Here is a 56,566-nt window from a genome sequence, read left to right as displayed (position 1 = left end):
GGGGCGCCAGATCAACGAGCCATAGGCAAACAGCCACACCGGCCCACCCGGGTGCCGAGACATGGTGGTCTTCATGGAGTTGAACAACTGTTCGTGCGTATGTTGCTGACCAAAGTCGAGTGTCGGTGGATATGAAACTTTCCACGACATGCTTTCAAGTGCCGACATAAGCTGCCGCCAGGATTCCTGTGAACTACGGATGTAGCGAAATTCGATGAGGTTAAGCGCCAAGGCCTCTATACCAAGGCGCTTGCACTAACCATAGGCCAGAACCGCAGGAATACTCAAGCCTTCGTAGCCAGGTTTCATACGCGTAGCCGACGACTGGGAATGATTGTTTCAACAACAGGGAAAGTTATTAATCAAGGCGGTAACAGTTACCGCCTTATAACCTGACTTGCCAACTTGGGTTATTAGCCACGTGGGGCATAGGCAAATACATCGGCACGCATGCGGTGCGCATCCATGCCGGCTTCGACCAAGGCGTCGAGTGTGGCGTAGATCATGTTTGGCGAGCCACTGGCATACACATGCACAGTATTGAGGTCGGCGATGTCCTCGCAAACGGCTTCATGCAACATGCCGCAACGCCCTTCCCAGCCGCACAGATCGCTGACCACCTGGTGCAGGTACAGGTTGGGCAGGCGCTGCCATTCGTCCCAATGCTCGATCTGGTAAAAATCTTCAGGCCGACGCACCCCCCAGTACAGGTGCACCGGGTACTGGAAACCCTTGGCGCGGCAATGCTCGACCAGGCTGTGCATCTGGCCCATGCCGGTGCCGGCGGCAATCAATACCAACGGGCACTCGGGCAACTCGGCCAGGTGGGTGTCGCCAAACGGCATTTCGATACGCGCCAGGCCGTCGCGCCTGAGCTGCTCGATCAGTTGCTGGGCACTGGGCTCGCGCGCCAGTACGTGCAGCTCCAGTTCACGCCCGCCGTGCGGCGCAGACGCCAGCGAGAAGGCCGCCTGCTTGCCGCCCTCACGCTCGATCATCAGGTACTGCCCGGCGTGGTAACGCGGGGGTTTGCCCGCCGGTGCACGCAAGCGCACCCGCCACACGTCGCCACCGACGTCAACGCATTCACTCACGCTGCACGCCAGCTTGCGCACAGGCAACTCGCCCAGGGCGAGCACACCGTCCCAGAGCAACACGCAGTCCTCCAGCGGTTCGGCAATGCAGGTGAACAACTCGCCATGGTCGCGGATTTCGCCGTCCTGACGGACCCGGCCCTCGACCAACAACGCGGCGCAGACATGGCAATTGCCATTGCGGCAGCTGTTCGGGCAGTCATAGCCCAGCCGCCGCGCTCCATCCAGGATCCGTTCCCCGGGTTCGAGCGCCAGCACCGCCCCGGACGGCTGCAACGTTACCTGCATCAATCTATTCCCAACTGATCCCACAGCTCATCGATACGCCGGGTGACGGCTTCGTCCTTGACGATGACCCGCCCCCATTCGCGTGTAGTCTCGCCTGGCCACTTGTGCGTGGCATCCAGGCCCATCTTCGACCCCAACCCCGAAACCGGCGACGCGAAGTCGAGGTAGTCGATCGGGGTGTTGTCGATCATCACCGTATCACGCTTGGGGTCCATGCGTGTGGTGATTGCCCAGATCACATCGTTCCAGTCCCGGGCGTTGATATCGTCATCGGTGACAATAACGAACTTGGTGTACATGAACTGTCGCAGGAACGACCATACACCCAACATCACGCGCTTGGCATGGCCGGGGTACTGCTTCTTCATGGTCACCACCGCCATGCGGTACGAGCAACCTTCCGGCGGCAGGTAGAAGTCGGTGATCTCCGGGAACTGCTTTTGCAGGATCGGCACGAACACTTCGTTCAGCGCGACACCGAGAATGGCCGGCTCATCAGGCGGGCGACCGGTGTAGGTGCTGTGGTAGATCGGCTTGAGCCGGTGGGTGATGCGCTCGACGGTGAACACCGGGAAGCTGTCCACTTCGTTGTAGTAGCCGGTATGGTCACCATACGGGCCCTCGGGGGCCATTTCGCCAGGGTGAATCACGCCTTCCAGGATGATTTCGGCGGTGGCCGGCACCTGCAGGTTGCTGCCACGGCACTTCACCAGTTCGGTGCGGTTGCCGCGCAGCAGGCCGGCGAAGGCATATTCGGAGAGGGTGTCCGGTACCGGCGTCACGGCGCCCAGGATGGTTGCCGGGTCTGCGCCCAGGGCGACCGCAACCGGGAACGGCTGGCCCGGGTTCTTCTCGCACCATTCGCGGTAGTCGAGCGCACCGCCCCGGTGGCTAAGCCAACGCATGATGACCTTGTTGCGGCCGATCACCTGCTGCCGGTAGATACCCAGGTTCTGGCGGTCCTTGTTCGGCCCGCGGGTCACGGTAAGGCCCCAGGTGATCAGCGGCGCCACGTCGCCAGGCCAGCAGTGCTGGATAGGCAGCGCGCCAAGGTCGACGTCGTCACCCTCGACCAGCACTTCCTGGCAGACCGCGTCCTTGACCACTTTCGGCGCCATCGACACGACTTTCTTGAAGATCGGCAGCTTCGACCAAGCGTCCTTCAGGCCCTTCGGCGGCTCGGGCTCCTTGAGAAACGCCAGCAATTTACCGATTTCCCGCAGTTCACCGACCGACTCGGCGCCCATGCCCATGGCCACGCGCTCTGGGGTGCCAAACAGGTTGCCGAGCACCGGGATGTCGAAGCCTGTGGGGTTTTCGAACAATAACGCCGGGCCTTTGGCACGCAGGGTGCGGTCGCAGACCTCGGTCATTTCCAGGACGGGGGAGATCGGAACCTGGATGCGCTTGAGCTCGCCGCGCTGTTCCAGGCCACGGATGAAGTCGCGCAAGTCGCGATACTGCATGCGGGAGCCTCGTATTGGCCGTATCGGTCGGGGGTGCAGAGTGTAGCGCCGTTCGGGATTTGTTTGGGGGCAAAAATGCAGTGGGGCCGCTTCGCCCCCCCTCGCGGGCACGCCCGCTGCCACAGGCTCAGTGTGATCCTTGTGGGAGCGAGCGTGCCCGCGAAGGGGCGCGAAGCGGCCCCATTCAGTTCCGGTCTGGAAACGCTTACTTGCGCTTCATCGACAGGAAGAACTCGTCGTTGGTCTTGGTCTGCTTGAGCTTGTCGACCAGGAACTCGATGGCGGCGATTTCATCCATCGGGTGCAGCAGCTTGCGCAGGATCCACATGCGCTGCAATTCGTCGTCGGCGGTCAGCAGCTCTTCGCGGCGGGTACCGGAGCGGTTGATGTTGATGGCCGGGAACACGCGCTTCTCGGCGATGCGGCGGTCCAGCGGCAGCTCCATGTTGCCGGTGCCCTTGAACTCTTCGTAGATCACTTCGTCCATCTTCGAGCCGGTTTCGACCAGCGCGGTGGCGATGATGGTCAGCGAACCGCCTTCCTCGATGTTACGTGCCGCACCGAAGAAGCGCTTCGGCTTTTCCAGGGCGTGGGCGTCGACACCACCGGTCAGTACCTTGCCAGAGCTCGGGATCACGGTGTTGTAGGCACGCGCCAGGCGGGTGATGGAGTCCAGCAGGATCACCACGTCTTTCTTGTGCTCGACCAGGCGCTTGGCCTTCTCGATCACCATTTCGGCAACCTGCACGTGGCGCGCTGGCGGCTCGTCGAAGGTCGAGGCAACCACTTCGCCGCGCACGGTACGCTGCATTTCGGTCACTTCTTCCGGGCGCTCGTCGATCAGCAGGACGATCAGGTGGCACTCAGGGTTATTACGGGTGATGTTCGCCGCGATGTTCTGCAGCATGATGGTCTTGCCCGCTTTCGGCGGAGCAACGATCAGGCCGCGCTGGCCCTTGCCGATCGGGGCGCACAGGTCGATGACGCGGCCGGTCAAGTCCTCGGTGGAACCGTTGCCGGCTTCCATCTTCAGGCGCTTGTTCGGGAACAGCGGCGTCAGGTTTTCGAACAGGATCTTGTTCTTGGCGTTTTCCGGGCGGTCGAAGTTGATGGTGTCGACCTTCAGCAGCGCGAAGTAACGCTCCCCTTCTTTCGGTGGGCGGATCTTGCCGACGATGGTGTCGCCGGTGCGCAGGTTGAAACGGCGGATCTGGCTGGGCGAGACGTAGATATCGTCAGGGCCGGCCAGGTAGGACGCATCAGCCGAACGCAGAAAACCGAAACCATCCTGGAGAATCTCCAGCACGCCATCACCGGAGATCTCTTCGCCGCTTTTCGCGTGCTTTTTCAGCAGGGCGAAAATCACGTCCTGTTTGCGCGAACGGGCCATGTTTTCGATGCCCATCTGTTCGGCCATTTCCAAAAGATCGGTAATCGGCTTTTGCTTGAGTTCAGTCAGGTTCATAAGGGGAATGACGTAATCATGTAAGAAGGGAGAATTAAGCTTTGGCTTAATGAAGCCGCGCCGCTAGATGGCGACAGGATCGCGTACTGATTCGAATTGGGGATGCTTCGGCGACGGCATGTAGAGGGCACTGGAGAAGCAGTGCGAGGCCGAATGTAACACTTGCTTTTTTCTGCGTCTAGTGCTCTGAAAAAGAAAAGCCCCGCATTCGCGGGGCCTTTTCACATCACAGGTGGGCGTCGAGGAACGCGGCCAGCTGGGATTTGGACAGCGCGCCCACCTTGGTGGCCTCGACGTTGCCGTTCTTGAACAACATCAGCGTCGGGATGCCACGCACGCCATGCTTGGCCGGGGTTTCCTGGTTATCGTCGATGTTCAGCTTGGCGACGGTCAGCTTGCCCTCGTAGGTGGAAGCGATGTCGTCCAGTACCGGCGCGATCATCTTGCACGGGCCGCACCATTCAGCCCAGTAGTCGACCAGCACCGGGCCTTGAGCCTTCAAGACTTCGTCTTCGAAGGTGGCATCGGTGACATGTTTGATCAGATCGCTGCTCATGGATATCTCCAGGGTCGTAAGCAAAAAAACGTGGCTCATGATAGCCGCACCCACGCTCGACAGGAAGCTGCGGTCGATTGAGTGTAACTATAGTTGGGCAAGACGCCACGAATCGAAACTGTCATCTGCGTGTAATAGCATCGGATGGCACATTGCCTTGCATCAAGGCCTGGCGTGGCACGCGTTGGCGACAGCCTGCTATCGTGGCACGATTGCCGGGTTAACGACCGAGAACACACAGCATGCCGCACAACATCGCGAAGAACCTGTCTCTGATCGCCGCCATCGACCTTGGCTCCAACAGTTTCCACATGGTCGTGGCCAAGGCCCACCATACCGAAATCCGCATCCTCGAGCGGCTCGGCGAGAAGGTTCAGCTTGCCGCCGGCATCGACGAAGAGCGCAAGCTCAGTGAAGAGGCGATGGAGCGGGGCCTGGACTGCCTCAAGCGCTTTTCCCAACTGATCCACGGCATGCCGGCTGGCTCGGTGCGCATCGTCGGTACCAATGCCCTGCGCGAAGCGCGCAACCGCAACGAATTCATCCAGCGTGCCGAAGCCATCCTCGGGCACCCGGTCGAGGTCATCTCCGGCCGCGAAGAGGCGCGCCTGATCTACCTGGGTGTGTCCCACACCTTGGCCGACACCCCCGGCAAGCGCCTGGTCGCCGACATCGGCGGCGGCAGCACCGAGTTCATCATTGGCCAGCGCTTCGAGCCGCTGCTGCGCGAAAGCCTGCAAATGGGTTGCGTCAGCTTCACCCAGCGCTACTTCCGCGACGGCAAGATCACGCCGGCCCGCTACGCCCAGGCCTACACCGCCGCGCGCCTGGAGCTGATGAGCATCGAAAACGCCCTGCACCGCCTGACCTGGGACGAGGCCATCGGCTCGTCCGGGACCATCCGTGCCATCGCTGCCGCCATCAAGGACGGCGGCCTGGGCAACGGCGAGGTCAACGCCGAGGGCCTGGCCTGGGTCAAGCGCAAGCTGTTCAAGCTGGGCGACGTCGACAAGATCGACTTCGAAGGCATCAAGCCGGACCGCCGTACCATCTTCCCTGCCGGCCTGGCGATTCTGGAAGCCATCTTCGATGCCCTGGAACTGCAGCGCATGGACCATTGCGACGGCGCGCTGCGCGAAGGCGTGCTGTTCGACCTGCTAGGCCGCCACCACCATGAAGATGTGCGCGAACGCACCCTGAACTCACTGATGGAGCGTTACCACGTCGACCAGGGCCAGGCAGCGCGCGTCGAGCGCAAGGCCTTGCACGCCTTCGACCAGGTCGCGGATGCATGGGGGTTGAAGGATGGAAATTGGCGCGATCTGCTTGGCTGGGCAGCCAAAGTGCATGAAATCGGCCTGGATATCGCCCACTACCACTATCACAAGCATGGCGCCTACCTGATCGAACACTCCGACCTGGCGGGCTTCTCGCGCGAAGACCAGCAGATGATGGCCCTGCTGGTACGCGGCCACCGCCGCAACATTCCCAAGGACAAGTTTGCCGAACTGGGCGAGGAAGGCGTGAAACTGCTGCGCCTGTGCGTGCTGCTGCGCTTCGCCATCCTGTTCCACCACATCCGTGGCAACCAGCAGATGCCGAAGGTCCAGCTCAAGGCTGCCGGGGAAAGCCTCGACATCGCCTTCCCTGAAGGCTGGCTGGAACAGAACCAGCTGACCCAGGCCGACTTCGCCAACGAGGCGGAGTGGCTGACCCGGGTCGGCTTCGTCCTCAGCGTACGTTGAGGACCGGGTTGCTCAGGCGCTCCAGCAGGGTCGCCTGAACGCTGCGCGGGTTCTGGTTGCCGGTTGGGGTGCTGCGCACGTAGCGCCCGTCGGGCTGCAAGGTCCAGGCATGGGTGTTGTCGGTCAGGTAGCCTTCCAGCTCTTTCTTCACCCGCAGCAACAGCTTCTTGCCTTCGACCGGGAAGCAGGTCTCGACACGCTTGTCGAGGTTGCGCTCCATCCAGTCGGCGCTGGACAGGTAGATCTGCTCTTCGCCGCCATTGAGGAAGTAGAACACCCGCGTGTGCTCCAGGAATCGACCGATGATCGAGCGCACCTGGATATTGTGCGAAACCCCCGGAATACCTGGGCGCAGGCAGCACATGCCACGCACCACCAGGTCGATCTTCACGCCAGACTGGCTGGCCTTGTACAACGCCTTGATCACCTTGGCGTCGGTCAGCGAGTTGAACTTGGCGATGATGTGCGCCGGCTTGCCGTCGAGGGCGAACTGGGTTTCCCGCGCGATCATGTCGAGCATGCCCTTCTTCAGGGTAAACGGCGCGTGCAGCAGCTTTTTCATGCGCAGGGTCTTGCCCATGCCGATCAGCTGGCTGAACAGCTTGCCAACGTCCTCGGTGAGGGCGTCGTCTGAGGTCAGCAGGCTGTAGTCGGTGTACAGGCGGGCGTTACCGGCGTGGTAGTTGCCGGTACCCAGGTGGGCGTAGCGCACGATCTCGCCGTGCTCGCGGCGCAGGATCAGCATCATCTTGGCGTGGGTCTTGAAACCGACCACGCCGTAGATCACCACCGCACCCGCGGCTTGCAGGCGGCTGGCCATCTGCAGGTTGGACTCTTCGTCGAAACGCGCACGCAGTTCGATCACCGCGGTGACCTCCTTGCCGTTTCGCGCTGCATCCACCAGGGCATCGACGATTTCCGAGTTGGCCCCGGAGCGGTAAAGGGTCTGGCGCACGGCGAGCACGTGCGGATCCTTGGCGGCCTGGCGCAGCAGGTCGATCACCGGGGTGAAGGACTCGAAGGGGTGCATCAGCAGGATGTCCTGCTTGCCGATCACGCTGAAGATGTTGTCGGCGTTCTGCAGCAGCTTGGGGATCGCCGGCGTGAACGGCGTGTATTGCAGCTCCGGGTGGCTGTCCAGGCCGGTGATGCTGAACAGGCGCGTGAGGTTGACCGGGCCATTGACCTGGTACAGCTCGCTTTCGCTGAGGCTGAACTGCTTGAGCAGGTAGTCCGACAGGTGTTTCGGGCACGTGTCGGCGACCTCCAGGCGCACGGCATCGCCATAGCGGCGCGAGAACAGCTCGCCGCGCAAGGCGCGGGCCAGGTCGTCAACCTCTTCGGAGTCCAGTGCCAGGTCGGCGTTACGGGTAAGGCGGAACTGGTAGCAACCCTTGACCTTCATGCCCTGGAACAGGTCGTCGGCATGCGCATGGATCATCGACGACAGGAACACATAGTTGGCACCCGGGCCACCGACTTCCTCCGGCACGCGAATCACCCGCGGCAGCAGGCGGGGGGCAGGGATGATCGCCAGGCCCGAATCACGGCCGAACGCGTCCACCCCTTCCAGCTCGACGATGAAGTTCAGGCTCTTGTTCACCAGCAGCGGGAACGGGTGGGTCGGGTCGAGGCCGATGGGGGTGATGATCGGGGCGATTTCGTCGCGGAAGTAGCGGCGCACCCAGGTCTTGAGCTTGGGTGTCCAGTAACGGCGGCGAATGAAGCGGATCTGGTGTTTTTCCAGCTCCGGCAGCAGCACGTCGTTGAGAATGGCGTATTGCCGGTCGACTTCCAGGTGCACCAGCTCGCTGATGCGCGCCAGTGCCTGGTGCGGCTGCAGGCCGTCGGCGCCGGCCAGTTCGCGGGCAAAATTGATCTGCTTCTTGAGGCCGGCCACCCGGATTTCAAAGAACTCGTCAAGGTTGCTGGAGAAGATCAGCAGGAACTTGAGCCGCTCCAGCAGTGGGTAGCTCTCGTCCAGCGCCTGCTCCAGCACACGGATATTGAACTGCAACTGCGAGAGTTCGCGATGAATGTACAGGCTGCTGTCGTCCAGGCCAGGCACCGCGATTGCCGGGGCCGGCGGCGGCGCAGGCACCGGGGCGGCAGGCTCGGCCGCCTGCCCGGCTTCCGGCGCGGTGGCCGGCGGCAGGTCTGGCGGGGTCTGCAGCATCTCTTCGGGGAGCTCCTGGGCATCCTTGATCGCGACAGGGCTAAGCACTTCATTATTCATCTGACGTTCCTGAGGACGTTAACGCCCTATCATCAATTGAGCGGCAAGATAAGCGCCCATTATGACGCCTGTGTGACATGGCAGGGCAAGCCATGACGCGTGGCTATGGCAATGTGGTGTAGGAATTGTTCATGTGGAGACACATTTGGACACTTTCCCGAATGCCCGCGAAGGGGTAGGCTGCGCGTTCATTTCGCCAGCACCTCAGAAAATGCTTCAACAATTCCTGCAGGATTTCGGCTACTTTGCCCTTTTTCTAGGCACCTTCTTCGAAGGCGAGACCATCCTGGTGCTTGCAGGATTCCTTGCATTCCGCGGTTACATGGACATCAACCTGGTGTGCCTGGTGGCGTTCTTCGGCAGCTATGCCGGCGACCAGTTGTGGTATTTCATGGGCCGGCGCCACGGCCGCAAGATTCTGGCCCGCAAGCCGCGCTGGCAGGCGATGGGCGACCGGGCGCTGGCCCACATTCGCCGCCACCCCGACATCTGGGTACTGAGTTTCCGCTTCGTCTACGGCCTGCGCACGGTCATGCCCGTGGCCATTGGCCTGTCGGGCTATCCGCCACGCCGCTACCTGCTGCTGAACGGCATTGGCGCAGCGATCTGGGCCATTGCCCTGGGTGCGGCGGCCTATCACTTCGGCGCCATCCTCGAAGGCCTGCTGGGCAACGTCAAGCGGTACGAACTATGGGTGTTGGCCGCCCTGCTGGGGCTGGGCGTGCTGTTGTGGCTGCGCCGTCGCTTCCGTGCCCTGCGCGCAGAGCGCAAGGCCGCCGCCCAGGCGGCGGACGAACAGCGCGACCAGCAGTGACCCCGAGGCGCCAGTGCGGCGCATCGGGTTGCACACAGCGTGTCGGGTTGCCGGACGAACAAGGCAGCCGCGCGCCTGTCACAAGCATGACTGGCCCTGAAAACCAACCCGGCGAGCGCCCGCTCGCAATGCGCCGCGCAGGCAGCGCTCGATCTCCCAGGCGCGACACAACACTGGAGCTTCAAACATGACTAAAAAAGTAGCGGTGGTTCTTTCCGGCTGTGGCGTGTACGACGGCGCCGAAATTCACGAAAGCGTGATCACCCTGCTGCGCCTGGACCAGCGCGGCGCGCAAGTGCAGTGCTTCGCGCCGAACATTGCGCAGATGCATGTGATCAACCACCTGACCGGCGAAGAGATGCCCGAGTCGCGCAACGTGCTGGTGGAATCGGCGCGCATTGCCCGGGGCGAGGTCAAGGACATCCGCGAGGCCAAGGCCGAAGACTTCGATGCGCTGATCGTGCCGGGTGGCTTTGGGGCGGCGAAGAACCTGTCCAACTTCGCCGTGGAAGGCGCCAACTGCAGCGTCAACCCAGACGTGCTGGCCCTGGCCGAAGCCTTTGCCGCTGCCTGCAAGCCTGTTGGCCTGATCTGCATTTCGCCGGCACTGGCGGCGAAGATCTACGGGCCGGGGGTGGTCTGCACCATTGGCAGCGACGCGGGTACTGCGGCGGCAGTGGTGAAGATGGGCGGCACCCATGAAGAATGCGACGTGCACGACATTGTCGAAGATACCCAACGCAAGCTGGTGACGACCCCGGCTTACATGGAGGCCAAGTCGATCAGCGAGGCGGCTGGCGGCATCAACAAGCTGGTGGACCGGGTGCTGGAGCTGACCCACGAGTAAGGCCCGCCTACGCGCAGCCCAGAATCCGGCGCGGTCAATGGCCTGCGTACGCCGATCAATGTGGGAGCGGCCTTGTGTCGCGAAAGGGCCGCGTTACACTTCAGGCCCTCGATAGTCGCGAAATGATCCGGTCCAGCGCATTGGCGAACGCCTGCTTGTCGCGCTCCCCATAAGCCGCCTGCCCTCCCCCGACCTGGCCCTGCTCGCGCAAATCGGTGAACAGGTTGCGCGCGGCCAGCCGATCACCCATGTTGCGCTCGTCGAACTCGCGCCCGCGTGGGTCCAGCACCGCCACGCCCTTCTTGACCAGGCGGTCGGCCAACGGCACGTCACTACAGATCACCAGCTCGCCCGGCACGGCATGCTCGACCAGATAATCGTCGGCCGCATCCATGCCACTGGGCACCACGATCAACCGCACGATCGCAAACGCAGGCCTGGCCACTGCCTGGCCCGCCACCATCACCACCTCGAACTTGCGCTTGAGGGCGAACTTGACGATCAGATCCTTGGCTGCCTTGGGGCAGGCATCGGCATCGATCCATACACGCATCGGATAATCTCTTCATCAGCTCAATGTGCTCATGATGGCTCATGCACGGCAACAGCCGGAACCGGCCGGCGCGCTGGAAAAATGGCGCCAATATTCCAATTAGCGCTTATCCGCCCCTGTTACTCAGGCTAAACTCGCCACAGCTTCACTGGCCTGCCCGAGCGCGCAATGAACCACCCCCACGAAATCCGCCCCGACCTGGACCAAGGCATCGACCGCAAAGTCCTGGCGACACTGCGCGCGCGTTTCCTGCACTTGAACCAGGCTCGGCTGCAGCGGGCAATGGAGGGCCTGTCGACACGTCAGCAACAAGTGCTGCTGCTGTTGCCCTTGCTGTTTCACGTGAACCACCCGCTATTGCCGGGTTACGTCTCGGGCAGCACCCCCGCAGGCGTCTCGGGCTACGAGCCCGGTAGCGAGCTGGTCGCAGAAGCCCAGCGCCTGGCCCGCTCATTCACCTACAAGGCCCAGCACGGCAACCCGCCACGGCCGATACACGGCCTGTTCCTGATGGGCAGCCTGGGCTCGCTGGCGCAGGCCGAGCACAGCGACATGGACGTATGGGTATGCCACGCCCCCGGCTTGCCCGAGCCGTTGCTCGAAGAGCTGCGCCGCAAGTGCCAACTGCTGGAAACCTGGGCGGCCAGCCTGGGCGCGGAGGCACACTTTTTCCTGATCGACACCCAAGGGTTTGCCCAAGGCCAGCGTGATGGTCAGCTTGGCTCAGACAATTGCGGGACTACCCAGCATTACCTGCTGCTGGACGAGTTCTACCGCACCACCGTGTGGCTGGCCGGGCGTACGCCGCTGTGGTGGCTGGTGCCGGTCTACGAAGAAGGCAATTACCAGGCCTATACCCAGACCCTGCTGGCCAAGCGTTTTATCCGCAGCCAGGATGTGCTCGACCTGGGCAACCTGGCGCACATTCCGCCCGGCGAGTTCATTGGTGCCGGCCTGTGGCAACTGTTCAAAGGCATCGACTCACCCTACAAGTCGCTGCTCAAACTGCTGCTGACCGAGGCCTACGCCAGTGAATACCCTGGCGTGCGCTGCCTGAGCCTGGACTACAAGCAGGCAGTGTTCGCCAACCAGCTGGACCTGGACGAGCTGGACCCGTATGTCATGGTCTACCGGCGCATCGAACGCTACCTGCTGCAAAAGGGCGAGCCTGTGCGCCTGGAACGGGTACGGCGCAGCCTGTACCTGAAGGTGAACAAGAAGCTCAGCGACCAGAACCGTAGCAATGGCTGGCAGCGCCGTTTGCTTCAGCGCCTGGCTGACCAGTGGGGGTGGGATGAGCGGCAGCTGGCGATACTGGACAGCCGCAGCCAATGGAAAGTCCAGCAGGTTGCCGTGGAGCGCCGCGAACTGGTGGCCGAGCTGAACCACAGCTATCGCTTCCTTGGCCAGTTCGCACGCACCCGAAACGCCAGCAGCCGCGCCGACCAACGCGAGCTCAACGTGCTGGGCAGGCGCCTGTATGCAGCCTTCGAGCGCCGTGCCGGCAAGGTCGAGGTGATCAACCCGGGTATCGCCCCGGACCTCGCCGAAGACACCCTCACCCTGGCTCAGTTACCTAACCGCAAGGAATCGGGGAGCTACCACTGGGAACTGTACAGCGGCAACCTGAGCCCGCACGACATCGAGTGCTTCAACCCGATAAAACGCTGCCGCGAGCTGCTGGAACTGCTGGCCTGGGCCCATCGCAACGGGGTCATCGACAGCGGCACGCGCTTGGCGCTGCACCCGGGTGTCAGTGACCTGAGCGAGTTCGAGCTGGTCAACCTGCTCGGTTGCCTGCAGCAATGCATCCCCCTGCCCTTGCCGACCGTGAGTGAGGTGCGCCTGCTGCAACCCAGCGTTGCCGATGAAGTGCTGCTACTGGTCAACGTGGCCATCGACCCACTGCGCCACCACCGCGACCTGAACATCCTGATGACCACCGAGCGCACCGACTCACTGAGCTATGCCGGGGTGCGGGAGAACCTGGTGCTGACCTTGGACCAGGTCACCCTGAACAGCTGGAACGAAGTGCTGGTTCAGCGCTTTGACGGCGAACACGCGCTGGTGCGCTGCCTGCGTGACTTTCTCAACAGCCCGGTGGCGCATGGCCACCGGCCGCGGGTACGGGTGCATTGCTTCTGCCCGAGCCGCGCACAGGCCATCAGCCAACGGGTGGAAGAGATCTTCGACACCGTGCAGCTGTTGCAAGCCCAGGGCCTGCAGCACCGCTACCTGCTACAGGTCGCCCGGCACACCCATGTGCTGGAGCTGCAAACGGGGCATGTCAGCCTGAGCACCCTGGCCGAGCACGATGCCCTGCTGGCCTACCTGGGCGAAGAACGCAGCGTCTACAGCCCGTTGTACCTGGACGCCAACGCCCTGCAAGATCAGGACCTGCGCCTGGTGCTGGAGCAGGGCCGGCCGGCGTGCATTCAGGTGTTCTACCGCCTGCAGGACGAATGGGCCGAGCTGTACGTGCTGGATGAATGCAACGCGTTATGGCAACAGCGCCTGCCGCTGCATGACGAGGCGCACCTGCTGTTGCCGCTGCAGCGCTTTTTGCGCTCGGTGGTGATGCGCCGCGAGGCTCGCCTGCCGCTGGATGACCTTGGGCAGGCGGCCCTGGATATCCAGTACGCGCAGCTACTGCCTGGCGGCCCGGGCAAGGCCCGCAGCATCGAAGCGCGCGTGGCCCCGCAGGAGGGCAGTGACCAGCCTTACTATGAAGTGCAGGCCATCATCCAGGCCGGTGTAGGGGGTGCTGCGCATGTGACACTGTACTGCGACCAGCAGGAGTTTTCCGAGCTGGAGCATGGGCCGCAGCTGTATGCGGTAGTGGCGCGGCAGATCATTGGCCAGCGGCGCGGGGCCGGGAAGTACCGGTGCTATATCACCGACCTGGATTTGTCCGAGCTGCTGGATGACCGGCTGGGGGCAACGCAGGTTTACCTGAGCTACAAGCGGGTGCTGGAGCAGGCATTGAACGAGGGGTTGGAGCAGGTGCTGTGCCAATGACCGGGCTGGTCCAACATGGGCCGCATGGCGGCCCAGGCCTCAGAGGTCGAAATCACCCGCCGCTTCAGGCTGGTACTCGACTTCCAGCAGTTTCAGCTTGAGGGTTTTGCCCCCCGGCGCCGGCCAGTCGATCTGTTCACCCACCGACAACCCCAGCAAAGCGCAGCCAATTGGCGCCAGCACCGAAACCTTGCCTTCCGCCCCGGCATCCTTCGGGTACACCAGGGTCAGGTGGTAGTCCTTGCCGCTGGCTTCCTCACGGCAGTGCACGCGCGAGTTCATGGTCACCACGCCTGCGGGTACTTCCTCATGACCGACGACCTGAGCGGCACGGTCCAGCTCCTCCTGCAGGGCGAACACACCCGGCGTACTCTCGTCGAGGCTGTCGATCAGACGCTCCAGACGCTGTACGTCCAATCGGGTGAGGATAAGGGAAGGCTTGGTGCTCATGATCCAGTCAGACTCCTTTGAACAGGCAATTTTCAATGCACAGATAAAGCAAAACCCCGCCCAAGGGCGGGGTTTGAAAAGGCTTTGGCGTCATCGACGCAGAACCCGACACTACCACAGACGGGCAAATACTCAAGCCCCTGCGGTCAGTGTGCCTTTGCCTGCGTACGCAGGACCTGTGCCTCGCGGCAGATCTGCCGGCGCCGCTCGTCATCGGCCGAGCGCCACTCGCGAATATGCTCGACATGCCGGTGGCAACCGGTGCAGACACGCTGCTCGTCGAGCCGGCAGACACTGATGCAGGGTGATGGCACCGCGGGGCTGACATTGCTGTACAACGGCTTGGGTGGCCGCGGCTGGGCGCTGCTCATGTCAGATCTCGTCGAAGTCCAGCTTTTCGCCAGCCCGCTCCCAAACGATGCGTTCGAGCATTTCGCCCAGCAGCTCTTCGCTCTTTTCGCAGACCCACTTTTTAGTCTCTTCGTCGTAGTCGAAGTGGAAACCACCGGAACGGTCAGCCAGCCACAGTTGGCGCAGCGGCTCCTGACGGCTGAAGATCAGCTGGGCGCCGCCTTCGAACTTGACGGTGAGCACGCCAGCGGAATTCTCCATGTCCAGGTCCAGGCCGCTCTCGTCGAACAGGTCTTCCAGGGCCTGTTGGGTCGCGTCGACCAGATCGTGGAAACGCGCTTCACTCAAACTCATTGCAGGAACCTCGAAATTGGCGGCATTACAGGCAAGCCGGGGAAGATACGGGCGCAACGCGCCAGCCGCAAGCTGCTAGCTACAAGCCGCAAGAAAAAGCCCAGCCTACACCCGATCGCTTTTTCTTGCCGCTTGAAGCTTGAAGCTTGCCGCGTCTGCTGCCCGCCCGGCGGACCGGCCCTTGCATAGGCAAGCCGCCGGTCGCTCGGTATACTCGGGCGCAATACTGCATTTTCTAAGGATTTCACCCATGAAGCGCCTGATTTCCTCCTTCGCGGCGCTGGTCGCTGTTGCCTGCCTCGTTTCGGCCTGCGGCCAGAAAGGCCCGCTGTATCTGCCGGACGACGGCGATAACGGTAAAGCGCACAAGTCGCACCAGCACTCGTCGAAAGCCAAGCCGACCGCGGTCCAGGAGCAGCCGCCAGCGCTCGAGTCCGAGCCCGAGCAGTCGCCTGCGCAGTAAAGGAAACCAGATGAACGCTTTCAACTACCGCGACGGCGAGCTGTTCGCGGAGGGTGTAGCCCTGTCAGCCATCGCCGAACGCCATGGCACGCCTACCTACGTGTACTCGCGCGCTCACATCGAGGCCCAGTACCGCAGCTACACCGACGCCCTGCAAGGCGCCGAGCACCTGGTGTGCTTTGCGGTCAAGGCCAACTCCAACCTCGGCGTGCTGAACGTGCTGGCACGCCTGGGTGCAGGTTTCGACATTGTCTCCGGCGGCGAGCTGGAGCGTGTGCTGGCGGCCGGTGGCCGCGCTGACCGCGTGGTGTTCTCCGGCGTGGGGAAAACCCGCGAAGACATGCGCCGCGCCCTGGAAGTGGGTGTGCACTGCTTCAACGTGGAGTCCACTGACGAGCTGGAGCGCCTGCAGGTGGTGGCCGCCGAAATGGGCAAGGTTGCCCCGGTATCGCTGCGGGTCAACCCGGACGTGGACGCCGGTACCCACCCTTACATCTCCACTGGCCTTAAAGAAAACAAGTTCGGCATCGCCATTGCCGACGCCGAAGCCATCTACGTGCGTGCGGCGCAGTTGCCGAACCTTGAAGTGGTCGGTGTCGACTGCCACATCGGCTCCCAGCTGACCACCATCGACCCGTTCCTCGACGCGCTCGACCGCCTGCTGGTGCTGGTCGACCGCCTGGCCGAGTGCGGCATTCACCTGCGCCACCTGGACCTGGGCGGCGGTGTCGGGGTGCGCTACCGTGACGAACAGCCGCCGTTGGTGGCCGACTACATCAAGGCCATCCGCGAGCGCGTTGGCGACCGCGACCTGGCCCTGGTGTTCGAGCCTGGCCGCTACATCGTGGCCAATGCCGGCGTGTTGCTGACCCGCGTGGAATACCTCAAGCACACCGAACACAAGGACTTCGCCATCATCGATGCGGCGATGAACGACCTGATCCGCCCGGCCTTGTACCAGGCCTGGATGGGCGTCAGCGCGGTCAAGCCGCGTGGCGGTGAAGGCCGTGCCTATGACCTGGTCGGGCCGATCTGCGAGACCGGCGACTTCCTCGGCAAGGACCGTGTCCTCGACCTGGCCGAAGGTGATTTGCTGGCTGTCGAGTCGGCGGGCGCCTATGGTTTTGTCATGAGCTCCAACTACAACACCCGTGGTAGATGCGCCGAAATCCTGGTTGACGGTGACCAGGTGTTCGAAGTACGCCGCCGCGAGACCATCGCCGAACTGTACGCTGGCGAAAGCCTGCTGCCGGAGTAAGCCCATGCTACTGCGTTTTACCAAGATGCATGGGCTGGGCAACGACTTCATGGTCCTGGACCTGGTCAGCCAGCACGCCCACATCCAGCCCAAGCACGCCAAGCAATGGGGTGACCGCCACACCGGCATCGGCTTCGACCAGTTGCTGATCGTCGAGGCGCCGAACAACCCGGAAGTAGACTTCCGCTACCGTATCTTCAATGCCGACGGCTCCGAAGTGGAGCAGTGCGGCAACGGTGCGCGCTGCTTCGCCCGTTTCGTGCTGGACAAGCGCCTGACCGCGAAAAAACGCATCCGCGTGGAAACCAAGAGCGGCATCATCGTGCTGGACGTGCAAAACGACGGCCAGGTGAGTGTCGACATGGGCCCACCGCGCTTCACCCCTGCCGAAATCCCCTTCGTCGCCGACGCGCAGGCGCTGAGCTACCCACTGGAAGTCGACGGCCAGTTGCATTCGATTGCCGCCGTGTCCATGGGTAACCCGCATGCCGTGCTGCGTGTCGACGACGTGCGTACTGCCCCCGTGCATGAACTGGGCCCGAAGATCGAAAACCACCCACGCTTCCCGCAGCGGGTGAATGCCGGCTTCCTCCAGGTCATCGACCGCCACCGGGCCAACCTGCGCGTGTGGGAACGCGGCGCGGGCGAAACCCAGGCCTGCGGCACCGGCGCCTGCGCCGCCGCCGTGGCGGCGATCAGCCAGGGCTGGATGGACTCCCCGGTATCCCTCGACCTGCCAGGTGGCCGCCTGCACATCGAATGGGCCGGCCCCGGCAAGCCCGTGGTGATGACCGGCCCGGCCGTACGCGTCTACGAAGGACAGGTTCGTCTCTAAGCGAGTAACCGCCATGACCGATCAGCCCAAGGTTGTACCCCAGCAGTCCGCCGAGCTCGATGCCGAGGCGGTGGTCGCCTACCTGCGCGCCCACCCTACCTTCTTCAGCGAGCACGACGAGTTGCTGATCGAACAGCGTATTCCGCACCAGCGTGGCGACAGCGTGTCGCTGGTCGAGCGCCAGCTCAAGCTGCTGCGCGACCGCAACATCGAGATGCGCCACCGCCTGTCACAACTGATGGACGTGGCCCGCGACAACGACCGGCTGTTCGACAAGACGCGCCGGCTGATCCTCGACCTGCTTGATGCCGGTAGCCTGGAAGAAGTGGTCATGGCCGTCGAAGACAGCCTGCGCCAGGAGTTTCAGGTGCCCTTTGTCAGCCTGATCCTGTTCGGTGACAACGTTGCCCCCGTGGGGCGCTGGGTCAGCAATGCCGAGGCCCAACAGGCCATCGGTGCCCTGTTGGGCGGTGGCAAGACGGTCAGCGGCAACCTGCGCGAACATGAACTGGCCTTCCTGTTCGGCGAGGAACAGCGCCGCGAGGTCGGCTCCAGCGCCGTGGCCGCGCTGGAGTACCAGGGGTTGCATGGGGTGCTGGCAATCGGTAGCCGAGACCCGCAACACTACAAGAGCAGCGTCGGCACGCTGTTCCTCGGCTACATCGCCGAAGTGCTCGGCCGTGTCGTGCCAAGGGTGACCCAGACCCTGCGTTCGGTACGCTGATGGAACGCCAGCTGGAGGCTTATTGCGCACACCTGCGCAGTGAGCGCCAGGTGTCGGAGCATACCTTGCTGGGCTACCGTCGCGACCTGGACAAGGTCATTGCCTATTGCAAGGAGCACGGTATTGCCGACTGGCAAGCGCTGCAGATTCAGCAGTTGCGTCAGCTGGTCGCCCGCCTGCATCACCATGGTCAGGCCTCGCGCAGCCTGGCGCGGCTGCTGTCCGCTGTACGCGGCCTGTACCGTTACCTGAACCGCGAAGGCCTGTGCCAGCACGACCCTGCCGCCGGCTTGAGCGCCCCCAAGGGCGAGCGCAAGCTACCCAAGGTGCTGGACACCGACCGTGCGCTGCAGCTACTCGATGGCGGCGTGGACGACGACTTTATTGCCCGCCGTGACCAGGCCATGCTGGAGCTGTTCTATTCCTCGGGCCTGCGCCTGTCTGAGCTGACCAACCTCGACCTGGATCACCTGGACCTTGCCGCCGGCCTGGTGCAGGTACTGGGCAAAGGCGGCAAGGCGCGGGTGCTACCGGTCGGCCGCAAGGCCCGCGAAGCGCTGAAGGAATGGTACCGCCTGCGCGGCATCGGCAACCCGCGCGACCGCGCCGTGTTCATCACCCGCCAGGGCAACCGCATCAGCCCCCGTACCGTACAGCAGCGGGTCAAGGCCGTGGGTGAACGTGAACTGGGCCAACACCTGCACCCGCACATGCTCCGCCATTCCTTCGCCAGCCATGTGCTGGAATCGTCCCAGGACCTGCGCGCAGTGCAAGAGATGCTCGGCCATGCCGACATCAGCACCACGCAAATCTATACCCATCTGGACTTCCAGCACCTGGCGGCGGTGTACGACAGCGCCCACCCCCGGGCCAAACGCAGCAAAGGCACAGACTCATGAGCATCAAGCTGATCACCTTCGACCTCGACGACACCCTGTGGGACACCGCGCCAGTGATTGCCAGTGCGGAAGTCGTGCTGCGCGACTGGCTCGAAGCCAACGCCCCCCTCCTGGGCGGGGTGCCGGTGGAACACCTGTTCGCCATCCGCGAACGCCTGGTGCAGGCCGAGCCCGGCCTGAAACACCGCATCAGTGCCCTGCGCCGGCGGGTACTGTTCCATGCCCTGGAAGAAGTCGGCTACAGCGAGAAACACGCACAGGACCTGGCCAATGAAGGCTTCGAGGTATTCCTGCATGCTCGCCACCAGGTGCAGATCTTCCCCGAGGTGCAGCCAATGCTGGAGATCCTGCGGCATCAGTACACCCTGGGCGTTGTCACCAATGGCAATGCCGACGTCAGCCGGCTAGGGCTGGCGGATTACTTCCGCTTCGCCCTGTGTGCCGAGGACCTGGGCATTGGCAAGCCGGACCCGGCGCCGTTTTTGGAGGCCTTGCGGCGTGGCGAGGTCGACGCCGGTGCGGCGGTGCACATTGGTGATCACCCGGCTGACGACATTGCCGGTGCCCAGCGCGCCGGGTTGCGTGCGGTTTGGTTCAACCCGCAGGGCAAGGCCTGGGCGGGCGAGCAGGCGCCGGATGCCGAGATCCGGCACCTGTCGCAGCTGCCCGACGTGCTCGCACGCTGGCGCTGACAGGGGCCGCTTTGCGGCCCATTCGCGGGCACGCCCGCTCCCACAGGGACCGTGCAGGTCCCAAGACCTGTGGGGGCGGGCTTGCCCGCGAAGCGGCCGGCACAGGCACAAAAAAGCCCGCAGCGACGGCGGGCTTCTTGACGATCAGCCAATCAGATAGGGCGGCTGCCGTACTTGTTGTCCGGCTTCTTGGGCGGGTCGGCGACCACGTTGGCCTCGACTTCCTGCACCTTGCCACCGCGCGACAGAAATTCTTCCATCGCCTTGGCCAGTGCATCACGCTCTTTCTGCTTGGCTTCCATGCTCGGCATCTCGTCTACCGAGACTGCCGCCTTGGATTTGCCCTTGGCAGCGGGTGCCGGGCTGCTGTCGTCATCGCCAGCGTCTTCGACGCCGTCATCAGCCGCCGCTTCGAGGCCTTCATCGCCCTCGTCTTCGTCACCTACTTCGAGGTCATCATTTTCCAGATCGTCGTCGCTCATGTTCTACCTCATGACTTGCGAAAAGCAGGTTAGTTATAGACCAGTGCAGCCGTAGACCGGCAGCTACCAGTGAAAATTCAACTGGCCGTGGGTTAGGCCACTGCCCTTGGGGCCGGCGCTCCTGATGGGAGGCGGTACCCAGCAGGCCCTGCTCCTGGCAGAACCTGACAAATCCATTAGCCCCTGCTGGCCACTCGCTATTGGCAAGCCTAGCAAAGGCTGGTTGAAGTGCGCGGACTGCTTGCCAAACACCCTTCGGCGCGCATTCTAGCGCGCCGGTAGAAAAAGCAAAGCACCATAAATGCCCTACGACTTGTAAGTTTTTTGCCTACGTCGCGAACGTGCCGGATAAACCGTTTGCCGAGCGGGAAATGTTAAAAATCTGGCAAAAAAATGCCCGGCAAGCCGGGCAAGTTTTTACCGCGTCGCAGTTACAGGTTGTAGCCGCGCTCGTTGTGCTGAGCCAGGTCGAGACCGACCGACTCTTCTTCTTCGTTGACCCGCAGGCCCATCACCAGGTCCAGCACCTTGAGAATCACGTAGGTGACGATGGCGGTGTAGACCACGGTAAAGATCACGCCTTTGGCCTGTACCCAGACCTGCATGCCGATGTCGGTGACAGTACCGAAGCCGCCCAGTGCCGGGGCTGCGAACACGCCGGTGAGGATGGCGCCGATGATGCCGCCCACACCGTGAACACCGAAGGCGTCCAGCGAGTCGTCATAGCCCAGCTTGCGCTTGAGGGTGGTGGCGCAGAAGTAGCAGATCACACCCGAAGCCAGGCCGATTACCAGGGCACCCATGGGGCCCACGGTACCCGCGGCCGGGGTGATGGCGACCAGGCCGGCAACCACACCCGAAGCGATGCCCAGGGCGCTCGGCTTGCCGTGGCCGATCCACTCGGCGAACATCCAGCCCAGTGCCGCAGCGGCGGTGGCGATCTGGGTCACCAGCATGGCCATGCCGGCGGTGCCGTTGGCCGCTGCAGCAGAACCTGCGTTGAAGCCGAACCAGCCGATCCACAGCATGGCCGCGCCCATCAGGGTGTAGCCCAGATTGTGGGGCGCCATCGGGGTGGTCGGGTAGCCTTTGCGCTTGCCCAGTACCAGGCAGCAGACCAGGCCGGCGATACCTGCGTTGATGTGCACCACGGTGCCGCCAGCGAAGTCCAGTACGCCCCAGTCCCACATCAGTGCACCGTCACCGCTCCACACCATGTGCGCGATTGGCGCGTATACCAGGGTGAACCAGATACCCATGAACACCAGCATCGCGGAGAACTTCATGCGCTCGGCGAAGGCACCGACGATCAGCGCAGGGGTGATGATGGCGAAGGTCATCTGGAAGGTGATGAACACCGCTTCAGGGAACAGCGCAGTGGCCGAAGTCAGGCTCTCGGGCGTGACACCGCTGAGGAAGGCCTTGGAGAAGCCGCCAACGAACGAATTGAAATTGAGTACGCCTTTTTCCATACCGGCGGTATCGAAGGCCATGCTATAGCCGTAGACGACCCAGAGAATGCTCATCAGGCCGGTGATTGCAAAGCACTGCATCATCACCGACAGCACGTTCTTGGAACGCACCATGCCGCCATAGAACAGGGCCAGGCCCGGAATGGTCATGAACAGCACCAGCGCCGTCGCGGTCAGCATCCAGGCGGTGTCGCCGGAGTTCAGCGCTGGGGCAGCTTCCTCTGCCAGGGCGAGCCCGGGGGTTACGAGGGACAATAGGGCTCCTAGCCCTGCGATCTTACGCAGAGTCATGTTGTTTTCTCCTGGGGCTTTGGGTTTGGTGAGGCTTTGTTGTTGCTTAGATCGCGTCGGTATCGGTTTCGCCGGTACGGATACGGATCGCCTGCTCCAGATTCACCACGAAAATCTTGCCGTCACCGATCTTGCCGGTGTTGGCTGCCTTGGTGATGGCTTCGATTACCCGATCAAGGTCCTTGTCATCGATGGCGACATCGATCTTCACCTTGGGCAGGAAATCGACCACATACTCAGCACCGCGGTACAGCTCGGTGTGGCCCTTCTGGCGACCGAAACCTTTGACTTCGGTGACGGTGATACCCTGCACGCCGATTTCCGACAGTGACTCGCGCACGTCGTCCAGCTTGAACGGCTTGATGATGGCTGTGACTAGCTTCATGAAACTCTCTCCCGATTTGGTGGACTTGCCCCAGGAAAACAAACCCGTCTCAAGTCTAAGCGCAGCGGTTGGCTTTGTAACGCGTCGTCGGCATCCGGCTCCGCGTGCGCACTGCCTGGTCACAAGGAACTGCATCAGTGCATGGCTCGAACTGGTCTTTGCAGAAACCTTGCCAGTTCCGCCAAAGCCACGAAAAACAGCGAGTTATGTGATTTAGTCAGGATTGGCCAGTCGCCAGCATGCAGATCATGCACAGTTTCGGTGCGCGCAGGCGGGGCCTGCTGCTCGAAAAACGTGCAGTAGCGCGAGCGTCTGTTAAAGAAAGGCCCATGTGCGTGCGTGCTACACTGCTGGCCATTTCTCGGTTTCAATGGAAAGCCCCATGCTCGCGCCCAAAGCCCTTCTCGATGCCCTGAGCGACCAGGCCTCGCGCCTGTTCAGCAGCGATACCGCACAGCCTCGCGCCGAACTGGAAAGCCAGTTCAAAGTGCTGATGCAAGGGGCGTTCAGCAAACTGGACCTGGTCAGCCGTGACGAATTCGACAGCCAGATGGTCGTGCTGGCGCGCACCCGTGCACGCCTCGAGGCCCTGGAGCAACAGGTAGCAGAGCTGGAAGCGCGGCTGGCCCCTACTGCCCAGCAGGACTGAACCAGCCCTGCCGCTGCCACACGTCAGGCAGAAACCCGCAGGGCGTTCAGCTCAGGCGGCCTGGGCGGTAGCTCACTGGCATGCAGGGTGCCGCGCAACAGCGCTGCACCACATTGGGTGAACACTGTTTTCACCCGGTTGTGCGAGTTGAGAATCTCGGCCTGGATACGCGCGATGGCGGCGTCTGTTGGCTGCAAGCTGGCCGCACGGTTGGCCCACTCGATGGCGGCAAAGCGGCTTTGCTTGCGGGTGCCGCGCCCCTGCATCCAGGCCAGCCCCAGCTCGGCACTGGCGCGTGCGGCAATTCCCAGGTCAGGGTGCTCGACCAGGCTCAACAGGTACGCCACAGCCTCGGCCCGCTCCCGAGAGTTGCCGAACTGGCGCAACAGGATGCCCAGATGCAAACGCGCGCGGGCATTGGTCTGGGAATCGCCCAGCGCGTCGACCAGCAGGTGCCTGACGGCCAGCATGGCGCTGCGCTCGCTGAGGTCCTCGCTACCCTTCATGCGCAGGCACGCCAGCTTGTATTTGGCCCGGCGGCTGCCCGCTGCCACTGCGCGCCGTAGCCAATGTTCAGCGGCCTGGCGATCAATGTACTCCTGCGGGGTATTCGCCTGGCCACCACAGTACAAGTCATACAAGCCAAGGGCTGCCCCCGGCAGGTTCAGTTCGGCACAACGCTCATACAGGTAGACGGCCACTTCATGGCGGTTGGCAGCCAACAGCAGGCGCGCCGCCGCAAGCACCGTGAACCCCGGCGCATGGCCTGCCAGCTGGCGTTTCACCGCCCGCTGCGACCATGCCCGGGCCTGCTCGGCCGAGCGTGGCAGCCCCCACAGACCAAAGCAGTGCCCTGCGGCGCGCAAGGCACAGGCGCCCGCATGGCAGCGCCCGTCGCACAGGCGCTCGAGGGCGCGGCGCAGCAACTGCTGCTGATCCGCCAGGCCGTCGCGCAGTATCAGCTCGGCCAGGCAACGGAACGGCTCGCCCATGGCCCCGATGGCTCCATGATCGGCATTGCATGCCAGGCTCGCGGCAAAGTCGCCAATCGCGCCGGCCTGATCGTGCAATGCAGTACAGCGCAACGCCCCCTGCCAAGCCAGCAGTACTGCGCGCTCCCTTGGCCTCAGCGGGCGCTGTGCCCAGGCGTCGAACAACTGCTGCCAGGTGGCCACGGCCTGCAACTGGTCGGCAGCCGGCAACAGTAGCTGTTCTTCGACGGCCATCCAGCGCAAGGCGTTACGCAGGCGCTCGTCCCAACCGGCGCACAACGGGCCGCTGGCCAACAGTTCAAGCGCATCGGCACCGGCGCCCGACCGCGGCAACAGGTAGATAGCCAGGGCCTGGATGGCTTCGAAGCAACCGGGGCGCAGGCCCAGTGCGTGGCGGAGCCAGTAGTAACGCGGGTCCTGGATGTCCTGGTAGGTCCGCTTGGCCAGGCACGCGGGCAAGCTGCTTGGCAGTTCCGCCAGCGGTTGCACCCCATGCCTGACCAACAGCGGCGCGGCGGCTTCCTGCACCTCCACGTCGGCATGGGCACTGGGCCGATAGCGCGCAGGCCGCCCGTTGAACAACTCGGCCAACCAGCCAGGCTCGCGCAACTGCGCACTGACGCGCAGCATGCCGATGGCCGCTGCCAGCGGTTGCGCCGAACGCTCCAGCGCCTGCAGCAGGTGCGCAGTCGCGGTTTCGCATATCTGCCCTACGGCCAGCACACGCGCAGCGTTGGGTTGGCCATCAGCCTGTACCCGGCAAGCGCGGTGGAAGCAGTGCATGCCCATTACCACGTGCGGGTGGTAAGCCTTGGGGCAGGCATCGACCCAGGCTTTGAGCACCTGGCTCGGGGCTTTGTCGCCCTGGTTGTCGAGGTCGGCGAACATGTGGCCTTCCAGGGCCGCCAGGTAGGCCGGAAACTCGCCGGGCGGCGCCTGATACCACTGCGCCTCGAGGCGGTCGAAAAAACGGGTAAGTTCAACGAATGCGCGGGCCTGCACCAGTTCGCGGATTACCTGGTGAGTGTGGGTGAGCGTTTGCACGGAGCAATTCCTCAAGTCCATTTGGAAGAAGGCACAGTGCCATTCCATGGCAACTGCAGTTGCCCAACAACACTAAGCCATACCCGGCCCCTGCGCAAAGAATATTGGATCCACCTTTTGCTCAGAGGTGTAAAAATCCGCGATAAATCCCTGCCCGGAAAAACCACGACGCACACTTCTTGCGCCGGCAGTAGGAGCGCTGGCTATCCTGTGCGCTACCGCAGGAAGCGGCCTTCACCCGCGACAACGGAGCGTCCATGTCCCTAGCCCTCGTCCATAGCCGCGCCCAGGTGGGCGTACAGGCACCGGCGGTCAGCGTCGAAACGCACCTGACCAATGGCTTGCCGCACCTCACCCTGGTCGGCCTACCGGAAACCACCGTCAAGGAAAGCAAAGACCGGGTACGCAGCGCCATCGTCAATTCCGGGTTGAACTACCCACAACGGCGCATCACCCAGAACCTCGCCCCCGCCGACCTGCCCAAGGATGGCGGGCGCTACGACCTGGCCATTGCCTTGGGCATCCTCGCCGCCGACGGCCAACTGCCAACCGCGGCCCTTGCCGAGCTTGAATGCCTGGGCGAACTGGCACTGTCTGGCACGTTGCGCCCGGTGCAGGGGGTATTGCCGGCGGCACTCGCGGCCCGCGAAGCAGGCCGGGCGCTGGTGGTGCCACGGGAAAACGCCGAGGAGGCCAGCCTGGCCAGCGGCCTGGCGGTGTATGCCGTGGGGCACTTGCTGGAGCTGGTTGCCCACCTCAACGGCCAGGTGCCCCTGGCGCCCTATGCGGCCAACGGTTTGATCCTGCAGCAACGGCCTTACCCGGACCTGAGCGAGGTGCAAGGGCAACTGGCAGCCAAGCGCGCCTTGCTGCTGGCAGCCGCCGGGGCGCACAACCTGTTGTTCACCGGCCCGCCCGGCACCGGCAAGACCTTGCTCGCCAGCCGGCTGCCCGGGCTGCTGCCGCCGCTGGACGAGCACGAGGCGCTGGAAGTGGCGGCGATCCAGTCGGTCAGCGGCCATGCACCGCTGAGCAACTGGCCGCAGCGCCCCTTTCGCCACCCGCACCACTCCGCCTCTGGCCCGGCACTGGTGGGGGGCAGCAGCCGGCCGCAACCTGGCGAAATCACCCTCGCCCACCACGGTGTGCTGTTCCTTGACGAGCTACCGGAATTCGAGCGCCGCGTGCTGGAGGTGTTACGCGAGCCATTGGAGTCCGGTGAAATCGTGATTGCCCGGGCCCGCGACAAGGTACGCTTTCCCGCGCGCTTTCAGCTGGTGGCGGCCATGAACCCCTGCCCTTGCGGCTACCTCGGCGACCCGACCGGCCGTTGCCGCTGCAGCACCGAGCAGATCGCCCGCTACCGCAACAAACTGTCCGGGCCACTGCTGGACCGCATCGACCTGCACCTGACCGTGGCCCGCGAAAGCACCACGCTGAACAACCAGCCTAGCGGTGAAACCAGTGCCGCTGTGGCTGTGAAAGTGGCACAGGCCCGAGCGCTGCAACACGGGCGTCAGGCCTGCGCGAATGCCTTCCTCGATCTCGAAGGTTTACGCCGGCATTGTGCCTTGAAAGCCGCCGACCAAGTCTGGCTGGAAAATGCCTGCGAGCGGCTGACGCTATCGCTGCGCGCGGCACACCGGTTGTTGAAGGTAGCGCGAACGCTGGCGGACCTGGAGGGGTGCGAGGCCATTGGCCGGGCGCATCTGGCCGAGGCCCTGCAGTATCGGCCGGGGAGCAGTTAGGTTCAGCAGTGGCCTTGCAGGCAAGGGCCTGCACCATCCCCTGGTTTACTGGCGGCCAGCCAATGCCCGTTCAACCACCGCCAGCAATACCTCTTCAGAAAACGGCTTGCCCAGGCACTCCAGCGCCCCCAGCCGCGTCGCCGCGTGCATGGCGGCATCATCCCAATGCGCCGACATGCAGATCACCACTATCGGCCATTGCCGAAGCGCCAGCTCACGCTGCACGTGCAGCCCGCTCATGCCGGGCATCTTCAGATCGAGCAGCACGCAACCGGCCTGCCCTGCCCGTTCAGACGACAGGAACGGGGCACCGCCGGCGAAGGTCAGGGGCTCGAACCCGGCTGAACGCAGCAGGTTGGCCAGGCTCTTGCGCACCGAAGCATCGTCATCGACGATGCATACCCATCTGCTCATGCGCCGCCCATGCCCTCCTGCTGTGTGCCGAGCACGTTGTGCATGGCCACCAACTCCACCAATGAGCGCGACTGCATCTTGTTCATGATGCTCTTCTTGTGCACCTTGGTGGTCACCTCACTGGTGCCGATCTGCCTGGCGATCTGCTTGTGCGACAGGCCGTCGACCACCAGCGAGAACACCTGGCGCTCACGCGGGGTCAGGCGCTGGTACTTTTCCGCCACGAGCCGGGCATGGCGCCACTTGCGCCCTTCGGCCACGGCACGCACCCGCAGCGTCCCCAGCAGGGCCAGCAACTGCTCCTCGTCAAAAGGCTTGGTGAGGAACTCCACGGCACCTGCGCGCATCGCCTGCACGGTCATCGCAATGGTGCCAAAGCCGGTCATGAACACGATCGGCCAGGGCAGCGCCAGCTGGCGCAGCGTTTCCTGCACTTGCAAGCCGGTGATATCGGGCAGGTGCATGTCGAGCAACAGGCAGGCGTAAGGGGTTTCCAGCCGGGCTTCAAACAGCGCCTCGGCACTGGCGAACAGATGATGGGGTATGCCCTGCGAGCGCAGCAGCCGGCCGAGCGCCGTGCGTACCGATGGGTCGTCATCAACCACCAGCACTGGCACATCCGCACTTTCGCCGGATGGCTCCAGGGTGTCGGCGCCTGCGCACAACGGCAAAGCCCCCAATGCCCGGCCTGGGGCCGCGAAGCTGATCTCGGCCGCCAACCGGTAGCCACGCCGAGGTACGGTCTGAATCAGCCCACGGTCGCCAAATGCCTTGCGCAGCAACGACACCTGGACCTGCAGGTTGTTGTCCTCGACCACGGTGCCGGCCCACACCTGGCTGAACAATTCTTCCTTGTCGACCACCCGGCCCTTGGCCCTGATCAGTGTGGCCAGCACCTCGAACGCACGCCCGCCCAGCAGCATGGGCTTACCGTCGAGCAACACTTCGCGGCGCTCCAGGGACACCAGGGCATTGCCTATTCGGATCATGGCTTCCTCGCACGGGCACGGGCATTCGCGCAGCCACGAACAGCGTAGGCCAGCGGATGCGGTGGAACAATTATCCCGAGGGATAGGGTGTTCAAGGCACTATACAAGCGCCCGGAAAAGGCCAGGGGACGATAACGGACAACAGCGTGCCCGTTCCTGCCAAGCGGGCTGCAACCCGCATTCCCCTTGGGCTGGCTGCGTATACTCACGTCTCGGGATGTCGCCAGCAGGGGGGTGTTTCATGCGCGATGAACGCCTTGCTCACAGGCCCATCGATTACGACCAGACAGTCGACGAAAGCTGGCTCAACAACTGCGACATCACAGCGTTGGGCCAGGATGGCGAGCTCAGTTGCTTCCGCCTGTGCGACCCCACCAGCGGGCAAGCCTGGCTCGCCATGCGCGCACCGCTCGAAGCGCCCGCCGCCTGTCAGCGCCTGGAGCGCGACTACCGGCTGAAACTGGACCCACAGTGGGCAGTGGTGCCGTGCGCGTTCGTGCGTTCCCCCGAAGGCCCACTGCTGGTGTACCCGGCCGGTCACTCCATCGCCGACCTGCTCAGCGAAGGCCGGCTGGCGCTGGAGCCGTTCCTGGAGATTGCGCTGAATGCCGCCACTGCCTTGGCCCAGGCCCACCAAAGCCATGTACTGCACGGCGCCCTGCAGCCAGACCATGTGCATGTGCAGGACAACTTGCAGGTGCGGCTGGGCGGGTTCCGTGCAACACCTGCGCATCCGCTCGGCAAGCAAGGCATGCCGCTCGGCAACTGGACCTACCTGGCGCCCGAGCAAGTCTGCCCGCACGGCAGCAACAACGACCTGCGCAGTGACATCTATGCCCTGGGGGCGATCCTGTACCAGCTCCTGCTCGGTGAATTGCCACTGACCGGGCGCGATACCCAGCACTGGCGTCAGCTGCATGCCGGGGTACAACCCAAGACCGCCTGCGAAGTCGACAACCGCGTGCCGCAGCCGCTGAGCAGCGTGCTGGCCAAGGCCCTGGCCAAGGAACCGGACGCACGCTACCAGAGCGCACACGCCCTGGCCGTGGACCTGGGCTACTGCCACCGGCAATGGGCTGCCAGCAAACACATGGCGGCCTTTGAACCAGGTTGCGCCGACCCGGTCGCCGCCCATGGCAGCCGCCTGTATGGCCGCGATGCCGAACAGCAGGCCATTGCGCTGCTGCTCAAGGGGTTGCGCCGCGACAGCACGCCGCAAGTGCTGCATATTCAAGGCGCCGCAGGCATGGGCAAGTCGAGCCTGGTGGCCGCTGCACTCAAGGCCAATGCTCAAGGGTACTGGGCGGTCGGCAAGTGCAACAGCGTGTCGCAGGCTGCGCCCTACGCGCCCTGGGTGGAAATCCTCGGCGCCCTGACCACCCAGTTGCTGGCCAAGGACAGCCACGAACTCGACGCCCTGCGCCACGACATCCTGCGCCGCATCCAAGGCCACGGCCGGCTGCTGGGCAAACTGGCGCCAGACCTGCAGCTAGTGCTCGGCGCGTTGCCGCCACTGCCAGGCAAACTTACCCCCATGGCGCTGCAGAAGGAGCTGCGGGCCGTGGTCGAATTCCTTGCAGTATTCAGCCGCCCCGGCCTGCCACTGGTGCTGTTCATCGACGACATCCAGTGGGTCGATGAGGCCTCGCGCCAGCTCCTGGCGCAACTGCTGGCAAACGCGCCCGGCAACCTGCTGCTGATCTTTGCCCAACGCAGCGACACCGGCACTACCCAAGGCCCGGCCAGCGTCCCTCACACACTGCGCAGCACCACCCTGAACCTGCGCCCGCTGGCCGTTGGCGCGGTGGCCGAGTTGATCGCCGAGCGCTACCACGTGGATGCCGAAGCCGCCTTGGCACTGGCTGCACAGGTACATGAAAAGACCGCAGGCAACCCGTTCTTCATCCACCAGATCCTGCGCGCCATGGTCGAAGACCAGTTGTTCTTCTTCGATACCCAGGCCATGCGTTGGTCGTGGTGCCCACAGGCCGTGGCCCGGCACCGTTACGCCGACAATGTCGCCGAGCTGATGATCCACCGCCTGGCGCGCCTGCCCGCGCCACAGCGCGACGTACTGCGCATCGCCAGCGCCGCAGGCAGCCGCTGCGACAATGGCGTATTGCAGCGGGTGCTGGGGCGGGCGCCAGGCACTGCGGTGCAGGCCCTGATTGCCGCGGGCTTCCTGCTGTCGAGCCAGAGCGGCCTGGGCTTCGTGCATGACCGCGTGCAGGAAGCGGCGTATCAACTCACGCCAGGGCACGAGCGCGAAGCGCTGCATGCGCGCATTGCCCTGGCCATGCTCGGGGCTTGGCCAGACCGCTTGCAGGCGCTGCTGTTCGAGATTGCCCATCAGCTGCAACGCGCCAGCCCGTGCGGGTTTGCCGCAAATGACTGCGCAACCTTCCTGCAGCTTACGTACGAAGCGGCACAGCGGGCGCGTGACAGCCGCGCCTATGAGCAGGCCGCCGGCTACCTGCACACGGCACAACAGCTGCTCGAAGCCTGCAGTACGCTGGAAAGCCGCGCGACGCTTGGCTTTGCCATTGCCAGCATGGCAACGGAGTGCGACTTGCAACTGTCGCGCACGGTCGCCGCCCAGGCCCGCCTGGCTGAATGCCGCCAGCGTGCCGGCTCGACGCTGGAGCGGGCCAGGGTGTGCCAGTTGCAGGCACGCCTGGAGACCTTGCAGGGTAACTGCCAGGCTGCCATCGCCAGCGCGCTTGGCGGCCTGCGGATGCTGGGTATCGAACTCGCGCCAGGCCTTGACCCACACCAGGTGCAAGCCAGCCATGCCCGTGTGCAAAGCCTGATCGAGCAGAAAGGCCTTCACTGCCTGGAGTCGCTGCCACGCACCGACTCGCAAGAGGTGGTACTGGCAGTGGGTTTGCTGGCGACCCTGTCGTCATCCTTCCTGGTGCAGGACGACCTGTGTTTCCTGCACCTGGCCAAGCTCACGGAGCTGGCGTTGCTGCATGGCGTGGCGCCAGGGAGCACCTACGGCCTGGCCTGGTACGGGGTGATGTGCGCCGAGCGTTTTGGTGCCTATCACGATGGCCATGGTTGCTGCCTGGCGGCGCTCAAGCTGATCGAGCGCCACGGCCTGGAGGCCGACCTGAGCAGCGCGCTGCTCGCTCTGGACCAGCTCAGTGCCTGGACGTCGCCCATGGAGCTGGCCCGCCGCACCGCCGTGGAGGCCGTCGATTCGGCGCACCTGAGCGGCGACCTGGCCATGAGCTGCCATGCCTGCAACCACTTGGTTTCCGACTCGCTGATCATGGGCCGCTACCTGCCGGAAGTGGCCGAGGAAGTCGCCCAGGGCCTGGCCACTGCGCGCCGGCATGGCTACCTGGAGGTGGCGCAGACCCTGCTGGCCCAGCAAGCGTTCGTCGCCGCCCTCAGCGGCACCACCGGCACGACCGCAACCGCACCCTCGAACTCGCCCATTACACGGTTCTTCGAGTACCTGTTCGCCGGCATGAGCGCCTTCTACCTGGGCAACCGTACGCAGGCCATGGCCAACCTGGCGCGGGCCGGCGACTACGCCTGGGCCGCGCCGGCCCACATCAACCTGGCCGACTATCACCTGTTCCGTGGCTTGCTCCTGGGCAGCCCGGAGGCCCCCGACAGCCTTGCCGACAAGCTGCACGCACTACAGGCATTGCGTGAGCGCTTCGCTCACTGGGCAGGCTTCAACCCGGCTACGTTCCGCAACAAATTGCTGCTGATCGAAGGGGTGATCGCCAAGCTGGAGGGCGACGGGTTGGCCGCCATTCGTTGCTTCGACCAGGCCCAGATCGCCGCCACCGCTGCCGGCTTCATCCACGAACAGGCGCTGGCCCATGAGCAACTGGCGGAAGTGTGCATCCCCAGCGGCCTGATTTCCGGTGCCAACCTGCACCTGCGCGTCGCTCGCGATTGTTTCCACATCTGGGGCGCAACCGGCAAGGTGCAGCAACTCGAGACCCTGCATCCGTTCCTGCGCACCCAGCCGATCCAGGAAACCCAGCGTGCCACGCAGCAGGCCAGGCTGGACCTCGAGGCCGGTATCGAAGCGGCGCGAGCGCTGTCCGAGGAGGTGCTGCTGGAAGGCCTGATCGAAACCCTGATGGGCCACCTGACCGAGCACTCCGGCGCCGACCACGGTGCGCTGCTGATCGTCAGCGGTGCCGAATTCCAGATGGCCGCCCTCGCCTACATCGACGATGCCGGGCTGCACGTGAACATGGACAATTGCCAGAAATTCATGACCCAGGCGCCGTTATCGGTCATCAACACCACCATGCGTACGCGCAAGCCGCTGGTGCTGAGTGATGCGCAAAGCGATTGCCCCGAAGCCTTTCGCCACGACCTGCAGGCACGTGGTGCCCGCTCGGTACTGTGCCTGCCCCTGGTGATCCAGGGGGTGCTGATCGGCCTGGTGTACCTGGAAAACCGCCTGGTACCCGGCCTGTTCGGCAGCCAGCGCCTGGCCATGCTGGAGATCCTGGCGGCGCAGGCCGCGGTGTCACTGCAAACGGCCAAGTTCTACACACGCCTGGCCGAAGACAACCAGAGCCGGGCGCAGATAGAGGCGGAACGGCGTCATTCTCGCGCAGAGCTTGCGCGCACTGCCCACCTGCAAGTCATGAACGAACTGTCGGCCTCGATTGCCCACGAAATAAGCCAGCCGTTGCTGGGTATCGCTGCCAATGCCGCCGCCAGCCTGCGCTGGCTGAAGCGTGCAAAGCCCGACCTCGAAGAAGCGATGGCCGGGCTGGAGGACATCCGCAACGATAGCGAGCGTGCTGCCAACATCCTGCGGGCGTTGCGCTCGCTGGCCAAGCAGGCACCGCTGCAGCGCCAGGCGGTGAAGCTGGACGCGGTGATCCGCGAGGTGGTGCGCCTGACCTCGACCGATGCCGCCAAGGGTGCAGTGCAGGTGCAAACCCACTTGCACGCGGGGGTCAGCGTGGTGGCCGACCCGGTGCAGTTGCAACAGCTGATGTTCAACCTGATCACCAATGGCCTGGAGGCGCTGGCGGGGTACCGTGCCGATGGCGTGCTGCGCATTGCCTCGGCGGTAGTTGCGGGGCAGGTAGAGATCTGTGTGGACGACAACGGGCCGGGCATTGCGGTTGAAGAACGCGAGCGCGTGTTCGATGCGTTCTACACCACCAAGGGCAGCGGCATGGGCATGGGGCTGGCGATCTGCAATTCGGTGGTACAGGCCCACGGCGGCCAGTTGCAGGCGTTGGTGTCGGAGCTGGGCGGCTGCCGGATTAGCTTCACCCTGCCGGTCAGTGACCGCTAGCCTGTGCCGGCCTGTTCACGGTGCACCCCGCACCTGCGCATACCACGCTGCAGGAACGGGTGTACCCGCTGCAAGGCCGGTTCAGGGCTGAATCAGCGCGACGTCAGCGCCGCATAGCTGTTCATCAGGTTGCGATAGTTGGGTATGCGCTGCGACAGCAGGTTGCCCAGCCCTTCGATGTCGTTGCGCCAGTCACGGTGCAGCTCACAGGCCACCGAGAACCAGTTCATCATCTGCGCGCCCGCCTGGGTCATGCGCACCCACGCTGCCTGCTGCACGGTTGGGTTGAAGGTGCCCGAGGCATCGGTGACCACGAACACCTCGAAACCTTCCGCCAGCGCCGACAGGGTCGGGAAGGCCACGCACACGTCGGTGACCACGCCGGCAATGATCAGTTGCTTGCGCCCGGTCGCCTTGATCGCCTTGACGAAATCCTCGTTGTCCCAGGCATTGATCTGGCCTGGGCGGGCAATGTAGGGCGCGTCCGGGAACATGGCCTTGAGCTCCGGCACCAGCGGGCCGTTCGGGCCTTGCTCGAAACTGGTGGTGAGGATGGTCGGCAGGCCGAAGAACTTGGCCAGGTCACCCAGGGCCAGCACGTTGTTCTTGAACTCGTTGGGGGCGAAGTCCTGCACCAGCGAGATCAGGCCGGTCTGGTGGTCCACCAGCAGTACCACGGCGTCGTCTTTGTTCAGGCGCTTGTAATCGGGTTGGCTCATGGGGGTGACTCCTCGGTTGGAAAAGCGGCGCGGTACTACCCGCAGAGGGCTATACCCGTGAATAGCTCCGGCTTAAGAATAGGCCTGGGCCTGGCGCCACGCATTCGGCGGCTGGCCGACCAGGCGGCTGAAGGCACGGGTGAAGTGGGCTTGGTCACAGAACCCGCATTCCAGGCTCACGTGGGTAATGGGCGCCTCGGTGGCAAGCAGGCGCTTGGCCTTTTCCATGCGTGCCAGCAGGCGCCAGGCCTGGGGCGAAAGCCCGGTATTGACCTTGAAAGCTCGGGAGAAATGGCTGCGTGTGAGGTTGCACAGGCCGGCGATCTCGATGATCGACAGCGAGCTGCGCAGCATCAGTTCCTTGGCCAGGCGCAACCGCGCAGGCGTCAGGGCCCCAGGGGGTTGCAGCGGCATTTGAGGCGTCCCGTCGTGCATGGCGACTCTCCTGTTCAGTAGGGAAAGTCTCACCCCCGGCACATGACAAAGTCCTGAGCCAAAGCTGAATTGTTCTTAATTGTGCGGTGCTGGCCCTGGCGGGTTTGCCGCTACCATAAGATGCGTTTCATATTCAGTTACAGGCCGTCAGCCGCACCCAGGATTCAAGGTATAAAAGCAATGCAGGAAAAAACCGCCCACCGCACCGTAGCCATGGTGCTGTTCAACGATGTGCTGTTGCTGGACGTGACGGGGCCTATGGATGCATTCGCCATCGCCAACCGTTTCCTGCCGGCCGAGCGGCGCTACCAGTTGCTCACCCTGGCCGAGGGGCAGGCGGCGGTGCGTGGCTCGTGCGGGCTGAAGGTGGTGGCCGACCTACGCCTGGAAGACCTGCCTGCCGCCGTGGATCTGCTGCTGGTGCCCGGTGGCCCTGGCGCGTACGACATCGCGCTGCCAGTGCTCGAGCGCTGGCTACCCCACGCCGTGCGCAGTGCCAAGCGGTTCGGGGCGATTTGTACCGGGGTATTTTTGCTGGGCCGGGCCGGGCTGCTGGACGGCTACCGTTGCACCACCCACTGGAACTACGTGGAGCGCCTGGCGCAGGCGTTTCCCGCGGCCAAGGTAGAAACCGAGCAGATCTATGTCATCGATCGCTGCCTGATCACGTCTGGTGGCATTACGGCGGGCATTGACCTGGCACTGGCAGTTATCGCCGAAGACCACGGCAAGGCACTGGCCCTGGAAGTGGCCAAGGTGCTGCTGGTGGCGCGCCACCGGCAAGGAGGGCAAACGCCGTATGGGCCGCTGCTGGCGGCAGTGCCACGCGACGACTCGCCAGTGGCGAGGGTGCAGGCATACATCGTCGATCATATCGAGCAGGCCTTCACCGTGCAGAAAATGGCCGACCTGGTGGCCATGAGCGGGCGCAACTTTGCCCGCACGTTTCAGCGCGAGGTGGGGATTACGCCACTGCAATACCTGCAGAATGCGCGCATCGACCGCGCCCGCCAGTTGCTCGAATGCGGCGACCTGCCCCTGAAGGTGGTGGCGGCGCAGTGCGGGTTTGGCAGTGACCGGCACATGCGCAAGGTGTTCTGCGAACGGATTGGCATGACGCCGGCGCAGTATCGGGCACAGTTTGGTGGGGCCTGAGTCGGTGTGTTTCGTATGCGGGCCGCTTCGCGGGGAAACCCGCGCCCACAGGGCTGCACAGGTTGTCTCATTTTTCAGGACAATCTTTCTCCCCGATGGCGGATTGTCTAACACCACCCCCGGCCCCCAGAATTGTCCGCCAACCCGTTCGAACGCTGCCCCGGCAGCTCATGGAGTACGAGCCCATGCCACATGAAGGCAGCCTTCTACAAACCGCGGTGATCTTTCTGCTCGCCGCCGTCCTTGCCGTGCCCTTGGCCAAGCGCCTGCAACTGGGTGCCGTGCTTGGCTACCTGCTGGCCGGTGTGGTCATTGGCCCGCAGGCATTGGGTTTGATCCGCGATACCGAAAGCGTGGCGCACATTTCCGAGCTGGGCGTGGTGCTGCTGTTGTTCATCATCGGCCTGGAATTGTCCCCCAAACGCCTATGGCTGATGCGCAAGGCAGTGTTCGGCGTCGGTACCGCCCAAGTGGTGCTGACCGGCGTGCTGATCGGCGCCATTGCCCTGTTCGGTTTCGGTCAGGCGCTACCTGCGGCCATCGTGCTCGGCCTTGGCCTGGCGCTGTCATCCACCGCCCTCGGCCTGCAAAGCCTGGCCGAAAGCAAGCAACTCAATGCCCCGCACGGCCGCCTGGCCTTCGCCATCCTGCTGTTCCAGGACATCGCCGCCATACCGCTGATCGCCCTGGTGCCGCTGCTGGCCGCCAGCGGGCCGGACACCAGCCACGGCGACAGCCTGCAACACGGCTTGCAGATCTTCGCCAGCATCGCCGTGGTGATCGTCGGCGGCCGCTACCTGCTGCGCCCGGTGTTCCGCACGGTGGCCCGCACCGGCCTGCCAGAGGTGTCTACCGCCACTGCGCTGCTGGTGGTGATCGGTACCGCCTGGTTGATGGAGGAAGCCGGCATTTCCATGGCGCTGGGTGCCTTCCTCGCCGGCTTGTTGCTGGCGGACTCGGAGTACCGCCACGAGCTGGAATCTCAGATCGAGCCTTTCAAGGGCCTGCTGCTGGGGTTGTTCTTCATCAGTGTCGGCATGGGTGCCAACTTGCGGCTGCTGCTGGAAATGCCGCTGGTGGTGCTGGGCCTGACCCTGCTGCTGGTGGCAGTGAAGCTGGTGCTGCTGGTTGGCGTTGGCCGCCTGGCCGGTGGCCTGAGCGGCGCCAGCGCGCTACGCCTGGGCATGGTGCTGGCGGCCGGCGGCGAGTTCGCGTTCGTGGTGTTCAAGCTGGGCAAGGACCAGGGCCTGTTCGACGCCCAGACCTACGACCTGCTGCTGATGACCATCACCCTGTCGATGGCCATTACCCCGCTGCTGATGATTGCCTGCGCCCGCGCCCTCAAGCGGCCGCAACCTGCGCGTGAAGTGCCTGAGCAATACAAGCAGATACAGGCGGATACGCCTCGGGCGGTAATCGTCGGCATGGGGCGTATGGGGCAGATCGTTGCACGCATCCTGCGCGCGCAGAAGATCCCGTTCATTGCCCTGGAAACCTCGGTCGATGCCATCGAGATGACCCGTATGTTCGAGCAGGTGCCGGTGTTCTACGGCGACCCGCTGCGCCAGGAAGTGCTGCATGCCGCCAAGGTGGGTGAAGCGGAGTACTTCATCATCACCATCGATGACCCTGAAGCTGCCATTCACACAGCCGAGCGGGTGAAGCGCCTGTACCCGCACCTGAAAGTGCTGGCCCGTGCGCGCAACCGCCAGCATGTGCACAAGTTGGCGGATGTCGGTGCCGAGCCAATCCGCGAGACGTTCTATTCCAGCTTAGAGATGACCCGCCGCGCGCTGGTGGGGCTGGGTTTGAGCGATGAGCAGGCGGCGGACCGGATTGCACGGTTCACCCAGCATGACGAAGAAGTGCTGGTGGCCCAGGGGCAGGTCCGCGATGACCGGGCCAAGGTGATGCAAACGGCCAAGGAGGCGCGGGTTGAGTTGGAGCGGTTGTTTGATTCGGATGCGGACTGAACAATCAGGCAAATATCAACCGCTCTATCTTAGGATGCTCACGGTGGGCCGCTTGCCAAAGATCGTAGGCCGCCTGTTCGGCAAGGTACTGCCGGGCAGGACCGAGGCCAGCCAATTCAAGTCGATAAGCAAGATCGGCAGATATTGCGGCACGCCCATTGAGCACCGTGGATAATTGCCCCCGTGAGTAGCCCAGGTGACGAGCTAACTCAGAGACGTTCATTCCAATTGCGGGCAACACATCCTCTCGCAATGACTCCCCGGGATGGGGAGGATCAAACATAGGCATGGCTGAGGCCTCCTTAGTGGTAATCGAGATAGTCAACAAGCTCCACATCGGTACCAATGAAGCGAAACACGAGGGGCCAGTTACCCGAAACATTCACCGCCCAAAAGCTTTCCAGCTTTCCATGCAGGGGATGAAGACGATAACCAGGGCGATTCATATCTGAAGCCGTTTTTGCTACGTCAAGGGAAGCAAGCAAACGCCGCAAGCGATTGACATGATCCGCACGCACCCCAGATGTGTCACGTAGCTGATGGAGCAGCCTCAGGCCCCTGTGCCTGAAACTTCTGATCATTGAAGGGTTAGTGTAAGGTCATGCCTTACACCTTCAAGCTGGCAGTGGAGCGGAACATGGGGTTACTCCTGAAGGATTTCCGGGTTGCCCAGTTTGCTCTCGACGTTGCTCAATGGCGCCGTCATGCCATCCTTTTTCACTGTCAGAAATTGCCCAAAGCGGAATGGGGCACTCGCCAATCTGGGGGCTCTGAACGCCCTCATCCTGTCTCCTGACGATCACCGGGTCGCTGTCGGTTCAGCGATCGGGTATGGAAACCCGGATGTGATAAAGGGCTGCCGTAATGGCAGTTGTGCGCGTGTAGCCGTTTGGCCAACCGGCTTGCCTGCCCACCGGTTTTCCACCCCGCGTACAACTTCCGCCTTCTGCGGGGAAATGGGTCGTTACAGTTCAGCCCGACACAGCCCAACGCGCCTTCAACCGCTGCGATGCTGGCCACCCACACTTGTTCACCGTAAACCCGGGCATCTGCGCCCATGACGCCCTGGTCCATGTCGCCCAGTACCTGCGGGGCGCTTACGGCTGTGGCTACAAAGCCCTGGAACACCTGGGCGAAACCGGCAAGAGCCTGTTCTGGGGCAACCTGAATGCAGTCAGTGAATTGAGATTGCCGGTGCCGGCCTCTTCGCGGGCATGCCCGTTCCCACAGGTTCTGCAGTGGGTTTGAAGCTTGCGCGACACCTGTGGGAGCGGGCGAGCCCGCGAAAGGGCCGGTACAGTAAACAAAAAAAGCCGGCCCCTTATGCAAGGAGCCGGCTTGTATGCGTACTGCTAGTGATCGGTTACTTACCCGCAGTCAACGCGTTATAGCTGGTCATCAGATTCCGATAATCCGGAATGTGGTTGGAGCACAGCGCCGCCAGCCCTTCCACATCATTGCGCCAGTCACGGTGCAGCTCACAGGCCACGCCAAACCAGGTCATCATCTGCGCACCGGCCTGGCTCATGCGGTCATGCGCCGCATCGCGGGTCATTTCGTTGAAGGTGCCGGAAGCATCAGTCACCACGAACACGTCAAATGCCTCTTCCAGCGCCGACAGCGCCGGGAACGCCACGCACACCTCGGTCACCACACCCGCAATGATCAGCTGCTTCTTGCCAGTCGCCTTCACCGCCTTGACGAAGTCTTCGTTGTCCCAGGCGTTGATCTGGCCGGGGCGAGCGATGTACGGCGCGTCCGGGAACAGCTCCTTCAGCTCCGGTACCAGCGGGCCGTTGGGGCCTTGCTCGAAGCTGGTGGTGAGGATGGTCGGCAGGTTGAAGAACTTCGCCAGGTCGGCCAGCGCCAGCACGTTGTTCTTGAACTTGTCCGGTTCGATGTCACGCACCAGCGACAGCAGGCCAGCCTGGTGGTCTACCAGCAGTACAGCGGCGTCGTCTTTGTTCAGGCGGTTGTAGGTGAATTTGCTCATGGTCTGTGCTCCAAAGGTTTATGAATTTTTCAGCTGTTCGGGGTGTTTCGCGTTGATGGACACAGATTAAAATCATCACCTTTGCGGCGGTAGTCAGCAGAATCTGGCTTTAGCGTTCCGTTTCGTGAACGATGGCTGTGTAGGGGCTGCCGGCAAGCCAAAACCCGGAGACCGATCATTGGAAGACCTCAACTCCCTCTACTACTTCACCCAAGTAGTCGAGCACGGTGGTTTCGCCCCGGCAGGCCGGGCGCTGGACATGCCCAAGTCGAAGCTCAGCCGGCGCATCGCCGACCTGGAGGAGCGCCTGGGCGTGCGCCTGCTGCACCGCACCAGCCGCCATTGCTCGCTCACCGAGATCGGCCAGGCCTACTACAACCGCTGCCTGGCCATGCGCGTGGAGGCCGAGGGCGCGGCGGAGATCATCGAGCGCAACCGCAGCGAACCGCGCGGGCTGGTGCGCATCAGCTGCCCGACCACCCTGCTCAACTCCTGGGTCGGGCCGATGCTGACCCGCTACATGCTCAAGTACCCGCAGGTGGAGCTGTTCATCGAAAGTACCAACCGCCGCGTCGACCTGCTGCACGAGGGCTTCGACATCGCTTTGCGGGTGCGCTTTCCACCGTTGGAAAACACCGACATGGTGATGAAGGTGCTAAGCAACAGCACCCAGTGCCTGGTCGGCCAGCCTCAATACCTGGAGCAGTTGCCCAAAAGTTTCGACCCGCAGTTGCTCAGCACGCTGCCCAGCCTGCACTGGGGCAGCGCCCAGCGCGAGTACCAGTGGGAGCTGTTTCGGGGTGAAGACAGCAGCCGCAGCATCGTCATCCCGCACAAACCACGCATGGTGACCGACGACCTGTTTGCCCTGCGTCATTTCGTGGTGGCCGGGGTTGGCATTGCGCACTTGCCAAGGGTGGCCGTGCGCGAGGACCTGGCGGCGGGGCGGCTGGTGGAGCTGATTCCGGACTGGCACCCGCGCTGTGGCATCGTGCATGCCATATTCCCGTCGCGGCGTGGGTTGCTGCCTTCGGTACGGGCGTTGATCGATCACTTGGCCGAAGAGTTTGCGGTCAGCGACATGGCTTGAGTCCTGAGCTGGCTTCTTCGCGGGCATGCCCGCTCCCACAGGGTATCGCGCATTTCTTGAGTTCAGCGCCTAACGTGTGGGAGCGGGCGTGCCCGCGAAGGGCTGCAAAGCAGCCCCAGTAACGCTTAACTGACAGGCATTACCCGCGCAGCCCCTTCTTCTCGACATCACATCAGCTTAGAAAGCAAAGCACGAACAGCCCAGCGCCCCCCAGAACCCCTGGAAGTCATTGACCGGAACACTCGATTTGCGCGCCTTGTCATGGCTGTGCGCATGCACCCCGCACGGCCCCGAACACTGGTGCACGGCTGCCGCCAGCGACGGCGTACCCACGCGCCAGTGCCCCGGCACCTTGGCTACTGGAGACCACTCCGGCAGCACCGGCACCTGCGGTGGCCCGAGGCGGTCAAACTCGCCGGCACCGTACACGACCTTGCCATCGACAATGGTCAGCACCGATTCGATGCCCTTGATCGCTTCTTCATCAACGCTGAAGAAGTCCAACGACAAGGCCGCCAGGTCGGCCAGTTGGCCTACTTTGATCTGGCCCTTCTTGCCTTGCTCGCTGGAGAACCAGGCACTGCCCTGGGTGAACAGCTGCAGCGCGGTCTCGCGGTCCAGGCCTTCCTTGTACAGCTCCATGCCGCCAACGGTCTTGCCGCTGACCAGCCAGTACAGCGAGGTCCAGGGGTTGTAGCTGGACACGCGGGTAGCGTCGGTGCCCGCGCCGACCGGCACGCCCATCTCCAGCATGCGTTTGATCGGCGGGGTCTGCTCGGCAGCCTTGGCGCCATAGCGGTCGACGAAGTACTCGCCTTGGAAGGCCATGCGGTCCTGGATGGCGATGCCGCCGCCCAACGCACGCACGCGCTCGATGTTCTGCGGGGTGATGGTTTCGGCGTGGTCGAAGAACCACGGCAGGCCATTGAACGGGATATCGCGGTTGACCTTCTCGAACACGTCGAGCATGCGCGTGATCGATTCGTTGTAGGTGGCATGCAGGCGGAACGGCCAGCGCTGCTCGACCAGGTGGCGCACCACCGGCTCCAGCTCTTCTTCCATGGTCTGCGGCAGGTCCGGGCGCGGCTCGAGGAAGTCCTCGAAGTCGGCGGCGGAGAACACCAGCATTTCGCCAGCGCCGTTGTGGCGCAGGAAGTCGGTACCGCTGTGCAGCTTGACGCTGGATGTCCACTTCCTGAAGTCGTCCAGTTCTTCCTTGGGCTTCTGGGTGAACAGGTTGTAGGCAATGCGCACTGTCAGCTGGTTGTTGTCGGCCAGCTCCTGGATCACCGAGTAGTCGTCGGGGAAATTCTGGTAGCCGCCGCCAGCGTCGATGGCACTGGTCAGGCCCAGGCGGTTCAGCTCACGCATGAACTGGCGGGTCGAGTTGACCTGATACTCCAGCGGCAGCTTCGGCCCTTTCGCCAGGGTGGCGTAGAGGATCATCGCGTTCGGGCGGGCAATCAGCATGCCCGTCGGGTTGCCGAACTTGTCACGCTGGATTTCGCCACCCGGCGGGTTCGGGGTGCTCTTGTCGTAGCCGACGGCCTTGAGTGCGGCACGGTTGAGCAATGCGCGGTCGTAGAGGTGCAACAGGAACACCGGCGTATCGGGTGCAGCCTGGTTGATTTCTTCCAGGGTCGGCATGCGTTTTTCAGCGAACTGGAACTCGTTCCAGCCACCCACCACACGCACCCACTGCGGGGTAGGCGTGCGCGCAGCCTGGTCCTTGAGCATGCGCAGGGCATCGGCCACCGACGGCACGCCTTCCCAGCGCAGCTCCAGGTTGTAGTTCAGGCCGCCGCGGATCAGGTGCAGGTGCGAGTCGTTCAGGCCGGGAATGACCGTACGCTGCTTGAGGTCGACGATTTGCGTGCTGGCGCCCTTGTGGGCCATGGCCTCGGCGTCGTTGCCCACGGCGATGAAACGGCCGTCCTTGATGGCGACGGCGGTGGCAGTGGGCTTTTCGCGGTCAACGGTGTGCAGCTTGCCGTTGAACAGAATCAGGTCGGCGGTCATGGAACCTCCTTGGGTGGATGCGTGAGCGGAACCGGCGGCGCCGGTGAAGGGCAATGCAGACCAGAGCGCGCCGGCAGCACCCAGTACAGTGCTGCTGGCGAGGAACTGGCGACGAGTCTTGTCGTGGCGGTCCTGGGGCATGGTGTTCTCCGTCTCTGGGCGCGGCGGCGGCAGGCGCGACTGCAGAGCATGCCGCCCGATACAGGGGCAAGGCTTGGATGGATGTGCGGTGGGGCTGTTGAAGGTTAGCCCTGATCAAGTTTTGTGTTGCCAGGGCTGGCCCCATCGCCGGCAAGCCAGCGCCCACAAGGGCTTCACAGCTTCTGAGCCCTGAACAGCCCCTGTGGGCTTGCCGGCGGTTGGGGCCGCAAAGCGGCCCCGGCTTGTTCAGCGACTCAAGAACGCCAGCAGGTCCTCATTCAGCTGCTGCGCATGAGTCACGGCAAACCCATGCGGCGCGCCGGCGTACACCTTCAGCTCAGCCCCACGGATCTGTTTCGCTGCCTGCTTGCCGGTAGTCTCGAACGGCACGATCTGGTCGTCATCGCCATGAATCACCAACGTCGGTACATCGACCTTGGCCATGTCCGACCGGAAGTCGGTTTCGGAGAACGCCGTCACACAATCCAGGGTGGCCTTGAGCGACGCCATCAGCGCTATGTTCAAGGTCTGCGTCTGCACGCCCTGGGATACCTGCTGCCCATGGTTGATGCCATAGAACGGTGCGGCGAAGTCGGCGATGAACTGCGCCCGGTCGGCACGCAGGCCAGCCACGATACCTTCGAACACCGACAGGTCGACACCCTCGGGGTTGTCGTCGCGCTTGCCGAACACCGGCGTAACGGCGCCCAGCAGCACCAGCCCGGCGACCCGCTCGGTGCCGTAGCGACCGATGTAGCGGCTTACGTCACCGCCGCCCATGGAGAAGCCCACCAGGGTCACCTCACGCAGGTCGAGGTGTTCGATCAGCTGGGCGATGTCATCAGCGAAGGTGTCGTAGTCGTAGCCGTTCCATGGCTGGCTCGAGCGCCCGAAACCGCGGCGGTCGAAGGCAATGGCGCGGTAACCGCGGCTGGCCAGGAACTCCATCTGCGTGTCCCACATGTCGGCATTCAGCGGCCAGCCGTGGCTGAAAAGCACGGGCTTGCCGGTGCCCCAGTCCTTGAAGTAGATCGAAGTACCATCGCGGGTAACGAACGTGCTCATAGCGGTATCTCCTGGATTATCGAGGTCAGGGGCTGGCTCAGCCGCGCAGCCAGTTGGCGCAGCGACGGGTCACCCAAGGCATGATGTAGAACACCACGGGCAGAATGACGAACAGGTTGACGATCAGGTTGCCGGTGATCGCGCCCTCCAGTTGCGGGAAGCGGGCAAACAGCGGCGCCAGCAGTTGCGGCACGACCATGGTCATCGGGCAGATCACCAGGTAGGTTAGCAGCGCCTGCTTCCAGCGCGGCGGTTGCGCGGCCGAGGTATCCGACGTGCTATCGAGCACCTGGTGCTGCAGGCATACGGTCACCACTTCGCGGTTGTCTTGGAGTGCGGTGTTCATCGGCGTTCCTTGGGTGAGCTTGCCCACAGCCACTGTGCAACGGCCAACGGGCGCTGGATTGGATAAGTGTGCTGCCCTGCGTGGGCACCGGCTGAGGGTGCCCGCGGCTGCGGCTTACTTGTTGGCGTTGAAGGCGTTATAGCTGGTCATGAGGTTGCGGTAGTCCGGGATATGGTTGGAGCACAGCGCGGCCAGGCCTTCAATGTCGTTGCGCCAGTCGCGGTGCAGCTCGCAGGCAACCCCGAACCAGGTCATCAACTGGGCGCCAGCGCGGCTCATGCGGTCATGGGCGGCGTCGCGGGTCATGGCGTTGAAGGTCCCGGAGGCATCGGTAACCACGAACACGTCGAACTCTTCTTCCAGGGCGGCCAGCGCCGGGAAGGCTACGCACACTTCGGTGACCACGCCGGCGATGATCAGCTGCTTCTTGCCGGTGGCCTTCACCGCCTTCACGAAGTCTTCGTTATCCCAGGCGTTGATCTGGCCTGGTCGGGCGATGTACGGCGCGTCCGGGAACAAGGCTTTCAGTTCCGGGACCAGCGGGCCGTTGGGGCCTTGTTCGAAGCTGGTGGTGAGGATGGTCGGCAGGTTGAAGAACTTGGCCAGGTCAGCCAGGGCCAGTACGTTGTTCTTGAAGGCATCCGGCTCGATGTCGCGCACCAGCGACAGCAGGCCAGCCTGGTGGTCGACCAGCAGTACGGCGGCATCGTCTTTGTTCAGGCGGTTGTATTTGAAGTTGGTCATGGTCGTTGCTCCATAGGGTTTGAAGTTCAGCAAATTGGGTGTTTCGCGTTGATGGGAGAAGATTAAAACCGTCACCTTTCGAGCGGTAGATAGCGGTTTTTGGCTTTAGCGTTCTGTTTTGGGAACGATAGATTGGCGCTGGATTTGCTGGCCTCTTCGCGGGCTTGCCCGCTCCCACAGGGACCGCATCTCGCTCAGGGCGGGTTTACCCGCACGCAGGCGCCCATTGCCTGCCCGGCCAACCTGCTCTATTACTACCCACAGCCCTCCCCTCACTCCCGAGACCACCATGCTGGCGTTCATCCAGTCGTCCCCGTTGCTGCTCGGTACTGCCCTGATCCTGCTCGACCTCGTAATCTGGCAGTTGATCCCCCTCCAGCACCGGGCCTGGCGCATCGGTATGCGGCTGGTGCTTTTCCTGTTGTTCAGCGCGGTGCTGGTGGCCGCCGGCATGAGCCCGCTGCAGCCACCGCCCTGGCCGGACGATGTGCCGCGCAACCTGATGGCCACGGTATTGGCCATCGGCTGGTGGCTGTTTGGCGCGCGCACGGTCACCGTGGTGTTCGGCCTGTTGCTGGTAGCGCGGGGTAGCCACGGCGGGCGCTTGCTGCAGGACGTGCTGGGGGCGCTGATCTTCCTTGCCGCGGTAGTCGCGGCCGCAGGCTATGTGCTGCAGCTGCCAGTCAAGGGCCTGCTGGCCACCTCGGGCGTGATGGCCATCGTCATAGGCCTGGCGTTGCAGAGCACGCTGGCTGACGTGTTCAGCGGCATCGTGCTGAACACCACGCGGCCTTACCAGATTGGCGATTCGATCGCGATCGACGGCACCGAAGGCAAGGTGCTGGATATCGACTGGCGGGCCACGCGCCTGCTCACGGGCACAGGTAGCCTGGCGGTGATCCCCAATTCGGTGGCGGCCAAGGCGCGCCTGCTCAACCACAGCAGGCCGGCGGATGTGCATGGGGTGTCGATCAACGTGGTAGTGCCGGCCAAAGTGCGGCCCAGGCGGGTGTTCGACGCACTGGAAAAAGCCCTGCAGGGCACCAGCGCGATCCTTGCTTCACCTGCGCCCAAGGTGTCGGTCAAGGCCTCGACACTGGAGTCGGTGGAGTACGAGGCCAGCGGGTTCATTGCCGACATGGGCGGCAAGACTGCGGCACGCAACCAGTTGTTCGACCTGGCGCACCGCCACCTGGAGGCGAGCGGGGTGATGTGGAACGTCGACCTGGCCATGCCGCCACGCAGCCGCCAGCGCGAAGTGCTGGACGAGGTACGGGTGTTCCGTTCGCTAAGCGCTGAAGAGCGTGACGCATTGAGCCAGCGCATGACGACGGTGGAGTACCTGGCGGATCAGGTGATCCTGGAGGTAGGCGCGCATTCCGACCATTTGCTGGTGATTGGCAGCGGCGTGGTGTCGGCCTCTGTGCGCGATGGCGACAAGCTGCTGGAGGCCGGGCGCATGGGGCCGGGCGAGGTGCTGGGGGTGGAGGGGATCATCGACGAAGACGAGTCACTGGCCGAGTTCCGTACACTGACCAGCTGCGTGCTGTACCGCATCGACAAAGAGCAGGTGAAAAGTTGCCTGGCGCAACGTGGCGATGTGCAGGCGGCGCTGAGCAAGTTGCAGCGGTTCCGGCGCCAGAGCCGGGAGTCGTTGTTGCAGCAGAAGCCGGCCCTGATCAAGAAGGGCGGCTTCCTCAGCTGGTTGCACAAGTAAGCCTGTACTGGCCTCTTCGCGGGTAAACCCGCTCCTACAGGTACAACACAATATTCGAGACTTGTGTTGTACCTGTAGGAGCGGGTTTACCCGCGAAGAGGCCGGTACTTACAACACAACCCGCAGGCATTGCCCCGCGTGGTACAGCGAGAACCCGGACTCATAGAACGCGGTGCGCAGCGATGGCGCGCTCACGCCACTCATTGGCGAGAACGGAATCGGCAGGCTGCCCGCCTCACCCTTGAGCAGGAACTCGGCAAACGCCCGGCCAATCACGGTGCCGGTGGTATTCCCACGCCCGTTATACCCGGTCACCGCCACCAGCCCCGGCGCCGGCTCGAACAGGCGCATCAGGTGGTCGGGGGTGAAGTCGATGCAACCTGTCCAGTGCATTTCCCACTCGACCTTGCCCAGGCCCGGGTAGTAATGGCTTTGAATGCGGTCGGCCCAGCTGCGCACGAACCAGGCGGGCTTGTTGTCGACCCGGCCCAGGCTGCCGAGCAACAGGCGGCCCTGGTCGTCACGGCGGATACTGCTGAGCACGGTGCGGGTGTCCCATGAGCCCTGGCCGTGCGGCAGTACCTTGTCGGCCTCAGCGCCTTGCAGCGGCTTGGAGGCGACCTGGTAGTAATAACCGCGGAAGAACTGCTTCTGAAGGTTGCTCCAGTCGCCTTCGGTGTAGGCACCGGTGGAAATCACCACCTTGTCGGCCCGTACCGAGCCACGGGCCGTCTTGACCCGCCAGGCGTCGCCCTCGCGCGCCAGGCCTTCGACAGCCGACTGCTGAAACAGCTGGCCACCCAGGCGCACCACGGCCGCAGCCAGGCCCTGGGTGTAGCCCATGGGGTTGATGGTGCCGGCGCGGCGGTCGAGCAACGCGGCGGAAATCTTGTCGGTGCCACAGTATTCCTGGCACTGCGCGCCGGTCAGCAGCTCCACGTCGGCACCGCGACGGCGCCACTGCTCGTGGCGGGCCTCAAGGTCGGCGATGCCGGTGGCGTTGTGCGCCATGTGCAACGTGCCCTTGTGCTGGGCCTGGCAGTCGATGCCCAGGCGCTCGATCATTGCGAACACTTCAGCCGGGGCTTCACCCAGCACCTGGTTAAGGCGGCTGCCCTGCTTCTGGCCAAGGGTCGCCTCGACGTCGTCGGGGCGGATCCAGGTACCGGCATTGACCAACCCGACGTTGCGCCCGGAGCCCCCGTGGCCGACCTTCCAGGCCTCCAGCAGGATCACCGACTTGCCCTGCTCGAGCAGGTGAATGGCCGCCGACAGGCCGGTAATGCCGCCACCGATCACGCACACATCGGCCTTGTGCTCACCGGCCAGGGCCTGGGCGGCCACGCTCGGTGTGCTGACGAATTCCCACAAGCATTGTTGACGCAGTTCGGACATGGCCCGGCTCCAGCAATTTGTTCTTGTTGGGGCTGCCTTGCAGCCCATTCGCGGGTAAACCCGCTCCTACGGGCACTGCACAGGTTCGAAAAGCTGTGCAGTGCCCGTAGGAGCGGGTTCACCCGCGAACCGGGGGCAAAGCCCCCGGCCATGCAGCATCAACCGATCAGTCGAACACGATACCCTGTGCCAGCGGCAGCTCGCGCGAGTAGTTCACAGTGTTGGTCTGGCGGCGCATGTAGCCCTTCCAGGCATCCGAACCGGATTCCCGGCCACCACCGGTCTCTTTCTCGCCACCGAACGCACCGCCGATCTCGGCACCGCTGGTGCCGATGTTGACGTTGGCAATGCCGCAATCACTACCCGCAGCGCTCTGGAAACGTTCGGCCTCACGCAGGTCGGTGGTGAAGATGCACGACGACAGGCCTTGTGGCACTTCGTTGTTCAGGCGCAGGGCCTCTTCAAAGTCGTCGTAGGCCAGTACGTAGAGGATCGGGGCGAAGGTTTCGTGGCGGACCACGTCGCTTTGCGCCGGCATTTCAGCGATGGCTGGCGACACGTAGTAGGCATTCGGGTACTGCTCGGCCAGCTGACGCTCACCACCGAATACCTGGCCGCCTTCGTCGCGGGCCTTGGCCAGGGCGCCCTGCATGGCGTCGAACGACAGCTTGTCGATCAACGGGCCAACCAGGTTGTCCTTGCGCGGGTCGCCAATGCGGACTTTGCCGTAGGCAGCTTTGACCCGGGCAACCACTTCGTCCTTGATCGAACGGTGCACGATCAGGCGGCGCAGGGTGGTGCAGCGCTGGCCGGCGGTACCGACCGCCGAGAACAGGATGCCGCGCACGGCCAGGTCGAGGTCGGCGCTGGGGGCCAGGATCATGGCGTTGTTGCCGCCCAGCTCAAGGATGCTGCGGCCGAAGCGTGCAGCCACACGTGGGCCAACTTCGCGCCCCATGCGGGTGCTGCCGGTGGCGCTGACGAGCGGCACACGCGGGTCGTCGACCAGGGCTTCACCGGCTTCACGGCCACCGATGACCAGCTGCGCCAGGCCCGCCGGGGCGTCACCAAAGGCTTTCAGGGCTTTTTCGAACAGTGCCTGGCACGCCAGGGCGGTCAGCGGGGTTTTCTCGGACGGCTTCCATACCACGGAGTTGCCGGCCACCAGGGCCAGTGCGGTGTTCCAGGCCCACACCGCGACCGGGAAGTTGAAGGCGCTGATCACGCCGACCACCCCCAGCGGGTGCCAGGTTTCACGCATATGGTGCCCTGGGCGCTCGGAAGCGATGGTCAGGCCGTACAGCTGGCGCGACAGCCCCACGGCGAAGTCGCAGATATCGATCATTTCCTGAACTTCACCCAGGCCTTCCTGGGTGATTTTGCCGGCTTCGATCGAGACCAGCTCGCCGAGGTCGGCCTTGTGCGCACGCAGCACTTCGCCAAACAGACGCACCAGCTCGCCGCGGCGTGGTGCCGGTACGCTGCGCCAGGCTTCGAAGGCGCTCTGGGCCTGGTCGATGCAGGCGGTGGTCTCGGCCTTGCCGAGCAGTTTCACCGAGGCGATCTGGCTGCCGTCGATCGGCGTGTGAACAGGGTAATCGCCCTGGGTGTAAGCCTCGGCGGCAACGCCAAGGCGCTCGAGCAATCCAGCAACCATTTGTGCTTCTCCTACATCGGGTGATGGGGTGGAAAAATGATGTGGATCAGTATTAATCCGATCACATAGGTACAACAAACGACCTTTATTCCGCATATCATTCCACCAGGTAATGATCCGTATCGCAGAGACCGCTATGTCCAAACGCCTGGTGCCCTCCATGACCGCCCTGCAGTGCTTTGAAGCTGCAGCCCGCCATTTGAGTTTTACCCGTGCCGCTGAAGAGCTGCACCTGACCCAGAGCGCGGTCAGCAAGCAGGTGGCGCAGCTGGAGGACATGCTGCGCCATCACCTGTTCCTGCGCATTCGCCGGCGCCTGCAACTGACCCCGGCCGGCAGCCTGTACCTGGCCGAGGTCAACAAGATCCTTACCCAGGTGGATATGTCCAGCCGCTACGTGCTCACCTATGGCGAGCAGACCGAGATACTGAAGGTCGCCACTCAACCGAGTTTTGGCGTGCGCTGGCTGATCCCGCACCTCAAGGGCTTTGGCAAACGGCACAGCAATATCCACCTGGATATCCGCAACGAGATGGAGCCGTTCGCCCTGCTGCAGGGTTCGGCGGATGTGGTGTTCTTCTATGGTCAGGGCACCTGGCCGGGTGCCACCTGCGTGGCGCTGTTCGGCGAAGAAGTGGTGCCGGTGTGTGCGCCGGAGCTGCTGGCCGGGCGTGAGTTGGCGGGCGCCGAACAGCTGGCTGAGTTGGTGCTGTTGCAGAGTACCTCGCGCCCCGAGGCCTGGCACGAGTGGTTCCTGGAGCAGGGCCTGCAAAGCGTCAACGCCTACCACGGGCCGCGCTTCGATACCTTCTATATGGCATTGAGCGCCGCGCAGACAGGCTGCGGGGTAGCACTGGTGCCGCGCTACCTGGCAGCCAAGGAGCTGGCCGACGGCAGCCTGGTGGTGCCATGGGATCACGCCATGCGCAGTGCCGGGGCGCATTACCTGGCGTATGCCGAGCATGCGGCGGAGGTGCCCAAGGTACGGGCGTTGGTGGAGTGGATCGGCGAGCAGTTGCAGGTTTGAGGTTGCCGGGCCTACCTCGACCTGTAGGAGCGGCCTTGTGTCGCGATGGGCTGCAAAGCAGCCCGAATGGCCCTTGAGGTCGATCAAAAAAGGAATGACACACTCACTTTTTTTCGCTTGTGAGCAAGGTGCATTCCCAGCTTTCATGTAAGCGTCCGAACCTAACCAGGAAGCTAGCGATGCCCGCCCACGATTTCGTCAGCCCCGACAGCATTCGCGCGCAGTTTTCTGCCGCCATGTCGCTCATGTACAAACAGGAAGTGCCGCTGTACGGCACGCTGCTGGAGCTGGTGAGCGAAATCAACCAGCAGGTCATGGCCCAGCAGCCCGACGTTGCCGAGGCCCTGCGCTGGACCGGCGAAATCGAGCGCCTGGACCACGAGCGGCATGGCGCCATCCGGGTTGGCACCGCCGCAGAACTGGCTACCATCGCCCGCCTGTTCGCGGTGATGGGCATGCAGCCGGTTGGGTACTACGACCTTAGCTCTGCCGGTGTGCCGGTGCACTCCACCGCCTTCCGCGCGGTGCACGAGCAGTCCCTGCACATCAGCCCGTTCCGGGTGTTCACCTCGCTGCTGCGCCTGGAACTGATCGACAACCCGCAACTGCGCGAACTGGCCCAGAGCATTCTGGCCAAGCGCCAGATCTTCACCGCGCGCGCCCTCGAACTGATCGCCCAGTGCGAGCGCGACGGCGGCTTGAATGCCACCGATGCCGCCGCATTCGTGCAGGAGGCCCTGCACACCTTCCGCTGGCACCAGGACGCCACCGTCACCGCCGAGCAATATCAGCAGTTGCACGATCAGCACCGCCTGATTGCCGACGTGGTGGCCTTCAAGGGCCCGCACATCAACCACCTGACCCCGCGTACGCTGGACATCGATGCCATTCAGGTCGGCATGCCGGCCAAGGGCATTCCGCCCAAGGCCGTGGTGGAAGGCCCGCCCACCCGCCGCCACCCGATCCTGCTGCGCCAGACCAGCTTCAAGGCCCTGCAGGAAAAGGTCGCCTTCAGCGACCAGCAGGGCAGCGAAGGCAGCCACACCGCGCGCTTTGGCGAAATCGAGCAACGCGGTGCGGCCCTGACACCCAAGGGCCGCCAGCTGTACGACAAACTGCTCGATGCCACCCGCGCTGCCTTGGGCGGTGCGCCTGCCGAGGCCAACGCCGAACGTTACATGACACTGCTGAAGGACAGCTTTGCCGAATTCCCGGACGACCTCGCGCAGATGCGTGAGCAGGGCCTGGCGTATTTCCGTTACTTCGCTACCGAGAAAGGCCTGGCTGCGCGGGATCAGGACGGTCGCCCGACTACCCTGGAGGGCTTGATCGAGGCCGGCCATGTGCACTTCGAAGCGCTGGTCTACGAGGACTTTCTGCCGGTAAGCGCGGCGGGCATCTTCCAGTCCAACCTGGGTGACGATGCGCAGGCCGAGTACGGCAGCAATGCCAACCGCGATGCCTTTGAAGCAGCATTGGGGCTGCAGGTGCAGGATGAACTGGCGCTGTATGCGCAAAGCGAGCGGCGGTCGCTGCAGGCTTGTGCGCAGGCGTTGAACCTAGGTTCGATGTAAGCCGGTAGATCGCCGGGGGCGCTTGGCGCCCCATTCGCGGGCACGCCCGCTCCCACAGGTTCAAGGCTTGCGCTGTACCTGTGGGAGCGGGCGTGCCCGCGAATGGGCCGCAAAGCGGCCCCCTGCGGTATCAGCGAAAACGGTCGACCTCCTGCCGCAGCTGCGCCGCCAGCCCTTCCAGCTCCCGCGCGGTAAAGGCCAGCTCATTGGCCACCTCGCGCTGCTCGCCGTTGGCCTGGGCAATGCTCTGCAAATTGCGGCTGAGCACCGTCGCCGTGCTGCTCTGCTCCTGAGTCGCCGTACTGATCACCGTGAACTGCTCACCCGCCGCACGGCTCTGCTCGTCGATACGCGCCAGCGCTTGCGCCACCTTGTCATTGCGCTGCAGACCTTCCTGCATCAGCTGGTTACCCTGCTCCAGCGTCGTGATGGCGTGCCCGGTCTGCTGCTGGATGCTGGTGATCATCCCGGATATTTCATCCGTGGCCTGGCGGGTTCGTGCGGCCAGGCTGCGCACTTCGTCCGCCACCACCGCAAAGCCGCGGCCCTGCTCACCGGCGCGGGCAGCCTCGATGGCCGCATTCAACGCCAGCAGGTTGGTCTGTTCGGCGATGGCAGTGATCACGCTGATGATGCCGCCGATTTCCTGCGAGCGCGCCCCCAGGCTGTCCATCACCGTGGCCGTACCGCCGAGGGCATCGGCAATCTGCTTCAGCGAACGCGATGCTTCATCCATGGCGCTGCGGCCGATGCGGGTCTGCTGGGCATTGTCACGCGCCATGCGCTCGGTGCCCGCCATGTTGTCGGCGATGTTCATCGAGGTGGCGCTGAACTCCTCCACCGCACCGGCCATGCTGGTGATTTCACCGGACTGCTGCTCCATGCCCTCGCAGGCCCCGGCCGACAGGCCAGACAACGATTTGGCGCGCGAGCTGACTTGCTCGGACGCACTGCGAATGTGCTCGACCATGCCTGACAAGGCCTCGCCCATCTTGTTGAAGCTGCTGGCCAGTTGGCCGATTTCGTCGTGGCTGGTCACGCTCAGCCGCGCGCTCAGGTCACCTGCGCCCAGCGCTTCGGCCTGGCGCACCAGCGCGTCCAGCGGCCGCAGCTTGCGCCGCAACAGCCATAGGGTAGCCGCCACCGCCAGGACCATCGCCAGCAGGCTGCCGATGGCCAGGCGCAGGCCTACACTCCAGGTCACCTCACGGATTTCCGCCATCGGCATGCTCGCCACCACCGTCCACGGGCCTTCGGCAAGTGCGGCCGTTGCGCTGTACAGCGGTTGATCGGCATTGGCTGGTGGCACCAGCCACTGGCCGTTCTCGTCCTGCAGGGCCAGCGAACCGGTCTGGCCAATGCGGAAACGCTTGAGGTTGGCAAACTGGGTGTTCTGCGCATCGGTGTAGTCGAAGCCAACGAACAATACGGCAATTACCCGGCCGTTGCCGTCACTTACCGGCACATAGCGGGTCATGTAGTTACGCTCGAACAAAACGGCGCGGCCAACGTACATTTGCCCGGCCAGCAACTTGCGGTAGGCCGGGTGCTGACGGTCGAGCTGAGTGCCGATGGCGCGGCTGCCGTCCTGCTTCTTCAGGTTGGTGCTGATGCGCACGAAGTCTTCGCCACTGCGCACGAACAGCGTGGCGATGCCAGCGGTCATCTGCTGGAATTCGTCAACCTGCTGAAAATCGTTGTTCAGCAAATGATCACCCAGGTACAGCGCCGGTGTTGCCTGCCCGGCGACCTGCACCGTTTCACCGGCATGCAGCGACAGGCCCGAGGCGAAGCGGCGCTCGAACAACCCGCTGAGGCGCTGGGTATTGTCCTTGAGCGAACTGTGGAAGGTTTCGAGCTGGTCGGCCAGCAGGCGCGCTTCACTGCCCAGGTGCGCCTGGCGTGTGGCGAGGTTGGCATCGTCCAGCGAACGCAGGGCAAACAGGGTACTGCCGGAAATCACCAGCGCCAGCACGATGGCGAGGGCGACACCGAGCTGCGAGGCTATGCGGGCACGGGGTTGAGACATGTGAAGCTCCTGGCAAGAGGCCGGGATCGTCCTGATCACACTGACCGCCCGCTTTCTATCGACGGGAAGTGCGCCCTCTTCCGGGACGCTGGTGCCAGTGAATCGGCGTCGCGGGCGAATACTTGAGTGTCGGGCCGGGATATTCGCAAACGTTTTCTGTCGCCTCCACGGGCCATCAAAGGGGCGGGAGAATTTCCACATCCGGGAGATCCATGGCCGCTACCTCCTGTTCCAGAAATGCACTCAACCGGCGCAACCGCTCGCCCCCGCGTCGGGTACGCGGCCACACCAGGTAGTAATCCATGCCACTGGGCACCGCCGTCGGCCAGGGCAGGCTCAGGCGCTTCTGCGCCACGTCCTCGGCCACCATCAGCAAGTCGCCGATGGAGATGCCGTAGCCACGCGCTGCGGCAATCATGCTCAGCTCCAGCGTGTCGAAAACCTGCCCACCCTTGAGCGATACCTTGCCAGCGAGGCCCATGCGCTGCAGCCAGTCACGCCAGTCGCGCTTGTCCACCGTGGGGTGCAGCAGCTCGATACCGGCCAGCCGGGACACGCCCCAGGGCTTTTCGCCAAGCAGGTCCGGTGCGCCGACCGGAATCAACAACTCCGGGAACAGCTTGCGTACCTCCCAGTCTGCCGGGAACACTCCATCGCTGAGCAACACGGCACAATCGAACGGTTCCTGGTTGAAGTCCACATGGTCCACATCCATCCAGGCGCTGGTCAGTTGTACCTCGTTACCGGGTTGCAGGTGGCGAAACCGGCTCAGGCAGGCCAGCAGCCACCGCATGGTCAGGGTCGAAGGTGCTTTCATGCGCAGGATGTCATCTTCACCACACAGGGTTTCACAGGCACGGGCGAACGCGGCAAAGCCTTCGCGCACCCCCGGCAGCAATACCCGCCCAGCTTCGGTCAGTTGCAGGGTGCGGCCACTGCGCACGAACAGGCGGCAGGCGAAATGCTCTTCCAGGGTACGGATATGCCGGCTGATGGCACTTTGCGTGATCGACAGCTCTTCGCCCGCGCGGGTGAACGAACTGAGCCGCGCGGCGGCTTCGAATGCGCGCAAGGCATACAGCGGAGGTAGCTGGCGCGACATGAGGCACCTGCAATCCAGGGACAGAAGCGAATTATCCGAAACTTGCAGGCATGAGTTCAACTCATGCCAACCATCGCTTTTATCCTTTTGTGCAAAGTTGACCAAAGCCTCAGAATCGCGCTTCGTTGATCACCTCAGGAACAAGGACAGCCCATGCACGTCGCGCCCACTACAGAACTCAAGGCTTTACTGCGCCTGGCCGGGCCGCTGATCGCCTCGCAGCTGGCGCACATGCTGATGGTGCTGACCGACACCCTGATGATGGCCCGCATCAGCCCGCAGGCCTTGGCCGGCGGTGGCTTGGGCGCGGCCAGCTATTCCTTCGTGTCGATTTTCTGCCTGGGGGTGATCGCCGCAGTGGGTACCCTGGTGGCGATTCGCAAGGGCGCCAACGACATCGAAGGGGCCACCCGCCTGGCTCAGAACGGCCTGTGGCTGGCCTGGGGCCTGGCGCTGTTCGCCGCGCTGGTGCTGTGGAACCTTGAGCCGGTACTGCTGCTGTTCGGGCAACAGCCCGAGAA

At 63.7% G+C, this 56,566-nt stretch carries 49 protein-coding genes and 1 pseudogene (2 of these 50 cut by a window edge); 21 read left to right on the top strand and 29 right to left on the bottom strand.

All coding sequences use genetic code 11. From position 1 onward, the window contains the following. From QME24_RS00795 to trxA, 5 genes are all read right to left on the bottom strand, one after another. Window positions 1-168: the 5' portion of a gamma-glutamylcyclotransferase gene (locus tag QME24_RS00795; protein ID WP_009684148.1), read on the bottom strand. 483 nt of this gene lie to the left of the window's left edge; 168 of the gene's 651 nt are visible here — the first part of the coding sequence; it begins with the start codon at window positions 166-168; its stop codon lies off the left edge, out of view. 245 nt (window positions 169-413) lie between these two features. Beyond that, window positions 414-1,382 (bottom strand): CDP-6-deoxy-delta-3,4-glucoseen reductase, encoded by a 969-nt coding sequence (locus QME24_RS00790; RefSeq protein ID WP_054905401.1) that lies wholly within the window; start codon window positions 1,380-1,382, stop codon window positions 414-416. After that, on the bottom strand, window positions 1,382-2,848 hold the full coding sequence (ubiD, locus tag QME24_RS00785) for a 4-hydroxy-3-polyprenylbenzoate decarboxylase (RefSeq protein ID WP_054905402.1): 1,467 nt from the start codon (window positions 2,846-2,848) through the stop codon (window positions 1,382-1,384). The genes QME24_RS00790 and ubiD overlap by 1 nt, the downstream gene beginning before the upstream one ends. Before the next feature lie 205 nt (window positions 2,849-3,053). Beyond that, window positions 3,054-4,313 carry a transcription termination factor Rho gene (gene rho, locus QME24_RS00780; RefSeq protein WP_029886229.1) on the bottom strand — a complete coding sequence of 420 codons (1,260 nt, stop codon included), beginning with the start codon at window positions 4,311-4,313 and terminating at the stop codon, window positions 3,054-3,056. Window positions 4,314-4,539: 226 nt separating this feature from the next. After that, window positions 4,540-4,869 (bottom strand): thioredoxin TrxA, encoded by a 330-nt coding sequence (gene trxA / locus QME24_RS00775; protein WP_054905403.1) that lies wholly within the window; start codon window positions 4,867-4,869, stop codon window positions 4,540-4,542. A 242-nt stretch (window positions 4,870-5,111) separates the two neighbouring features. Between trxA and ppx the strand changes: the two genes are divergently transcribed. After that, window positions 5,112-6,614, top strand: coding sequence for an exopolyphosphatase (gene ppx, locus QME24_RS00770; protein ID WP_029886228.1), 1,503 nt, complete (start codon window positions 5,112-5,114; stop codon window positions 6,612-6,614). On the opposite strand, the gene ppk1 is transcribed toward ppx, so the two are convergent. Continuing rightward, entirely contained in the window at window positions 6,601-8,850 is a 2,250-nt protein-coding gene (ppk1, locus tag QME24_RS00765) for a polyphosphate kinase 1 (RefSeq protein WP_054905404.1), read from the bottom strand. The two genes, ppx and ppk1, sit on opposite strands and share 14 nt — an antisense overlap. 211 nt (window positions 8,851-9,061) lie before the next feature. Here ppk1 and QME24_RS00760 point away from each other — a divergent pair, with 211 nt between their 5' ends. Together QME24_RS00760 and elbB are read left to right on the top strand one after the other, a co-directional pair. Then, window positions 9,062-9,664: a DedA family protein gene (locus QME24_RS00760; protein WP_054905406.1), complete on the top strand. Its 603-nt coding sequence runs from the start codon at window positions 9,062-9,064 to the stop codon at window positions 9,662-9,664. A 187-nt stretch (window positions 9,665-9,851) separates the two neighbouring features. Next, on the top strand, window positions 9,852-10,511 hold the full coding sequence (gene elbB, locus QME24_RS00755) for an isoprenoid biosynthesis glyoxalase ElbB (RefSeq protein ID WP_054905405.1): 660 nt from the start codon (window positions 9,852-9,854) through the stop codon (window positions 10,509-10,511). Between the two features lie 100 nt (window positions 10,512-10,611). On the opposite strand, the gene QME24_RS00750 is transcribed toward elbB, so the two are convergent. Continuing rightward, window positions 10,612-11,064, bottom strand: coding sequence for a YaiI/YqxD family protein (locus QME24_RS00750; RefSeq protein ID WP_009681655.1), 453 nt, complete (start codon window positions 11,062-11,064; stop codon window positions 10,612-10,614). Window positions 11,065-11,232: 168 nt separating this feature from the next. Here QME24_RS00750 and QME24_RS00745 point away from each other — a divergent pair, with 168 nt between their 5' ends. After that, window positions 11,233-14,082, top strand: coding sequence for a class I adenylate cyclase (locus QME24_RS00745; RefSeq protein ID WP_235768221.1), 2,850 nt, complete (start codon window positions 11,233-11,235; stop codon window positions 14,080-14,082). A gap of 39 nt (window positions 14,083-14,121) precedes the next feature. Here the strand turns inward: QME24_RS00745 and rnk are convergent, their stop codons facing one another. The 3 genes from rnk to cyaY all read right to left on the bottom strand — a co-directional run bounded on the left by rnk (window position 14,122) and on the right by cyaY (window position 15,237). Continuing rightward, on the bottom strand, window positions 14,122-14,532 hold the full coding sequence (gene rnk, locus QME24_RS00740; RefSeq protein WP_009681653.1) for a nucleoside diphosphate kinase regulator: 411 nt from the start codon (window positions 14,530-14,532) through the stop codon (window positions 14,122-14,124). Between the two features lie 146 nt (window positions 14,533-14,678). Further along, a complete protein-coding gene (locus QME24_RS00735; RefSeq protein ID WP_280091452.1) occupies window positions 14,679-14,903 on the bottom strand; it encodes a DUF1289 domain-containing protein in 225 nt (74 codons plus the stop codon). Window position 14,904: 1 nt separating this feature from the next. Next, window positions 14,905-15,237 carry an iron donor protein CyaY gene (cyaY, locus tag QME24_RS00730; RefSeq protein WP_009681651.1) on the bottom strand — a complete coding sequence of 111 codons (333 nt, stop codon included), beginning with the start codon at window positions 15,235-15,237 and terminating at the stop codon, window positions 14,905-14,907. 250 nt (window positions 15,238-15,487) lie between these two features. Here cyaY and QME24_RS00725 point away from each other — a divergent pair, with 250 nt between their 5' ends. Genes QME24_RS00725 through QME24_RS00700 form a run of 6 tightly spaced genes read left to right on the top strand, consistent with a single transcriptional unit; the run spans window position 15,488 to window position 20,108 of the window. Beyond that, the gene (locus QME24_RS00725; protein ID WP_054905169.1) at window positions 15,488-15,700 is read left to right on the top strand and encodes a lipoprotein; all 213 of its coding nucleotides are present in this window, start codon (window positions 15,488-15,490) and stop codon (window positions 15,698-15,700) included. Window positions 15,701-15,710: 10 nt separating this feature from the next. Further along, window positions 15,711-16,958 (top strand): diaminopimelate decarboxylase, encoded by a 1,248-nt coding sequence (gene lysA / locus QME24_RS00720; protein ID WP_232892096.1) that lies wholly within the window; start codon window positions 15,711-15,713, stop codon window positions 16,956-16,958. A gap of 4 nt (window positions 16,959-16,962) precedes the next feature. Beyond that, a complete protein-coding gene (gene dapF / locus QME24_RS00715; RefSeq protein WP_192441268.1) occupies window positions 16,963-17,793 on the top strand; it encodes a diaminopimelate epimerase in 831 nt (276 codons plus the stop codon). 13 nt (window positions 17,794-17,806) lie between these two features. Beyond that, the gene (locus QME24_RS00710; protein WP_009681647.1) at window positions 17,807-18,517 is read left to right on the top strand and encodes a DUF484 family protein; all 711 of its coding nucleotides are present in this window, start codon (window positions 17,807-17,809) and stop codon (window positions 18,515-18,517) included. Next, complete coding sequence (gene xerC, locus QME24_RS00705; protein ID WP_054905171.1) at window positions 18,517-19,416, top strand: tyrosine recombinase XerC; 900 nt, start codon at window positions 18,517-18,519, stop codon at window positions 19,414-19,416. The genes QME24_RS00710 and xerC overlap by 1 nt, the downstream gene beginning before the upstream one ends. After that, window positions 19,413-20,108, top strand: a complete 696-nt coding sequence (locus QME24_RS00700) for an HAD family hydrolase (protein WP_054905172.1) — start codon at window positions 19,413-19,415, stop codon at window positions 20,106-20,108. Before xerC ends, QME24_RS00700 begins: the two co-directional genes overlap by 4 nt. A gap of 152 nt (window positions 20,109-20,260) precedes the next feature. On the opposite strand, the gene sutA is transcribed toward QME24_RS00700, so the two are convergent. From sutA to glnK, 3 genes are all read right to left on the bottom strand, one after another. Beyond that, window positions 20,261-20,590 (bottom strand): transcriptional regulator SutA, encoded by a 330-nt coding sequence (sutA, locus tag QME24_RS00695; RefSeq protein ID WP_009681644.1) that lies wholly within the window; start codon window positions 20,588-20,590, stop codon window positions 20,261-20,263. A gap of 431 nt (window positions 20,591-21,021) precedes the next feature. After that, a complete protein-coding gene (locus QME24_RS00690; protein WP_029887805.1) occupies window positions 21,022-22,353 on the bottom strand; it encodes an ammonium transporter in 1,332 nt (443 codons plus the stop codon). A 46-nt stretch (window positions 22,354-22,399) separates the two neighbouring features. Then, a complete protein-coding gene (glnK, locus tag QME24_RS00685) occupies window positions 22,400-22,738 on the bottom strand; it encodes a P-II family nitrogen regulator (protein WP_002555808.1) in 339 nt (112 codons plus the stop codon). 382 nt (window positions 22,739-23,120) lie between these two features. Between glnK and QME24_RS00680 the strand changes: the two genes are divergently transcribed. Beyond that, window positions 23,121-23,387, top strand: coding sequence for an accessory factor UbiK family protein (locus QME24_RS00680; RefSeq protein ID WP_009681642.1), 267 nt, complete (start codon window positions 23,121-23,123; stop codon window positions 23,385-23,387). 23 nt (window positions 23,388-23,410) lie between these two features. Here QME24_RS00680 and QME24_RS00675 read toward each other — a convergent pair whose 3' ends face one another. Then, entirely contained in the window at window positions 23,411-25,423 is a 2,013-nt protein-coding gene (locus tag QME24_RS00675) for a DUF4034 domain-containing protein (protein ID WP_280091453.1), read from the bottom strand. Between the two features lie 257 nt (window positions 25,424-25,680). On the opposite strand from QME24_RS00675, the gene QME24_RS00670 reads away from it, so the two are divergent. Continuing rightward, window positions 25,681-27,171 carry a YifB family Mg chelatase-like AAA ATPase gene (locus QME24_RS00670; RefSeq protein WP_054905174.1) on the top strand — a complete coding sequence of 497 codons (1,491 nt, stop codon included), beginning with the start codon at window positions 25,681-25,683 and terminating at the stop codon, window positions 27,169-27,171. Between the two features lie 45 nt (window positions 27,172-27,216). Here QME24_RS00670 and QME24_RS00665 read toward each other — a convergent pair whose 3' ends face one another. After that, window positions 27,217-27,585: a response regulator gene (locus QME24_RS00665; RefSeq protein WP_281690731.1), complete on the bottom strand. Its 369-nt coding sequence runs from the start codon at window positions 27,583-27,585 to the stop codon at window positions 27,217-27,219. Next, complete coding sequence (locus QME24_RS00660) at window positions 27,582-28,574, bottom strand: response regulator (protein ID WP_125854677.1); 993 nt, start codon at window positions 28,572-28,574, stop codon at window positions 27,582-27,584. The genes QME24_RS00665 and QME24_RS00660 overlap by 4 nt, the downstream gene beginning before the upstream one ends. Before the next feature lie 241 nt (window positions 28,575-28,815). Between QME24_RS00660 and QME24_RS00655 the strand changes: the two genes are divergently transcribed. Continuing rightward, the gene (locus QME24_RS00655) at window positions 28,816-33,864 is read left to right on the top strand and encodes an ATP-binding sensor histidine kinase (protein WP_281690730.1); all 5,049 of its coding nucleotides are present in this window, start codon (window positions 28,816-28,818) and stop codon (window positions 33,862-33,864) included. A 92-nt stretch (window positions 33,865-33,956) separates the two neighbouring features. On the opposite strand, the gene ycaC (QME24_RS00650) is transcribed toward QME24_RS00655, so the two are convergent. Both ycaC (QME24_RS00650) and QME24_RS00645 read right to left on the bottom strand, forming a co-directional pair. Further along, window positions 33,957-34,583 (bottom strand): isochorismate family cysteine hydrolase YcaC, encoded by a 627-nt coding sequence (ycaC, locus tag QME24_RS00650; protein WP_009681634.1) that lies wholly within the window; start codon window positions 34,581-34,583, stop codon window positions 33,957-33,959. A gap of 72 nt (window positions 34,584-34,655) precedes the next feature. After that, window positions 34,656-35,018, bottom strand: coding sequence for an AraC family transcriptional regulator (locus QME24_RS00645; protein WP_029887800.1), 363 nt, complete (start codon window positions 35,016-35,018; stop codon window positions 34,656-34,658). Window positions 35,019-35,198: 180 nt separating this feature from the next. Between QME24_RS00645 and QME24_RS00640 the strand changes: the two genes are divergently transcribed. Together QME24_RS00640 and QME24_RS00635 are read left to right on the top strand one after the other, a co-directional pair. Beyond that, window positions 35,199-36,173, top strand: coding sequence for a GlxA family transcriptional regulator (locus tag QME24_RS00640; RefSeq protein ID WP_054905178.1), 975 nt, complete (start codon window positions 35,199-35,201; stop codon window positions 36,171-36,173). 185 nt (window positions 36,174-36,358) lie between these two features. Then, complete coding sequence (locus QME24_RS00635) at window positions 36,359-38,146, top strand: monovalent cation:proton antiporter-2 (CPA2) family protein (protein ID WP_054905179.1); 1,788 nt, start codon at window positions 36,359-36,361, stop codon at window positions 38,144-38,146. 4 nt (window positions 38,147-38,150) lie between these two features. On the opposite strand, the gene QME24_RS00630 is transcribed toward QME24_RS00635, so the two are convergent. Together QME24_RS00630 and QME24_RS00625 are read right to left on the bottom strand one after the other, a co-directional pair. Then, the gene (locus QME24_RS00630; RefSeq protein WP_009681630.1) at window positions 38,151-38,435 is read right to left on the bottom strand and encodes a HigA family addiction module antitoxin; all 285 of its coding nucleotides are present in this window, start codon (window positions 38,433-38,435) and stop codon (window positions 38,151-38,153) included. 13 nt (window positions 38,436-38,448) lie between these two features. Next, the gene (locus QME24_RS00625; protein WP_082414659.1) at window positions 38,449-38,727 is read right to left on the bottom strand and encodes a type II toxin-antitoxin system RelE/ParE family toxin; all 279 of its coding nucleotides are present in this window, start codon (window positions 38,725-38,727) and stop codon (window positions 38,449-38,451) included. A 394-nt stretch (window positions 38,728-39,121) separates the two neighbouring features. Here QME24_RS00625 and QME24_RS00620 point away from each other — a divergent pair. Further along, window positions 39,122-39,394: pseudogene (locus QME24_RS00620) on the top strand (hypothetical protein); the annotation flags it as partial. A 115-nt stretch (window positions 39,395-39,509) separates the two neighbouring features. Here QME24_RS00620 and ycaC (QME24_RS00615) read toward each other — a convergent pair. Further along, complete coding sequence (ycaC, locus tag QME24_RS00615; RefSeq protein ID WP_009681627.1) at window positions 39,510-40,139, bottom strand: isochorismate family cysteine hydrolase YcaC; 630 nt, start codon at window positions 40,137-40,139, stop codon at window positions 39,510-39,512. Window positions 40,140-40,317: 178 nt separating this feature from the next. Here ycaC (QME24_RS00615) and QME24_RS00610 point away from each other — a divergent pair, with 178 nt between their 5' ends. Next, a complete protein-coding gene (locus QME24_RS00610) occupies window positions 40,318-41,229 on the top strand; it encodes a LysR substrate-binding domain-containing protein (protein WP_054905180.1) in 912 nt (303 codons plus the stop codon). 177 nt (window positions 41,230-41,406) lie between these two features. Here QME24_RS00610 and QME24_RS00605 read toward each other — a convergent pair whose 3' ends face one another. The 4 genes from QME24_RS00605 to ycaC (QME24_RS00590) all read right to left on the bottom strand — a co-directional run bounded on the left by QME24_RS00605 (window position 41,407) and on the right by ycaC (QME24_RS00590) (window position 45,544). Continuing rightward, window positions 41,407-43,248, bottom strand: a complete 1,842-nt coding sequence (locus QME24_RS00605; RefSeq protein WP_033744724.1) for an amidohydrolase — start codon at window positions 43,246-43,248, stop codon at window positions 41,407-41,409. Window positions 43,249-43,635: 387 nt separating this feature from the next. Next, entirely contained in the window at window positions 43,636-44,454 is an 819-nt protein-coding gene (locus QME24_RS00600; protein WP_173891536.1) for an alpha/beta hydrolase, read from the bottom strand. Window positions 44,455-44,491: 37 nt separating this feature from the next. Next, window positions 44,492-44,800 (bottom strand): hypothetical protein, encoded by a 309-nt coding sequence (locus tag QME24_RS00595; RefSeq protein ID WP_280091075.1) that lies wholly within the window; start codon window positions 44,798-44,800, stop codon window positions 44,492-44,494. Between the two features lie 114 nt (window positions 44,801-44,914). Then, on the bottom strand, window positions 44,915-45,544 hold the full coding sequence (gene ycaC / locus QME24_RS00590) for an isochorismate family cysteine hydrolase YcaC (protein ID WP_009681621.1): 630 nt from the start codon (window positions 45,542-45,544) through the stop codon (window positions 44,915-44,917). Between the two features lie 289 nt (window positions 45,545-45,833). On the opposite strand from ycaC (QME24_RS00590), the gene QME24_RS00585 reads away from it, so the two are divergent. Further along, entirely contained in the window at window positions 45,834-47,261 is a 1,428-nt protein-coding gene (locus QME24_RS00585; RefSeq protein ID WP_235768245.1) for a mechanosensitive ion channel family protein, read from the top strand. Between the two features lie 108 nt (window positions 47,262-47,369). Here QME24_RS00585 and QME24_RS00580 read toward each other — a convergent pair whose 3' ends face one another. Both QME24_RS00580 and QME24_RS00575 read right to left on the bottom strand, forming a co-directional pair. Next, window positions 47,370-48,656, bottom strand: coding sequence for an FAD-binding oxidoreductase (locus tag QME24_RS00580; protein ID WP_029888100.1), 1,287 nt, complete (start codon window positions 48,654-48,656; stop codon window positions 47,370-47,372). Between the two features lie 166 nt (window positions 48,657-48,822). Beyond that, window positions 48,823-50,313: an aldehyde dehydrogenase family protein gene (locus tag QME24_RS00575; RefSeq protein WP_009682136.1), complete on the bottom strand. Its 1,491-nt coding sequence runs from the start codon at window positions 50,311-50,313 to the stop codon at window positions 48,823-48,825. 136 nt (window positions 50,314-50,449) lie between these two features. Between QME24_RS00575 and QME24_RS00570 the strand changes: the two genes are divergently transcribed. After that, window positions 50,450-51,340 (top strand): LysR family transcriptional regulator, encoded by an 891-nt coding sequence (locus QME24_RS00570; protein WP_054905184.1) that lies wholly within the window; start codon window positions 50,450-50,452, stop codon window positions 51,338-51,340. Between the two features lie 179 nt (window positions 51,341-51,519). After that, window positions 51,520-52,914 carry a VOC family protein gene (locus QME24_RS00565; RefSeq protein WP_054905185.1) on the top strand — a complete coding sequence of 465 codons (1,395 nt, stop codon included), beginning with the start codon at window positions 51,520-51,522 and terminating at the stop codon, window positions 52,912-52,914. A gap of 130 nt (window positions 52,915-53,044) precedes the next feature. On the opposite strand, the gene QME24_RS00560 is transcribed toward QME24_RS00565, so the two are convergent. Both QME24_RS00560 and QME24_RS00555 read right to left on the bottom strand, forming a co-directional pair. After that, complete coding sequence (locus QME24_RS00560) at window positions 53,045-54,943, bottom strand: methyl-accepting chemotaxis protein (RefSeq protein ID WP_280091076.1); 1,899 nt, start codon at window positions 54,941-54,943, stop codon at window positions 53,045-53,047. A 175-nt stretch (window positions 54,944-55,118) separates the two neighbouring features. Continuing rightward, window positions 55,119-56,045 carry a LysR substrate-binding domain-containing protein gene (locus QME24_RS00555; protein ID WP_054905187.1) on the bottom strand — a complete coding sequence of 309 codons (927 nt, stop codon included), beginning with the start codon at window positions 56,043-56,045 and terminating at the stop codon, window positions 55,119-55,121. Window positions 56,046-56,198: 153 nt separating this feature from the next. Here QME24_RS00555 and QME24_RS00550 point away from each other — a divergent pair, with 153 nt between their 5' ends. Beyond that, window positions 56,199-56,566 carry the beginning of a NorM family multidrug efflux MATE transporter gene (locus QME24_RS00550; RefSeq protein ID WP_192441283.1) on the top strand. 1,021 nt of this gene lie beyond the right edge of the window, so 368 of the gene's 1,389 nt are visible here — the first part of the coding sequence; the start codon lies at window positions 56,199-56,201; the stop codon falls past the right edge of the window.

Source organism: Pseudomonas sp. PARCl1 (assembly GCF_947311875.1).
GTDB classification, from domain to species: domain Bacteria; phylum Pseudomonadota; class Gammaproteobacteria; order Pseudomonadales; family Pseudomonadaceae; genus Aquipseudomonas; species Aquipseudomonas juntendi.
The sequence above is the reverse complement of the archived record's forward strand: the minus strand, read 5'-3'. Positions and strand labels throughout refer to the sequence as shown.

Excerpts from the sequence above, each read along its gene's own strand:
- QME24_RS00790 (WP_054905401.1), bottom strand. The coding sequence starts at position 1,382 with ATGCAGGTAACGTTGCAGCCGTCCGGGGCGGTGCTGGCGCTCGAACCC.
- ubiD (WP_054905402.1), bottom strand. The coding sequence starts at position 2,848 with ATGCAGTATCGCGACTTGCGCGACTTCATCCGTGGCCTGGAACAGCGC.
- rho (WP_029886229.1), bottom strand. The coding sequence starts at position 4,313 with ATGAACCTGACTGAACTCAAGCAAAAGCCGATTACCGATCTTTTGGAA.
- trxA (WP_054905403.1), bottom strand. The coding sequence starts at position 4,869 with ATGAGCAGCGATCTGATCAAACATGTCACCGATGCCACCTTCGAAGAC.
- ppx (WP_029886228.1), top strand. The coding sequence starts at position 5,112 with ATGCCGCACAACATCGCGAAGAACCTGTCTCTGATCGCCGCCATCGAC.
- ppk1 (WP_054905404.1), bottom strand. The coding sequence starts at position 8,850 with ATGAATAATGAAGTGCTTAGCCCTGTCGCGATCAAGGATGCCCAGGAG.
- QME24_RS00760 (WP_054905406.1), top strand. The coding sequence starts at position 9,062 with ATGCTTCAACAATTCCTGCAGGATTTCGGCTACTTTGCCCTTTTTCTA.
- elbB (WP_054905405.1), top strand. The coding sequence starts at position 9,852 with ATGACTAAAAAAGTAGCGGTGGTTCTTTCCGGCTGTGGCGTGTACGAC.
- QME24_RS00750 (WP_009681655.1), bottom strand. The coding sequence starts at position 11,064 with ATGCGTGTATGGATCGATGCCGATGCCTGCCCCAAGGCAGCCAAGGAT.
- QME24_RS00745 (WP_235768221.1), top strand. The coding sequence starts at position 11,233 with ATGAACCACCCCCACGAAATCCGCCCCGACCTGGACCAAGGCATCGAC.
- rnk (WP_009681653.1), bottom strand. The coding sequence starts at position 14,532 with ATGAGCACCAAGCCTTCCCTTATCCTCACCCGATTGGACGTACAGCGT.
- QME24_RS00735 (WP_280091452.1), bottom strand. The coding sequence starts at position 14,903 with ATGAGCAGCGCCCAGCCGCGGCCACCCAAGCCGTTGTACAGCAATGTC.
- cyaY (WP_009681651.1), bottom strand. The coding sequence starts at position 15,237 with ATGAGTTTGAGTGAAGCGCGTTTCCACGATCTGGTCGACGCGACCCAA.
- QME24_RS00725 (WP_054905169.1), top strand. The coding sequence starts at position 15,488 with ATGAAGCGCCTGATTTCCTCCTTCGCGGCGCTGGTCGCTGTTGCCTGC.
- lysA (WP_232892096.1), top strand. The coding sequence starts at position 15,711 with ATGAACGCTTTCAACTACCGCGACGGCGAGCTGTTCGCGGAGGGTGTA.
- dapF (WP_192441268.1), top strand. The coding sequence starts at position 16,963 with ATGCTACTGCGTTTTACCAAGATGCATGGGCTGGGCAACGACTTCATG.
- QME24_RS00710 (WP_009681647.1), top strand. The coding sequence starts at position 17,807 with ATGACCGATCAGCCCAAGGTTGTACCCCAGCAGTCCGCCGAGCTCGAT.
- xerC (WP_054905171.1), top strand. The coding sequence starts at position 18,517 with ATGGAACGCCAGCTGGAGGCTTATTGCGCACACCTGCGCAGTGAGCGC.
- QME24_RS00700 (WP_054905172.1), top strand. The coding sequence starts at position 19,413 with ATGAGCATCAAGCTGATCACCTTCGACCTCGACGACACCCTGTGGGAC.
- sutA (WP_009681644.1), bottom strand. The coding sequence starts at position 20,590 with ATGAGCGACGACGATCTGGAAAATGATGACCTCGAAGTAGGTGACGAA.
- QME24_RS00690 (WP_029887805.1), bottom strand. The coding sequence starts at position 22,353 with ATGACTCTGCGTAAGATCGCAGGGCTAGGAGCCCTATTGTCCCTCGTA.
- glnK (WP_002555808.1), bottom strand. The coding sequence starts at position 22,738 with ATGAAGCTAGTCACAGCCATCATCAAGCCGTTCAAGCTGGACGACGTG.
- QME24_RS00680 (WP_009681642.1), top strand. The coding sequence starts at position 23,121 with ATGCTCGCGCCCAAAGCCCTTCTCGATGCCCTGAGCGACCAGGCCTCG.
- QME24_RS00670 (WP_054905174.1), top strand. The coding sequence starts at position 25,681 with ATGTCCCTAGCCCTCGTCCATAGCCGCGCCCAGGTGGGCGTACAGGCA.
- QME24_RS00665 (WP_281690731.1), bottom strand. The coding sequence starts at position 27,585 with ATGAGCAGATGGGTATGCATCGTCGATGACGATGCTTCGGTGCGCAAG.
- QME24_RS00660 (WP_125854677.1), bottom strand. The coding sequence starts at position 28,574 with ATGATCCGAATAGGCAATGCCCTGGTGTCCCTGGAGCGCCGCGAAGTG.
- QME24_RS00655 (WP_281690730.1), top strand. The coding sequence starts at position 28,816 with ATGCGCGATGAACGCCTTGCTCACAGGCCCATCGATTACGACCAGACA.
- ycaC (WP_009681634.1), bottom strand. The coding sequence starts at position 34,583 with ATGAGCCAACCCGATTACAAGCGCCTGAACAAAGACGACGCCGTGGTA.
- QME24_RS00645 (WP_029887800.1), bottom strand. The coding sequence starts at position 35,018 with ATGCACGACGGGACGCCTCAAATGCCGCTGCAACCCCCTGGGGCCCTG.
- QME24_RS00640 (WP_054905178.1), top strand. The coding sequence starts at position 35,199 with ATGCAGGAAAAAACCGCCCACCGCACCGTAGCCATGGTGCTGTTCAAC.
- QME24_RS00635 (WP_054905179.1), top strand. The coding sequence starts at position 36,359 with ATGCCACATGAAGGCAGCCTTCTACAAACCGCGGTGATCTTTCTGCTC.
- QME24_RS00630 (WP_009681630.1), bottom strand. The coding sequence starts at position 38,435 with ATGCCTATGTTTGATCCTCCCCATCCCGGGGAGTCATTGCGAGAGGAT.
- QME24_RS00625 (WP_082414659.1), bottom strand. The coding sequence starts at position 38,727 with ATGATCAGAAGTTTCAGGCACAGGGGCCTGAGGCTGCTCCATCAGCTA.
- ycaC (WP_009681627.1), bottom strand. The coding sequence starts at position 40,139 with ATGAGCAAATTCACCTACAACCGCCTGAACAAAGACGACGCCGCTGTA.
- QME24_RS00605 (WP_033744724.1), bottom strand. The coding sequence starts at position 43,248 with ATGACCGCCGACCTGATTCTGTTCAACGGCAAGCTGCACACCGTTGAC.
- QME24_RS00600 (WP_173891536.1), bottom strand. The coding sequence starts at position 44,454 with ATGAGCACGTTCGTTACCCGCGATGGTACTTCGATCTACTTCAAGGAC.
- QME24_RS00595 (WP_280091075.1), bottom strand. The coding sequence starts at position 44,800 with ATGAACACCGCACTCCAAGACAACCGCGAAGTGGTGACCGTATGCCTG.
- ycaC (WP_009681621.1), bottom strand. The coding sequence starts at position 45,544 with ATGACCAACTTCAAATACAACCGCCTGAACAAAGACGATGCCGCCGTA.
- QME24_RS00585 (WP_235768245.1), top strand. The coding sequence starts at position 45,834 with ATGCTGGCGTTCATCCAGTCGTCCCCGTTGCTGCTCGGTACTGCCCTG.
- QME24_RS00580 (WP_029888100.1), bottom strand. The coding sequence starts at position 48,656 with ATGTCCGAACTGCGTCAACAATGCTTGTGGGAATTCGTCAGCACACCG.
- QME24_RS00575 (WP_009682136.1), bottom strand. The coding sequence starts at position 50,313 with ATGGTTGCTGGATTGCTCGAGCGCCTTGGCGTTGCCGCCGAGGCTTAC.
- QME24_RS00570 (WP_054905184.1), top strand. The coding sequence starts at position 50,450 with ATGTCCAAACGCCTGGTGCCCTCCATGACCGCCCTGCAGTGCTTTGAA.
- QME24_RS00565 (WP_054905185.1), top strand. The coding sequence starts at position 51,520 with ATGCCCGCCCACGATTTCGTCAGCCCCGACAGCATTCGCGCGCAGTTT.
- QME24_RS00560 (WP_280091076.1), bottom strand. The coding sequence starts at position 54,943 with ATGTCTCAACCCCGTGCCCGCATAGCCTCGCAGCTCGGTGTCGCCCTC.
- QME24_RS00555 (WP_054905187.1), bottom strand. The coding sequence starts at position 56,045 with ATGTCGCGCCAGCTACCTCCGCTGTATGCCTTGCGCGCATTCGAAGCC.